Raw genomic sequence first — 43,122 nt, forward strand, 5'->3', positions numbered from 1 at the left:
GAAATGCCGGAAATTTTTTAATTAATCTATTAGCTGGGATTGTTGCTTATACTCACCAACCTAAAAAGCCATCGATAAACTTAGCAGAGCAGCATCGCTTATTGTTAATGGCTGCCTAAAAACCCAAAATTCAGGTTACTATAATTTATGTTTGTGGCTTTTTCTAAAAAGACAAAAACTTTATTTTTAATTTATCTCATTTAATTTCAACTTTAATCTTTTAGCCGCGGAGACAAATCGATCTAATCTCGAACGATGACTAGAGCGATTTCGAATGATTAAAGGAGGCGTTAAAAGTAAGTTTGTTAACTTCTCATTATTTTCGATTAACTCGTTATATAGCATCCATAACACCATTAATGAGGGGCCACGATCCATTCCCTGCTTGCAAGTGATATTCATTGATGAAGGTTTCCACTTCTCTTGAAGAGAATTTAAAATAGCAAGATAAGTAATTTCAATAAAATCTTGCCTTTCTTGCCGATTCAAAAGACGAACGTTTTTAAATATGACAAAATGGACATGGTTTAAAATTTCCTGCAATGTTTCTTTCCAGTTCCCAGGTTCTAAATGTTTTGACCAAAAATAATGGCTTTCGATTCCACACATTTTATTTAAAAAAATTTCTTTAAACTCTTCACTATCAAAAATTTCAGGATAATCAGATGCATGTTGCCAATAAAAAGAGGAATTTTTATCAAGCGTGATAACTGATAAATTTTCTCTCTTATCTTCTAACCTCTCCAAGGCTTTCGTCAAAGCTCCTTCTCTTCCTTTTCTTTTCATCAAATTCACATAGAAGTGATGAGGTTGATTTTGTAAAAAAAATAAGAATTCTGGTGAAATTTGAGGTGTTGACCAAAAACCGCGTGATTGACAAATCGGTTGTCCTAGGCGAATTAACCTTGTCTCTTTAACCAAAGTAATAAAGGCAGGAAGATTTCCTTGGAGAAATTGATCTTCAAAAGGCGCTTCGTGCTGAATACTGCGAAATTGGGGATGATTATACAATTCTTTTTGAGTTTCTACTAAATAAGAATAAAGATCGCGTTGAGGAGGATTAATAAAATGATAAAGAAACGCTTCCATTTCTGGTTGTAAATTAACATGTAAAAATAAACAATTGACAAAGTCTTCGAAAAATTTTTTAGAATTTTGTTCCTCTTCCCTGTCATGCCCAGAAAATTGGGCTAATTGCCTAATTTTCCTTAGAAATAATTCGTGAGAAGATCGAAGTTCCTCCGCTTTTTCAAAAGTTTTTTCAATCTCTTCCAAAAGTGATCGGATATCTGTATTGTAATTTGTTGCTGTTGCTTGTTGAACACGCTTATATAAAGGATGAGTTAGAACGTAATGTCTTAATTTGATTTTATATTGTTTATAGATAGAAGACTCAAAAACATTTTTAGATTCTTCTATGAATTTCGCTGGCAAATTGTACCAACCAATGAAAATGAAGCAAACAAATGTTAATCCGATCAATACTTTCTTCAGAATCATTATTCTACGTTACCTGTCGATTGAGAAAAAGTGAATTTTTGATCTAAAATCAATGATAGTTTTTTTTCTAGATGATCTATCAACTCTCGAGAGTATTGAGGATACTTGGAAGAAAACCATTTCTGGAGTTTTGAAGCTACTTTAACAATATTTTTTTGATAAAATTCTGGTTGTTTCATCCGCTCATCGACGATCAATTTCCCAACATCTAAGTGAAAAACATTATTTTCTCGGCAGCCGATGTTATGCATAATTCCATAATCTAAATCATAAATCCCTTTTTGATATTCAGAAAGATATAGACCTAAGACTTGGTCGACGCGTTGTTTTGCGATTGATAAGTTACCTTGATTAAGGAGATAAGTTAAAACTTGGCTTAATATTTCACCTTTTTCTTGAAGGATGTAAGAAACAGTTTCTAAATTTAGTTTTCTTTTTTGATTACCTTTATCGACTAAAGTAATCCATTTAGAGAGGTTTGAGGGGTTGAGTTGAATGAATATTAACCCGCTCTCTCGTTTAAGGAAATCGTAAGCTAGTTTATGTCCCTTCAAAACCCTCATTAATTTTTGCTTTTTTTTAGCAATATGTTTATCTCTATAATTTTTGAATGGATAAGAGTTGGGAAGTTTTTTTACTAAATAACTTGGTTTGAAGCGTTTAAATTTAAAAAATTTCAATACATATTTTTGATCTTCGCTAGAGAAAACATAAGATTGTCCACCTTCGCCTAAGTAAGAGAAAGGTTGTTCTAGAATTTTATCAATCTTAGCAAGCTCTTTAGGAATCGCTGCGATTTCCCATTTAAATTCATAACGAGCATGTGAAGTGAGATTCCTGGAATCCAGTTCATCTTCTAAAATTAGAAAATAACTGATTAATCCTATAGAAGCAAAGGCTAGAATCCCCCAACCTAAGTTTTTAAATCTAAAAAATTTCATTTTACCTTAAATCCAATAGAAATGATTCAAATTAAGGCCAAAGTCTATCAAACTGTTTCTTCTTATATTTTTCTCAAAATAACTGCTGGATAAAAAAATGAAATTATTCAGCAATTAACGTTAAAATAATAATTATTAGGGTATTTTTTGACAAATTAGAAGATGGATAAGTTTGATAAAAAAAGAAATGGAGGAGTTTTTTTAACTTACACAGGACGACGACTCATCCAGCTAAAGAAAAATCTATTTTAGATTTTTACAAACAATAAAATTAATAGCACTGCCCTTAAAAAATTTAAAAGAAATTTAGTTAATCCCCTTATATAAATGAACTGAGAAAATAAATTTTAAGGATCAATATCCCACTTAGTTTAAACTTTTGCCTGCTTTTGAACTCTTTGCTAAACTCCTAATAAATTCATTCATTCATCGGCATAACAGAAACAGCACCAAATGCACCGTCGTCGGATGCAACAATTACATCAGGCATACCGTTTGATAGAGTACCTAATGTAGAAGTTTCAGATGTGGAAGCTGTGGGTACTGAGGAACTTTCAAGTCTATCAGCATAAGGCGTTTCTTCTTTTTTCATCAAATGCCCTAATTGTTTTTGAACAAATAATAATTGGTTGTTCGTTTTGATTGCTTGATCAACTTTGTGTAATAATGCATCCATTTGTTGTTCTTGTTTTGCAATAATACTTTCATCCACACCAGATTGGTTTCGCAAATTGACTTTAATCTGTTGGAGTTCTATTTGTTTAGATTGCAGTTTTCTTTGAATATTTTGGAAACTGTCAAGTTGCCTAAATAATGCTTTAAATTCTTCAAAAAACAGATTTCTCTGTTGATTGTAATAAATTTCTGCTTCTGACGTGCTTGAGCCTTTATCTTTCAATTGAATAAGAGCTTGTTTACTGGATAAGTAATTAATCACAACTACTGGTAATTCAAGACCGCTCAAATCAGCTTCCCCCTTTTTCAATTCCTCAAGTAAAGTCTCAAACTTCTTTTTGTCTTGTGCTATTATCCCTTGCACTAATTCATGTTGTTCAATTTCTTTTTGAAGACTATTTATTCTAACTTCAAATGAATTCATTTCGTTCTGTTGTATTTTAATATAAGCGTTTACACCACCTTTCATTTTTTTTATTACTTCTATAGAAGTCAAATTGGCCACTGACACGTTAGCATTTAATAACCGACTTTCTTTGGATACTTCCGCCTTTTCTCGTTTAGCTCGTTTTAACGCGATTGTTCCATCTTCTCCCATTTCTCTTGTATATTTTTTCTTGAGGGATTGAGTTACATCAACTTCACCAGCCATGACACGTTCTACCCCAACCACTTTGTGAGATTCTGGATCGCGTGCATAAGTCAAATTAAAGCTTGTAGTTTCAGTCTCTATTTTTCCATCAATAGCTCCTTTTTGAATAGATCTTGAAACATGATAAACAGCTAAAAGCGCTTCATTCTCGTTATTTGCATTAGAGAAAAACTCTCTTGTCAACTTTAAATGCATTTTTTCAGGAGGATCAGTTTCAGTCTTTAATTCAACTACATAATCAACGCTAACTTTAAAAAGTCCTACCCCATGGTCATTGACATAACGTTCAACTTTATAATTAGGAATAATATTATTTCTTTCCGCTTCTTTAAGTTTTTCATCTAAACTTGATTTAATCTTAACAGTCGCATTCTCAAAACCAGCAACTTGTTTTGCTTTAGCAATTGCATCTGTTAACATCCGCTGAGGGGGAACATTAATATTTGTATTAACTCCCATATCTTCGATTTTATATGTTTCCCCTGCCTGCAAGGGAGCTGTTTGGGTAAACTGTAATTCGATATCACTTTCAACATCAGATTCAATCACTATATCAGAGTTATCAGTTCCAATCGTCCTAGAAGCATCTTCTAAATCTTGAATAGGGTCATCATCATCTACCAACGAAGAAGAGGTATCTGGCAAATTGCCATCAATGATTCCATCTTGTGGAGTAACAAGTGGGGTAACAGCTTGATTAATTCTTGTAACCACATCCTGATCTATGGGAGCTAATGTCACACTGAAATCGCTTATTTCAAATGAGGTATCGGGTGGCCCTTGTATTTTTGGTGTCGCAACCAACGAAATCGTTGAATCATCACCTGTCAAATCTGAAGTTCTATGTCCCCCTATTTTTCCCCCTTTGTAAACCTCTGAAGGGGGTGGCGAATTATCTGAAATAGAAGAAGTATTTCGAAAAGGAGGCTGCCAATTGGAAACAATCATATATAAACCTATTTATTAATTTCTAATTTTTATTTTATCATAATTAACTATTGATCATCAACAAACAACTAACAGATAAATAAAATTAAAAATCATAATAAAATAATAAACGATAACAATAAATAATACATATTTCATGCCAATTTGCTATTAATTTTTCTAGATGAAATTCAGAAACCTTTCATCTATTTTTTTCTCTGATCGAAAACGTATTTATTCAAAAATAAACAACTTTTAAATAAATACGCTGTTTTAAAAACTATAAGCATGCAGCAAAAACGTTAAGTCAGTATAATAGTTACTTTATTCGAAAGAAAGGACATGTATGAATCTTCTTATTATTGGCGTAGGATATGTAGGGTTGGTGACGGCCACTTGTTTTTCCGAAATGGGTTATTATGTCACTTGTTTGGATATTAATAAGGAAAAAATTGAACAATTGAAACTAGGCATGATCCCTATTTATGAGCCTGGGTTGGATGAAATGGTAAAACGCAACATAAAATCTAAGCGTTTGACTTTTACAACCAATTACTCCTCTTCAGTTCCTCTCGCTAATATTTGCTTTATTGCTGTTGATACACCTACAACGCCGCAAGGGGGAGCTGATACTTCTCAAGTTGAATGTGTTGCAAAAACGCTGGGAGAGTTTATCAATCATTATTGTATTATTGTAACGAAATCTACAGTTCCTGTTGGAACAACGCATCGAGTTTCTGCTATCATTCAAAATGCTTTAGAAAACAGAAATTGTCATGTGGAGTTTGATGTCGTTTCTAACCCTGAATTTTTAAAAGAAGGAAATGCCGTTCAAGATTTTATGAAACCTGACCGAATCATTGTAGGATCGGATCACGCTCGTTCAGCCAAAATCATGCGTGAGTTATATTCTCCTTTTATGCTTAATCATGAACGCTTACTGGAAATGGATATCTTATCGGCAGAACTAGCAAAATATGCGGCTAATGCCATGTTAGCGACACGTATTTCCTTTATGAATGAAATGGCAAGTTTATGTGAAAATGTGGGGGCGAATATTGGGTGGGTTCGTAAGGCAATGGGGGCTGACGATCGAATTGGACATAAATTTTTATATCCTGGTGCAGGTTATGGTGGATCATGCCTGCCAAAAGATGTAAAAGCACTAATTACTCAAGCAAAAGAATTGGGCCATCCTCTTTCTTTATTAACGGCAGTGGATGAGATTAACCAACACCAAAAACATATCGTAGGACAAAAAGTTAAAAATTACTTTGCCGATCAGGGAGGACTTAAAGGAAAAACCTTCGGAATTTTAGGCCTTTCATTCAAGCCCGATACAGATGACATGCGAGAAGCTTCCTCTTTAACTTTAATTAAAGATCTCATTGCAGAAGAAGCTCTATTAAAAGTTTATGATCCAATCGCTATTCCGAAAGCTCAACGAATACTTTCAGCTCATACTTGCATTACATGGTGCCAAACAGAACTCGAAGTAGCTGATCAAGCAGACGGCTTAATTTTAATGACAGAGTGGAAGCAGTTTCGATTCCTCGATTTTCCACTACTTTTAAAACGCATGAAAGGAAAAGCTTTTTTTGATGGACGTAATCAATATCATCCGGAGGAAATGGCACGTAAGGGTTTCGATTATTTTAGTATTGGACGATCTGCAGCGTACGCAGAAGATCTCTCACTTCAAGTTGGAAATATAGGTGGCGATGTATGATTGATGTTGCCAATTATTTACAAACACAAAGTCAGCTTATTGAAAAACGCCTGGATCAACTCGTCTCCAAACGTCACGGCCCTCACCAAAATTTAATTGAAGCTGCTCGTTATGCTCTTTTAAGTGGAGGAAAAAGGCTACGTCCAATTTTAGCTTTGACAACTGTTCAGACACTTCACGGAGATATTCAAGAAGCTTTATCTCCTGCTTGCACATTAGAACTTATCCATACTTATTCTCTTATTCATGATGACTTACCTTGCATGGATAATGATGATTATCGAAGAGGAAAACTGACTGTTCATCGCCAATATTCAGAAGGCCACGCCGTTTTAACAGGAGACTTTCTTTTAACATATGCATTTGAACTTTTAGCGACCGATAAATATTTGACATCTGAAAAAAAAGTTAAACTTATTACTATTTTATCCAGACAAAGCGGATACGATGGAATGATTGGTGGGCAAGCCTTGGATTTAGCTAGCGAGGGACAAAAAATTAATCTTGAAACCCTTCGGTTACTTCATCGTAATAAAACAGCTGCTTTGATTACAGCATCTGTTGAATTCGGAGGAATTTTAGCAAATGCAACAGAAGAACAGCTCACTCATATCCGAGAATTTGGTGAAAATATTGGGCTGGCTTTTCAAATCACTGATGATATCCTTGATATCACATCAAGCGAAGCCAAACATGGACGAAAAATTGGGTCTGACATCTTAAAAGATAAGTCGACTTATGTATCCTTACTTGGAATAGAACAAGCCAAAGCATACGCTTTAAATTTTTATCAAAAGGCCATTAATGCTTTAAAACTACTTCCCTATGATAATTCTTTTCTAATACATTTAGCTGACTTTATTATTCATCGTCATTATTGACTGATTTCAATCAATTTTTTAAGTGATTTGGTATTTTTTCTGAATTTTTATAAATTGACGATTATTTTAAAATTGATACTATTATAGACCAATGAAAAAATAATTATTATAGTCCTTGATGGTTGCGAATAGGTAGTTTTTTTAGATAAATAGTATAAGGAAAATGTTTTTATGAATTCGGTAAGCTCTGCGCACTCCTATCAAATTAGACATTATCCACTTAAAAGAATTTTTGATATTACCTTTAGTGTTTTTTGCTTACTACTGGGAGTGCCTATTTTTTTAACCATTGCTTTGGCTGTTTGGCTAACGTCTCCTGGAAAAATCATTTATTCTCACGAGAGAATTGGTCGCGGAGGGAAGTCTTTCCAATGTTATAAATTTCGCACCATGTATCAGGACGCAGACAAGCGATTAAAAGACATTTTAAATAAAGATTCTCATCTTAAGAAAGAATGGGACAACTGCTTTAAATTAAAAAACGATCCTCGAATTACTTCTATAGGAATTTTTTTACGAAAAACATCTCTTGATGAACTTCCTCAATTTTGGAATGTCCTAAAAGGAGATTTGAGCGTCGTAGGTCCTCGTCCAATCGTGCAAGCTGAAGTGGATAAATATTTAGGTTTAAAAGCTTATAAAATTTTATCCATTAGACCTGGATTAACAGGCCCCTGGCAAGTCTCCGGTAGAAGTGATATTAATTGTTATCAAAAACGAATTTTATTAGATGAGTATTATGTAGACCACCGCTCAATGGTTTTAGATCTAAAGTTGATTGCCAAAACCATCCCTACTATGTTATTCTCTAAAGGTGCTTATTAATTTGATCTTTGTTTTTTTTACTCAAAAATACTTGCTACTAAGCGTTATTAACTTTAGTCTCTATATTTAGCTTTTTATAAAAACAATCATGGGTCGTCTAAGTTTATTATTTTTTTATACATTGAGCCTAACACTTATTTTACCTATTTTATTACCGCACCTTCCCCTCTTATATTTCGCTCCATTTCTAGTTATAGCCATCTATAAAAGAGAAAAGATCGATTGTTTATGGCTCGCTTTTCTTTGTGGTTTATTTGTAGATTTACTCTCTTTTCAAATGAGATTAGGATTTTACGCCTTAAATTATATGTTAACCATCGAACTCTTATACTATTTTAAACGTCATTTTTTTGAAGATGGATTATATACCGTATCCATTTTGACAAGCTTGTTTAGTATTTTATTTGTTGTCATCCATGTCACATTGTTTTTTATGTTTGGTCATGGACTCAAGTTAACGGGTGCTTGGGTAAAAAACGATTTAATTTGGATGCCGATTTGTGATGGCATTTATGCTCTCTTGGTTTTTAGCTTACCTTCTCTTTTTTTACCCAAAAGACAGGTTTTTAGAAGAAATAAAGTGATTTTACAAAGAGAGAACAAATGATAAAAAAAGTTCTACCTCTCGCTGAACAGCTACGGCCTAAAAACTTAAATGATATTGTCGGGCAGGACCACATTTTAGGAGAAAACGGGTTAATCACTAAAACGATTGAATCTCAAATACCCTTATCAGTTATTTTATGGGGGCCACCAGGCTGCGGTAAAACCTCTATTGCTCGCCTTTATGCGCAAGCATTCAATATGCAATTTATTTCGATGAGCGCGATATTTAGCGGTGTGGCGGATTTAAAAAAAACGATTAAAGAAGCACAAAATCAACCTCTTTTTCACAAAGGAACTCTTTTATTCGTTGATGAAATACATCGGTTTAATAAATCTCAACAAGATGCTTTTCTTCCTTTTGTTGAAAATGGAACGATTATTTTAATTGGAGCTACCACTGAAAATCCTTCTTTTTATTTAAATGGAGCTTTATTGTCTCGGCTCCGAGTCTTGCCGATTTATCCCTTAGATGGATTTAGTCTCGAGCAACTTTTAGAACGCTATGAAAAACAATTCGCACCATTGCATCTAACTGCAGAAGCTCGTCATTGGTTAATTACTTGTGCGCAAGGCGATGGTCGTTATCTATATAACTTAATAGAAAATTTAAGATATGCCTCAAAGCAAATTTTAGATATCCCTTTACTTGAAAAAATTTTGCAAAAACGCTCTCCCCTTTTTGATAAAAGTGGGGATCAACATTATAATCTCATTTCAGCATTGCATAAGTCTGTGAGGGGATCTGATCCAAATGCCGCTATTTATTGGTTCACGAGAATGTTAGAAGGTGGTGAAGAACCTCTTTTTTTAGCCAGACGTTTGATTCGCATGGCAGTTGAGGATATTGGATTGAGTGACCCGCAAGCCCTTCCCTTAGCAATTGCAGCAAAAGATGCTTATGAAATGTTAGGTTCTCCTGAAGGAGAACTTGCCCTCGCAGAAGTCGTCATTTACCTTGCTTTAGCTCCCAAAAGTAATGCAGTCTATCGCGCTTTTGGAATGGCAAAAGAAAGCGCTTCTAAAACAAGCTATTTAAACCCTCCTTTAACAATTCTCAACGCGCCAACTAAAATGATGAAAAACTTAGGTTATGGAAAAGACTATCAATATGATCCTGATTTACCAGAAGCATTTTCCGGACAAAACTATTTTCCTGACAGCTTAGAAAAGCAACGTTTCTATGAGCCTGTCGAAAGAGGGTTTGAACGCGAGCTTAAAAAACGATTAGAATATTTTGAACAATTGCGACTTAAAAAGAAATTATGAAGGTGGTGAAGTTTCATGTTCCAAAACCTTTTTGGCAGAAGATTGTTCTTTGCGAATGCAATCTATAAACATTTTACTTTTAGCTAATTGCATCTTATCTAAAAGAATTTGAATTTGATTTCCATCAGTAATGCCGTGATTTTTTAAAACTTTCGCAAAAATCTCATAAAGAGTTTCTCGATAAATTTTAATAGCAACATCCCGTTGACTAAGATCTTTAAAAGGATTCGGATCTAGTTTAGAAGCTTTTTCGGCCACAATTTTCTCTAATTCTTGCCCTTTTTGAGCCAGCTCTTCTGCAATTGCCCTAGCTTGCTGCTCCTGAATATTAGATTTAAGTAAAATTTTTCTGACAAGGATCTGGGGAAAATAAGCCATCAACTCCTGCTTAGTACATACTGGTGACTCGACATCTAAATCCGCATGCTCGGTAGCACCAATGAGCTGAAAGCAACTTAACGCAATTGTACAATAGACATACGAAATAATTTGCTTCATGTTAATTCTCCTTACATTCAAACTTTAGAATTTCATTGATAGGTGCCTTATTTAAAGCGCTTTCATTGATGCTCGCTTGTCTTATTTGTATCAGCTGGCTTATTTTTTCTTATTGTGGTTTTTTTACATTAAATTGACTAGAAAATTACAACATTCAATATAAAATTTTGGAATTCAAACAAATTTATGAAGAATTTCTAGGAAATTTTGAATATCTATAATCTCTAAATGACTCAATTATTTTAAGCAAGAAAAACAAAAATTTTAATTATTTTTTCACGAGATAAATAAAGCATTAAAATTTAACTTCGACTCTTTTGAGGTTAATAAAAACTTGCTATAATAATCTACTTGAAAAGAAACGAGGAAATGAAATGATTATTGATGGAAAGCGAATAGCAGAAGAAATTCAACTGGAAATCAAAGAACTTATCCAACAATCTCTCTATCGCCCTCCTTGCTTAGCTGTTTTAATTGTGGGTAGCCATCCTGCCTCTCAAATCTATGTCAATCGTAAAACTGCAGCTTGTAAAGCGGTTGGTATTGCTTCTATCAAGTGTGAATTACCTTTCACGATTTCTGAAGAAGAATTAATTCGAGAAGTCGAAAAGCTCAACACCGATCCCCAAATTGATGGAATTCTTGTTCAACTTCCTCTACCTCCTCACATCAACTCTAATCGGGTTAATTACCATATTAATCCTCAAAAAGATGTCGATGGTTTTCATCCTCTCAATGTTGGGAAAATGCTGATTGGCGAATTAGATGGTTTTTTACCCTGCACTCCTTTCGGCATTAAAACATTGTTAGAACGCACTGGCATTGAAGTCTGTGGGAAACATGCTCTGATTATTGGACGAAGCAATATTGTGGGTAAACCAATGGCAGCTTTGTTAATGCAATCATATCCTGGAGGAAATGCAACCGTTACAGTAGCTCATCGATATACCAAAAATCTCAAAGAACTCTGTTTACAAGCGGACCTTATTATCGTAGCCATAGGCCAACCTAAATTGATTACAGCAGATATGGTCAAAGAGGGGGTCATTATTGTCGATGTAGGTATTAATAAAATTCATGATTCTTCCAAAAAAAATGGTTACCAAATTGTAGGAGATGTCGATTTTGTTAATGTAGCTCCCAAGTGTGCTTTTATCACACCAGTACCCGGAGGTGTAGGACCAATGACAATCGCTATGCTTTTATATAATACTCTATTAAGCTATTCGAAATCGCAGAATTTAAACTTGTGAATACAATCCATTTATTTACTTATATTTGCTCCTTGCAAACTTTTACTGCCAAATTTCGCTCTTTATTTATTCTTATTTGGATGAGTTTTAGTTTTCTTTTGATGGAAGGTTGTCAAACTTCTCAATCTGAAGTTGTAACCATTTTTCAAGATGTCGTCATGACAGTACAATACCGCATCCTAGTGGGGAATTCTGTTTCAAAGGTAGACAAAATTCGTATTCAAACGATCATCGATTCGACATTTGAAGAAATTGATACCATCTACAATAAATGGAATCCCCAATCTGAAATTTCTCGGTTGAATTCTTTAAAAGCCTATCAAACTATTCCTCTTTCTCCTCAATTATTTCAATTATTTAAGCAAATTGATACACTGGTAATTTTATCTGAAGGGCTTTTTGATCCAACGATAGAGCCGTTGCAAAAACTTTGGAAAGAAAAACTAAACTCTCAACAGCTTCCCTCTCCAGATGAAATAGCTCTCATTAAACCCTCTATTGGGTGGAATAAGATTCATTTTGAAAAAGGACTCTTTTTTAAAGAAAATTCTTTGACAGAACTTGACCTAGGGGGAATTGCTAAAGGTTTTGCTATTGATTTGTTAATTTCTCGCTTAAATGAAGCTGGATTTCCCAATCTTTATGTAGAATGGGGAGGAGACATTCGGACATCAGGCCGCCATCCTGCAAAAAGGCCCTGGAATATTTATATCAGTCATCTCGATAGTACCGATCCTAAAGATGCGATTGCCTTTTTATCCCTCAACAATCAAGCAATTGCCACGAGCGGAGATTATTTCCAATACTGGACAGTCATAAGTAACAACGAATTACAAACTTACTGTCATATTTTTAATCCTTTAACACTCTCCCCATTAAAAATTCGTACAGGGTCTATTGCTAGCGCCAGTTTAGTCGCAAACGATTGTTTAACTGCAGATGCACTTGCAAAAGTCATGATGTTATTTGATTCTAAAGAAGAAGCAGAACAATGGGTAAAAAAAATGCAATCGCAAATCCCTTCCTTAGCTTATTGGATGTTAATTCGAGCCTCTTCTAATCCCAAATAAAATCTTTAAATTCTGGGTAACAATCAATGTATGTTAAAAAAGAATTATAAACTTCAAATTTCAAAAGCCATTTTCAAATTTTCAGTAAAAACATTGAGTAGAGAGAAGCTCTAAGTTACAGGCTCAACAAAGTCTGTAATTATTTATTTTTGAAAGGTATGGCTAAGCCATACTCGCAGTTTAAGTAACAATTTTTCGTCGATTTAGATTAACTAGAATGACGATGACTTAAAACTTCTAAAAGGGATTCATAACCTCTAGTAAATTGCTGGCGAAAAACACGTTGATCTGCATAAATATGAGAACGTAAGTTTTTTGCATACACTTCAAAAGGTTCCCATTCTGATTGATGAAATTCTTCTAAACTATCTAAAATAAACTCTGCCAATTGATCAATTTCGTTGTGTTGCCTTTTGGAAGAAACAGGTTTTTGATTATCGTGATTTGGATGATTCATTTTGTTCTCATTTATTTCATTTAAGCTATTTAAAAACAGAAATAAAGCCCCTTGCCTTACTTCACTTTTTCCCTAAAATCGCATTCTTTCCAAACATTCATGCAATCTTGATATTAGTCTCACCCTATTTCAAAAAAAATTTTTTGCTTAATTTTATTATTATTTCATCTATAAATTAAAAACAAAATTCAATGCAATTATTTTTTTTATTTATTTTTTAAACCTTTATAATTTGATTAAAAATCCTTAATAGCGATAAAGTATATGTAACATGCAATTTATTTTTTGTTCCATCTTTTCAAATCAATAATTTCAATCAATAATCTTGTGATTCATGGGAATGAAATTTTTAAACATCCCCCGAAACTTCAGTAATTTTTTGTTAAAATAGGTGTGCCAATGAATATGCCTCCAATAGGGCGTAAAACTAAAATTGTGTTAAGTGATTATCCTTACAAAAGAGATATCGAAAATCGTTTATTACTTTCACATTTAAGTATTCTAGAAGTCAAAATCTTGCAAGAAATCCTTCACTCTTCCCTGAAGATCTCTATTAAAGAGTTAGCAGAAGAATTAGAAATTTCTTCACCTATACTGATTTCGCACCTAGATAAACTTAGTGCAACGAAATTGTTCAAACGAAATGAGTTGACTTTAATTGTTGATAAAGAAGTGCGAAAGTATTTTGAAATTCAATTAGAAAAATTTGAAGAAGATTTTGAACCTAATCTAGAATTTTTGCAAAGCCTTCTTAATAAAGTTCCTATTCACGTTCTCCCTGTTTGGTATGCTATTCCTAGAAGCTCAGATCACATCTTTTCTTCTATTATTGAAAAATACTTTCAAACACCCAAAATGTATCGAGAATATTTAGGAGATCTTCAATTTGAAGATCCTATTTTAAAAGAAATAATGAAAGATGTTTACGAAGCGCCAGATTTTACTATAACCGCGGTCGCTCTTATTGATAAATATAAGCTCTCTAGAGAAAAATTCGAAGAGAATCTTTTACTACTCGAATACTACTTTGTTTGTTGTTTAAGATATAAAAAAGTTGGTGAGTACTGGGAAGAAATTGTTACTCCTTTTCATGAATACCATGAATACCTTCTCGTTAAAGCTCAGAATACACCAAAAGCAATTGCTGATAAGTCAACAATTCAACATACACTTTCTACAGAATTTGGATATATCAAAGAAGTTGAAACTATTCTTTCTAATTGTAAAAGTAAAAAAGAACTACATCTTCTATCAATGAATTATTTATCTAATTCAACAGAATTTAAATCACTAATTGATAAACTCGTTTATTTTGGTTTCCTAAAAAAAATTCAAGATATGGTGGTTGCAACTGAAAAAGGAATGCTATGGTTAAAAAGACCTCCCATTGCGCAAATGACTTCACTTGCTTGGGATTGGTTAAGCCAACCTTTCGAAGCAGACGATTTATCAATTTATTGGAATCCACGTAATTTTCGTTTAATTGAAAAATATCTTAAGCAATTCAAATATCATGATTGGGTTTATTTGGAAGATTTCATTAAAAGTTTTATGGGCCCTATGGGAGATCGTGGACCTATCAATCTTGTTAACAAAGGAAAAAAATGGAAATATGCTCTTCCCGTTTACCAATCGGAAGAGCTTAATTTTATTCGGGAAGTGATTACCAAAACTCTTTTCCAACTAGGGATTGTTTCAACAGGAATACATCAAAATCAAGTCTGTTTTACTGTCACTGCATTTGGACATCAGTTTATCCACTAAAAACTAACCACAATTAACTTTTTGCGTATGTAGCCAACAAAAAATCTAATTTTGAAATTAGCACATACGTAAATTTGCGCTATGTAGGATGGAAGGGAAAAAGATCCTTGACACAGAGCAAGTAATCTCGTATCTTCAGTCACCAAACTTATCAGAAATAAAGAGGATTGAGATTATGAAATTTGCTATCTCCACTCAAGAACTTAACTATCTCATTAGCAAAATCCTAAATGTTGTTGCTCAAAAACCGACAATTCCTATTCTATCTAATTTTCTTATCGAAGCTTATAATGATGAATTAATTTTAACTGCTACTGACTTGACAGTGGGTATTCACTGTCACACTGAAGCTAAAATTTTCGAAGAAGGATCTACGACACTTCCAGCTAAGCGCCTTTCTCAATTAGTTCGAGAATTAACAGCAGTCAATGTAGAGATCTCTACTAATACCAATGAAATTACAACCATTATCGCTGGTAGTTCACGTTTCAAATTAAATGGCATGAGTAAAACAGACTATCCATCACTACCTGATCTTTCTCAATCTCATACATTTGAGATGAAACAAAGTGAATTAAAAGATTTGCTTTATCGTACCTCTTTTGCTGTTTCAAAAGAAGATAATCGCTATGTGTTAACCGGTGTCTTTATACAAATTGCTAATGGAAGTATCACTTTCATTGGAACAGATGGAAAGCGATTAGCTCGAGCAAGAGGCGTAATAGATAATGATCCCTCTTTCAGCGGGCAAGCCATTATTCCAATTAAAGCAGTAGACGAAATTCTTAAAAATTTAACAGATGAGGGAGAAGTTAAAATTTCATTAATGGCAGATAAAATGGCTATTGAAGCCAATCAAATGCGAATTTTAACCAAGCTCCTGTCGGGTGATTATCCTGATGTCAACCGAGTGATTCCAGAAAAATCAGAAATTATTGTCACCCTTCATCGAGAAGAGTTATCAAGCTTGCTTCGACAAATTTCTCTTTTTACAGCAGACCATAACCACTCTGTTCGATTTACTTTTATTCCGGGAGAATTGAAACTAACAGCAAACACAATGGACATTGGAGAAGGTAATGTCAGCATGCCCGTCAATTATGATGGTCCGAAGCTCGAAATAGCCTTTAATCCAGGTTTTTTTATTGATATCTTAAGACATTGCAAAGGAGAAACAGTCATCATGGGACTTACAGATGCCTACAATCCTGGTATCATTACAGACAGCGCAGAATTAGCGAATTCGTTAGACGCTTCTCCTCTTTTTGTAATTATGCCGATGCGCTTGTCAGAAGATTAAATAGAATTATGACCCTTCGCTCTCTGTACTTGCAACATTTTCGCAATTATGAAGAAGCTTATTTGGAATTTAGTCCTCAATTCAATTTAATTTGTGGGCCCAATGCTAAAGGTAAAACAACTCTTTTAGAAGCTATCCATTGCTTAATGATTGGGCGTTCTTTTAGAACTTCTCATTATCCTGATTTAATTCAGCAACAATTTGAATCTTTTTTCTTAGAAGCTCAATTTTACAAACATGGAATCGAGCAAACACTTAAATTTGGCTTTCATACTACCGATCGTAAAATCATTTATAACAGTACCCCTTTAGCCACCCTATCAAATTTGTTAGGCCTCATTCCAGGGGTTATCATCACTCCTGATGATGTTCAATTAGTCAAAGGTTCACCTCAGCTAAGACGTCAATTTTTAGACATTCAAATTGCACAAGTCGACCCTCTTTATGTTCACCATTTAAATCGTTATGGACGAGCTCTCAAGCAACGCAATCATCTCCTTAAAATGAAACAACAAATATCGATTGATAGCTGGGAACAAGAGATGACACATTCAGCGGCTTATTTAATTCAACAAAGGTACCAAACAATTACTCATTTACAAAACCTTGCTCAAAAGTATTATCATTTATTGTCGGGGGAAAATGACCTTTTAACGCTTGAATATCGATCGATCGCAAATAGCAATTTGTCAATCGATGAAATTAAAAAGCTTCTTGTTAAACAACTCTGTAAAAATAGGCAAAGAGAGATGCAGATTGGCTATACCTTAAGTGGCCCTCATAAAGATGACTTATTTGTCGCGATTGGAGGGCGAGATATTCGTTATTTTGCAAGTGAAGGACAACAAAGGAGCTGCGTGAATGCTTTGCATTTCGCAGAGTGGAGTCGATTACATCAAAGAGGAGATGGCGATTTCCCTTTATTTATGATTGATGATATAGGAATGAGTTTAGATTCAAATAGAAAAGATAGATTGGTTGAACAATTGCAATCTGTTGGACAGGTTTTTTTAACCACAACTGATCCTAAATTTCTCGATTATATAGATGTTGATAAAAAAATTTTTACCCTCCCTTTTTATAACTAAATATCAGAAATAACAGTCGTTTTAATTCGTTAACAATAGCTGAACTTAAAAGAATAGCTTACTATCAAAAAAATCGTGTGACTTATATCTTTAATTCTTTAAAATTTACTTCTATATTTAACTTTGCTTAGGCAGAAACGACTATAACTTCATTTAACACCCGATGATTAACTAATATGAAAGATAAACACAGTGACCTGGTTTCAAACCGACGGGCCACTCATGATTATGAAATTTTAGAAACATTTGAAACTGGTATTGTTTTACAAGGGACAGAAATTAAATCTATTCGAGATCATGGAGCAACTTTGCAAGATGCCTATGTAAAAGTAATTCACAATGAACTTTGGCTTATTGGATGTAACATTGCTCATTATCGTTTTGGCAATATTCATAACCATGAAGAAAAAAGAGATCGCAAACTGCTCATGCACAAAAGAGAGATCAAAAAATGTAAAGGAGCCATACAAGAAAAAGGCCTTGCATTAATCCCCTTAGCTTTATATCTCAAACAGGGGCGCATTAAAGTTCGCATAGCTATTGCAAAAGGGAAAAAATCTTTCGATAAACGTGCCGATCTTAAAGAACGAGATGACAAACGTCAAATGCAACAAGCACTTAAACAACAACAGTACTAAACTAAATTTGGTTTGTATTTATCTGGAATTTTTTTTTATTTTTTAGGAAATATGGGAAAAATGAATTCAACGCCAAACAATGGAAGTTTATGCTTAAACTACGAATTTTATCCGTAGGAAAAACAAAAGAAAAATGGCTAGAAGATGCTTTTAATGAATATCAAAAAAGACTGAAAGCAAATTTACAAATCGAATGTCTGTGGGCTAAAGATTCTTACCAATTGTTTGAATGGACTCAAAAAGAATCTCTGATCATTTGTTTAGATCCTACTGGACGTTTGTTGACAAGCGAAGCATTTGCTACTTTTTTCAGTAAATGTTGGGAACAAGGAGGATCGCGATTGACCATTGTGATAGGTGGTGCAGAGGGTTTACCTTTAGAGTTGAAACAACATTCTATACTCATTAGTCTATCTCTTTTAACATTTACCCATCAAATTACTCGCCTTATTTTAATTGAGCAAATTTATCGCGCCACAGAGATTCTTAAAAATTCGCAATATCATAAATAATTAAAATGAACTTGAATCATTTATAAGGATTCTTTAAATTTTATTAAAATTTAAAGAATTCGAGGCTAAATCTATTCTTAAAAATCAATTAAATTAATTAATTTAATAAATTTTAATTGTTATTTTTATCAAAAACAGTTCAACAATTTTCTAACCCTTCAACAAAATCCAAGATGGGTAGAAAAGCTAATAACTATTTAAAAACTTGTCTTAAATAAGAAGATTTAACAAAGGAAGTTTCAAATATTATGGTTAAAGCTGCCAATCCGAATTGGCAGAGGGAAGGAGTTGTAGAAAAATTCCCAAATATCTGACCATAAAGTATTTAAAGTGTACCGGTATCATTTGAAATACCTAAAAAAAATTTATCAATTATTGAGAATTTATTTTAACACGAGCCGGCAATCTCGCAAATGTCTATGGAATTATTCATACGATTAGCTCCGATTGTTGAACGGAGAAATAAGGAAATGAAATAGTAAAAAATGCTTTAAATGTCGCTCTACTAGCAACGACAAGCTTTTTTTACTATTTCATTATTTTATAAGCAGAGGTAACTATTAATAACAGTAGAAAAAGCGGCAAAAATCGCCATTCACTCTGATTATCTTTGTTTAAAGTTTCATCTCGATCGAGCTTGTAAGATTTGATTTGTTTTTTAAATCATATTTATCTCACTTATCAATAAACGTTAAAAATTTAAATAGTTATCAGGCCTGAGACAAAACGCCACAAATATTTTATGACGCATTTATTAGTCTATTTGTGGCGATGATTGAACAGATGAGAGAAAATTTTTTCTATTTAAATTCAAAAAACCTTGTGGCTGCGAATAGCGAATGCTTTTCTAAAATATAGCATTCCTCCTTGGATTAGTGCAGATCCGATAATAATATCAACAGCTCCTCTTATATCCATTGGAGTGTATTTCATTAAAAAACCTAAAAAAATCATTGAACCTAAAAGCAAGTAATACTTTTTTGTATAGATTTGTTTAATACTAACAGGATTAGGAAGCAAAAGAATTCGATTCACGCTGTTTTGCACCGTTTTCGCAAAAACAAATCGCCCTTTAATAAATCCAATCCATAAAGAAATTGCTATCAAAAATAAGACTGCTTGATCAGCCCCTCCCACCCATTTCATCAAAGGATCTAAAAGTGGGCGATTTATGACCACTAAATTCTCTTTTAAAATAGACTCTACCACAAAATTTAATCCTAAAGGAAGAAGCACGCAGCCGACGATTAACCAAACCAGCCCTGATACTACAATCATTGTTGTATGAGTGACTTTTAACATAATACCTCTCAAAAAGTTGTAAACAAATGTAAATTAAGCAAATTATTTTTTTGACAAGACTTATAAATGATCTAAAGCGAGATGTCCATCTAATTCCTGCTTAACCAGGACATCGTTTCTCATTGTGAAGTAACAAATTTTGTTAAGATTTTCAAAGAAACAGCCTCTAAAAAGTATCCTCAAATCAACAATATTTTTTTTATCAAAAATTTCCTTCAATCACATAAGTTTTATAATTGATGTACATTAAAAGAAGATTTAGTTAAGATTGTGTTACGTTTACGTTAAAAGAACCAGGCTTTTGAAAGTAGGGGTTTTCTAAATTTATACCATAAGCTTAGCTCCCATTTTTTATAGTTAATTACACATAAATTCATCCAAGCATTAATTTTAACCAGGAAATTCGTTTTATATCACCTAAATAACTGTATTGGAGATCATAAAAAGATACAAAACTTTTGTTTGCAAACATTCGTTTCTAGCCAAATTTCCCTTAATTTAATGATACATACAAAAAATTCAAATACATAGGATATAATTAAAAATATGAGTATTTCTCTCTCTTTTATCCGAATTTTATTCCTCACTATATGCTTATTATTTTCTACGACTTTTGCTATTCAAAATCTTGAGGGAGGATTTAATTTAATCAATACAACTGTTGGCATGCTTGGTGGAATAGGTATCGCAGGAATTTTAATTGCCTTAGATTTTATTTTTAATCGCTTTAACCTCAGATCTTTTAATACGTCTATTTTAGGCTTGTTTTTTGGCTATTTAATGGCACAAGCAATTTTGTTTCTTTTCACCGGAATGATGAATATTGACTCTACCGAAGCATTTTTACTACCGACACGTTTTCTTGTTTATCTTTTCTGCTGTTATGTGGGAATGACAATGACAGCAAGAGCCTCTGAAGAAATCCATGTTAGTATCCCCTTTATTGAGTTTAAAGCTCTTAGTCATAAGAAAAAAGACGTTCTTGTGGATATATCGGTTTTAATGGATCCTCGCATCATTGATCTTGCCTCTTCGGGATTGTTAGATCATCAACTCATTGTTCCTCGCTTTGCGATTAAGGATCTATATACTCAAGCTGAGAGCACGGAAGAAAATATCAAAGCAAGAGCTCGTCGATCACTTGAAGTAATTAAAAAATTAGAAAGCCTGCCAGATTTAGATCTACGTTATGTCGATACAGATTTTGTCGAAATTAAAGATCCGATGACAAAACTTATTCATTTAGCCAGATTTTTAGATACCAACATCATCACCTCTGATCTTAATCGCATCCAACAATCTTCAGTTGAAGGCGTTCGAATTATTAATATTCATATGCTGTCTAACGCTTTAAAACCCATTACCCAAGCAGGCGAAGTCATCAACATTAAAATTCAAAGATATGGAAAAGAAGCTCGTCAAGGTGTTGGTTATCTTGAAGACGGAACAATGGTAGTTGTTAACGGCGGAGCAGAATTCATAGGAGAAACAATCAAAGGACACGTTTTGTCTGTTAAACACACTACTTCCGGTCGTATGATTTTCTGTAACGCATCAGAAGAAGCCAGTTTAATGATGGAACAAGATTTTACACCTTCCCTTGCTGAATTAGAAAGCCATAAAAGTTATTTAACTTACTAATATAGTTTGAGACTAAAATTAAAAAAAAATTTTGAAGGGATTAGCTTCTAAAAATAGTAACCTCTTTTTATTTAAGTTGATCTCTTCATACGTCAAATGAAACGCTGGTTTTATCAAACAAAAACCTTACCCCATTGTTAACATGACTTTAGGAATTGGCAACGATATTATTGAGATTGAGCGAATTCAAGCAAATATTAAAAAGTATGGACAACGCTTTTTAAATCGAGTTTTTACCAAAAATGAACAAATATATTGTTTAAATCGTAAAATGCCCGCTCTGCATCTTGCCGGTCGATTTGCCGCTAAAGAAGCGGTGGTCAAAGCTTTGGGGACAGGTTTTAGCCAAGGTATTTCTTGGCTAGATGTCGAAATCCTTAATGATGCAAATGGAAAACCTTACGTTTCTATTTCTCCTCTTTTAACTCAGTTATTTTCTTCCCCTAAACTTCTTATCTCGATTAGTCACTGCCATCATTACGCAACAGCATTTGCTGTTTGGTCTTCTTAATTGATCCCGAATTTTATTCTTCAGGTCTTTTTATTGATCTGAAAAAGACAAAATTCCGCGTAAAGGGTCTACAATCCAAAAGGATAAAAGAACGTCAATTGAATTTGATTTGCTTTTGATGGAAAATTTTGGGAATAAACACGTTTTGCATATTCTACAGACAAATTTCCTATAAAATCAATAAGATAAGTGTATCGCAGTCCTAAATCAACAGATTGATGATCAATAGAGCCATATCCATGAAAATGACGTAAATTTAAGGAGCGCCTCCCAAAACCACAAAGAGTTCGCGAGAAAATTTCTAATTCGTGATAAAGTTTAATCCTTTGAGCAAAAGCAATCTTTAAACGGATCCAAGCAGAATCATTTAGTGCACTTCCAAGCCCTACTTTAGCCCATAGCCTAGAAAACCATTGATCTTTTTCTGCCCATTCTTTACCCATAGAAATAAACAACTCCCCTTCATTTTTGCCATGATGAAAAGAACTTGGATCTCGCAGACTCCAGGGAAACGCATGAACAAGGTTGATTCCTAAGGTTAATGTCACAGGATCTCCAATTACATCATCCAAAAAGATATAACGTCCATTAAATTCTAAGTGATCGATACTACCCGCCTGTTTATTTGTCCGGGCAGCCATAGCTCCTAAATTTAAAGATAGCTGAGGAGTGGCGGCAAGAGCAAATTGCGTATAAAGAAAAATATCGCGAGAAAGGTAAGGTTTTGAGTTAGATTTACACGATAAATCTTTGTAGCATTGAAATTGAAGGGAAGAGGTCCATTCAAATTCAAGATAATTGCCTATCCAAGGCTGATCTTCATAAGCCCAGCCTAGAACTGGTAATAAATAAACAAAAAATAACCATTTCCAATTTTTTCTGAAAAACATTAATTGTCTAATCCTTTTTCAGCGAGCCATCTTTCAGCATCCAAGGCTGCCATACAACCACTACCTGCAGCAGTAATAGCTTGTCGATATTCAAAATCTTGAACATCTCCTGCTGCAAATACTCCTTTAATGCTTGTTTGTGTTCCTTTGAAAACTTTTAAGTAACCATTCGAATGTAATTCCAATTGATTTTTTAGAAACTCAGTATTTGGATTATGTCCAATCGCGAAAAAAAGTCCTGCTGCTTCATATTCTTTTTCCTGTCCTGTTTTAACATTTCTAATCACAAGATTTTTTACGATTTGGTCTCCCTTTACTTGAATAACTTCTGAATTCCAAATCATTTCAATTTTAGGGTTATTAAAGGCTCTTTCCTGCATGATTTTAGAAGCTCGTAATGTATCTCTTCGATGAACAATAAAAACACGACTTCCAAACTTTGTCAAAAATGTGGCTTCTTCAATGGCTGAATCTCCTCCACCTATGACAAATAAAGGGCGATTGCGAAAAATAGGAGCCGCCCCATCACAGACAGCACAAGCTGTCACACCTTTTTGCCAAAATTCATCATCACCTGCGCCTGGAATGGGTAAACGTTTTGCTGTAGCTCCAGTAGAGACAATAACAGAACTAGCTTGATAATGCGATTTCTTACCTTTAATAATAAAAGGGTAAACTTGAAAATCAACAGAGTCTACATCCTCACTAATTATAGTTGTTCCAAAACGAATGGCCTGTTGTCGAAAACGATCGACTAGCTCGGGTCCTGTAATTCCATCAGGGAAGCCAGGAAAATTTTCTACCTCAGTTGTTGTCATCAATTGGCCCCCTGCAGCACCTGTAAAAAATCCTTCAAATAAAATAGGCTCTAAATTAGCTCGAGCAGCATAAATAGCAGCTGTATATCCTGCGGGCCCAGATCCAATAATAATTAGCTTTGCTTTTTCCATTTTCTTTCCTAACCAATTTAAATTTTATATTTACTGATTCATATCAGTATCATAAAGGAGAAAAAAAGAGAATATTATTATCTATTAATATCTCTTAAAAACTCGCATAGGGAATAGTTTATTTTTAAAAATTTAGTTTATCTCACACTAACTCAAAGAGCAAACAATATAAACAACAACAAAATTTTTCAATTATTTTATAATAAATTAATAAATTAAAACTAAAATTATAATTAAAACATAAATAAATTAAAATAAAACTAATTTTTTAAAAACAAAAAAAAGGTAAAGTTTAATATGAATGTTTATGTAAGTACTAAAACGGTTATTAATCATCAATTCAATTATCGTGTTGATATGATTTATTCAAAATTACGAACTTACACGAATAACATAGCTTCTTCATTATCTAATACTTTAAAAAAGATTGAGTCATTTATTAGAAAAAATTTGCATAATATTTTATTTCTAGGCGCTTCTTGTGCAACGGCTTATTTTTCACCTTCTTTATTTATAATGGGCGCAGTATTAGCAATTGTCTTGCGATTTGAAGTAAGATATTTGTTTAACAAGTATATCAAGGAAGAAAATAACCCTTACTTAAATGGCACAAAATTTGGCCCAGATTATGTTAATAATACTAGTTTGCTTATTGCAACAGTAGCTGCTATAGATTCAATCGCCTTAGGAACTTTTTTTACTACCAATTACATCGGGGTTAGTTTATTTCCATTTGCTGGTGGATTAGCAGCCGGTAATATTTTAGCCCAAAGGGGAATAGATTTACTCGTCTAATCCTATCTAATTATCTGGTTAAGCTTATTATTCTTTAAAAAATAAGCTTAGCCTTTTTGCTTTTGATAAAATTTCTTTTTTCAAGAATTAAATTTGCTGCGTTATTTTAGTGCTCATTCTATGATCTGATTTCTTTTAATTAATCCGCAATCACCCAATTTTATGATCAAAGGCACAATAGCAAAGCTGGCCTATTAATTCAAAACTCTTTATAAGAGAACGAGCTATTTGGTTTTTTGGTTTTTATTTCTTGATGAATCTATAAATTGATCATGTAAAGTTTATACCTTGAAGCAAAAAATTTAAAAAAATACTCATTTTCTCTATCCAGGGATAAGTAGCAAAGAAATTTTCGGGCAAAAAAGTTTAATTTCATCATCAAGAATTTTAATAACGAAATGCGAACATCATAAAACAGAGACGTAACTATGCAAATTCAAGTCATTTTAGCATTTATTGCTTATTTTAGTTTACTTCTTCTCATTGGCCTTGTTTGTCATAAAAAACAAACAACATCCTCTGATTTTATTATGGGCAACCGATCACTCAATTTCTGGCTGGTGGCTCTCTCTGCTCACGCAAGTGATATGAGTGCTTGGCTTTTTATGGCATTTCCTATGACAATTTTCGTATTGGGACTTCCCTATATTTGGATTGCACTAGGACTTTTATTGGGAATGTTTTTCAACTGGCAATTCGTAGCTCCAAAATTACGCTCTATGACCGAAAGCTATGACACCTATACATTATCTTCATTTTTTGAGAAAAGATTTAAAGACACTTCTGGATACATAAGGATTTTAAGCGCTATTATTATGCTTATTTTTCTTACTCATTATCTTTCAGCAGGTCTAATCGCAATGGGTTACTTGCTTGAATCATTATTTGGTCTTAACTACTACTTTGGTTTATCTGTTGCTATGTTGGTGGTAGTCGTCTACACATTTATTGGGGGATTTACAACAGTTGCTTGGACAGATTTGTTCCAAGGGGCTTTTCTTTTCCTAATGATTATTTTAGTTCCTACCATAGCAATGACAAAGATTGATAGCTGGCAAACCATTTCGCATATGGCTCATCAAAAAAAAGTTTCTTTATCTTTGTTTGGTGATAGTAGTCTGGATTCCTTTATCAAAATTTCTTCCTTGGCCTTGGGATGGGGACTTGGTTATTTTGGGATGCCTCATATTATCACTAAATTTATGGGTATTAAAGATGTCAATGAAATGCACAAATCTAAATGGCTTGGCATGACATGGCAACTTGTTACTTTAGGAGCTGCAGCAATCGTCGGCTTAATTGGAATTGCTTATTTTCCAAACGGCTTAGCTAAACCAGAAATGGTTTTTGTTGAAATGGTAAAGGATCTTTTTAATCCTTTTACAGCAGGCTTTATTTTATGTGCTGTGGTTGCGGCTAATATGTCAACAATGGATTCTCAAATCCTTGTTTGCGGTTCTATTTTAAGCGAAGACCTTTATAAATATTTTTACAAACAAACACCATCCGATCAAAAAATCCTTTGGGTTTCTAAAATGAGTGTTGTCACAGTAGCTTTGGTCGCTTTATTACTAGCATTCAATAAAAGTAATACAATTTTAGATACGGTTTTATATTCATGGTCAGGTCTTGGAAGTGCTTTTGGCCCATTAGTTTTGATGAGTTTATATTCTAAACAAACAAATCGTTATGGGGCAATTGCAGGAATGATCACCGGCACTCTCGTCGTTGTGGTATGGCCTAGTTTAAACCCTCTATTATTTCGATATGAACTATTACCAATGATTCCTGGTTTTTTCACAAGTTTGACTGCCATTTATTTAGCTTCAAAGTACACTCGAAAAAATTCTTTGAATCAAAACAGCACACTTATCAAATCTTCCTAAAAACATCATTTCAGTATCAAATCTCTCCAACCAAAGAATTTTCATGATTTTGTTGGGGAGTTAGCTGTCTTTAATAATCCAAGTTTCCTAATAAGTCTATTTACCAAAATCTTCCTTTGAATTATTTTCATTTTTTGATAAATTACTATCTTAAAAAGAAGTTTTTTTAAATATACTTGGCGATCTTATAAAGAGTTACCAAATCAAAAACCCACGTTCTTCAATTTATAACAAATTAAACTAAACAAATTGAAAAGTTTTGAAATTTGGGCTAATAAACGATGCAATTTAGAAATTACTTACATTGAAAGTAATTTCAATTTTTTACTGGTATCTTTTTTATAAACAATATAAGTTTAATAAATTCAATTATTTTTTATTTTATTCCACTTTTAAATATTAGGGTTTTATGAATTTTGGTTTTGGACCTTCTGGTCATTTAACATCTCGAACTGTGAATCGAGAAATATCGCATCTTCGCTTTTCTCAACAATTAAACGTTTTTTTTGGTAGAATTTGGAGTTTAATTTGCTTTACAGCAAATTACTCAGCTAAATTGTTAAGAACCGTCGCATTGACAAAACACAGAGCAAATGAAATCGTCTCTAATGTTCGGTACCCTTCAGATTCAAATAGGCTCATAAAATCTTTAAAGGGAAGAGTTTCTCCACCTTCTATCTCATCATCCACCACGCAAAATCAAGTTAAAACTTTTTCTTCTACTACCTCATTAAATGTTTTACCGCTTTCGCCATCCAACAAATTAGCCCCCTCGACCAACCCGCAGGTTGAGCCTAATCTTCCTCCTCACATAGCACCTGAAAGCCCCCAAAAAATATGTTCATCTTTACTTCCCTCCTCCCCCCAGCCCGCAAATTCAGTTTCATCACCCAATTACACCTCCATTGCTTATTCTCCTAATTTTGAATACAGCGTTGATTTTTTTGATAAATACTTTAGTCAACGTGGTTTTAGAAGTAACTTTAAAACCATTCTCCAAACAGCGCAGATTTATAAAGACAACAAAACTATCTCCACACCCTTTAATGAACTTTCTGGCGAATACACGATTGATATAGAACCTTTTATCAGTATCAAAGCAACCCTTGCTAAAGGCATGTTTAAAACATTTTATTTCTTAGATAAAGAAGGAGCTATATTAGAGGGTTGCTACGAAAATGGAGAATTAATTTTAACATCTATTATAACTCCTAATCGACTGACAAAATTTGAAGGTCATTTTATTAATGGAAAAGTTACCGACTCACAAGGAAAAATCTTTTATAATACGAATTTACCCCCCCATAATACTGATTCATTACAAGATTTTAATGCCTGTTATGAAGGGCCGATCGTCGATCAGTTACCTCACGGAAAAGGAATTTACAAACAAGAAGACAAAAGTGAAGAAAGAGTTTATTTTAAAGGAAATTTTACCGCTGCTGAGTATGACTCCACAAAAAAGACTTATACAGTAGTAAAGCAAGAAACGATATCGGAAATCAGAGAACTCTCATTTGATCAACAACAAGTGCTTGGCTACCAAAGTAAAATATTCTCTTATGATGAAGAATGCGACGACTGGACAGAAACAAATATCTCTATTAATTATGAAGGATCTCTTCAGACATATTTTAAACATGGACAAGGAACTCTCCGCTCCGCCTATTTCCAAGAAAGAGAAGGTAAAAAAATAAAAATCACTCATCAATATGTGGGGGAATTTGAATTTGACTTTATTAAAGCACAGTCAGGAGAGTATACTGTTATAATTAACGATATATCTAGTGATACCGAAACTCAGGGAACTGTTAGGTTCACTTCGCATGGGGACGAATTCGAAAGTATTATACTTAATACTCAAGAATACGATTACGAATTTGATTTAATACAATCAGAACACACATTCGAAGATGCTATGTTCTTAACTGGATATGGCATAAGAAGTGATGGTAAGAAGGGAGAATTTATTAATGGCTTTCACACAGATGAATATCAATATGCCGAAGATGACGATGATGAAAATGGGCCTCTAAGCTTTCCACAAGTTAGAACAGACTCTCAAAAACTGATGTCAGAAGCTGATTTTGGCGGAGATTACACTGACGAAGATGACGAAGATGAAAATGGGCCTCTAAGCTTTCCACAAGTTAGAACAGACTCTCAAAAACTGATGTCAGAAGCTGATTTTGGCGGAGATTACACTGACGAAGATAACGAAGATGAAAATGAAACTTCTTCTATTAATTCTGATGCAACTTCAGGAGATTATACGTCAGAAGAAGATCTACCCCCATCAGAGGAAGTCACAGACGGCAATCTATTTGAAAATGAAAAATAACCGATATTTTACTGATTAAAAAGTCCAAGAAACCGATGCTGAATGTTCTATTCAGCATCGGTAAAAACTACTATGTCTTACGCTTTTCAAGATAACTAATCACATCGTTTACCGTTTTTAATTTTTCAGCATCCTCTTGTGAAATCTCACACTCAAAACGCTCTTCAAATGTCATGATGAGTTCTGTTAGATCTAGAGAATCTGCATTCAAATCTTCTACAAATGACTTTTCTGAATTGACATCATCTCTATCAACTCCTAACTGTTCTACAACAATATCAATGACTTCTTGTTCAATTGACATAAGAAAATCCCTTTCGTTAAGGCTTTATAAATTTATTTAAAAACTGAATGGTATAATATTCTGTTAAAAACGATTATTTTAATCAACAGTAGAAATTAGATATTTGATATGAGATATTTTTTACTAATTTCCTTTGTCAATTTATTTTAAATCAATTGATTAATTGAACATTATGACATCACCATTCCACCATCCACAGTAATAACCTGGCCTGTGACATAGTTAGAAAGTGGCGTAGCTAAAAACCAAGCTAAATTAGCAATATCAGAAGGCTCCCCTAAGCGATTAAGAGGAATATCTTTTACAATCATTTCTTTCTGTATTGGTGTTAAAGCATCGGTCATTTTTGTTTGAATGAAACCTGGAGCAATACAATTTACTAGAATATTTCGAGAAGCTAATTCTTTAGCTAAAGCTTTTGAAAAACCGATGATTCCTGCTTTTGAAGCGGCATAATTTGTCTGCCCGGCATTCCCCATCAACCCAACCACAGAACTGATATTAATAATTTTTCCTTTTTTGGCTTTCATCATTCCACGAACGACAGATTTACAAGTGTTAAAACAAGATTTCAAATTAGTATCTAAAACTTTATCCCAATCTTGTTCAGACATCTTCATCAACAATTGATCAGCAGTGATTCCTGCATTATTAATCAAAATATCCACCACTCCGAATTCTTCTACTACATCTTTAATCGCCTCATCAACTAATTGAGTTTGAGAAACATCCACACAGCGAAAGTAAATAGTTTGAGATTGTGTAATTTCTCGAATTTCATTAATTGTTTTTTGCCCTGTTTCTGCATTCGTTCCAAAAATAATAACTTTTGCACCCTCTTCTGCAAATTTCGAGGCAATGGCTTTTCCAATTCCTGCATTACCACCTGTAATAATAGCTAATTGATTTAACAACAATTGATTCATCGTCATTCCTTTATATAAACTTAGTACAGCATTAGCAATTGACTTATTCTAGTCGATTTCATCTCTTTTCTATTGGATAATATGGTCTAAAAGAGCTAAATCCTCTACTTTTTCAATAGACAATGTTGGTGCTTTCACCCCAATTCGCTTATTCAACCCATTGAGTGTTTTTCCTGGACCAAATTCAATAAATAAATCCACATCCTGACTTTCGATTGCGCGAATTCCTTGCTCCCATCGAACAGAATGGGTGACTTGTTTGATTAAATGAGTTCGAACAAGTTCTAAATCATCGACAAAATCCCCAGACACGTTCATCACAAGTTGAGAAGACCCTTTTTGGAAAGGAGCTGACGAAATAAATGGATTCAATCGATTTTCCGCTACTTGCATTAATCCACTATGAAAAGCACCTGCCACTTGTAAGGGAAGGACTCTTTTTGCTCCATACTCCTTGGCCGCTGCACCTCCCGCTTCAATGCCCAAAGAGGTTCCAGAAAGAACAACCTGACCAGGACAGTTAAAATTAGCAATCCATAAATCATTTGTTAAATTCAGCTTATTCACCATCTCTTCAACAACAGAGTTTTCAAGCCCTATGACAACAATCATTGATCCTTTAGTTTTTTCACAAGCCTCATGCATATATTCGCTACGGTATTGAACTAAAGACAAAGTCTCTTGATATGAGAGTATTTCACTCGCAGTTAATGCTGTATATTCCCCTAAACTAAGACCTGAGCAAACAAATGGCTTTAAATTGTATAATTCGGAAACTACTCGTAAAATGGCTATACTAGAGACATAAATTCCAAGCTGACTATTTTTTGTTAAAGTCAACTCCTCTTCAGAACCATTAAATACAACATTTGAAAGAGAACGTTTTAAAATATCATCGGCCTCTTCGAATGCAAGTTGAGCCAGAGAAAATTGATTCACAAAATCTTTGGCCATTCCTGGATATTGGGCTCCTTGACCAGGAAAAAGAAATGAAATGCGTTTATAAATTCTTTTATCCATTTTTACCTTGTTGTTTTGGTCAAAATTGAAGCACCCCAAGTTAATCCTCCACCGAAAGCGGTTAAGAGAAAATGCTCACCATTCTCAAAGCTATGCTCTTTGATTAATTCATCCAAAGCAATTGCGATGCTTGAAGCAGAAGTATTTCCATATTTGTGAACAGTTTGATAAACTTTTTCATCAGGGAAATTAAAATTTTTAGCTATGGCATCAATGATTCTTTTATTTGCTTGATGAGGAATAAGCCAACTCACATCAGATTCTTGGAGCTCTGCTCGAACTAAACATTCGCGTGCCGCTGCACTCATGCGCCTAACAGCATGTTTAAAAACCTCATTACCTGACATTTTAAAGTAATGTAACCCTTCCGAAACCGTTTCTATTGAGGCTGGTTTCCTCGATCCACCGCCGGGAATTAAAACTAAATTAGCTAATTCTCCATCCGCACCCAAACACAAGGAATCAATCTTCAACCCTTCCCCTTCTCCTTTAACAACGGCCGCCGCTGCTCCATCACCGAATAAAACACATGTCGTTCGATCCTTATAATCAATAAAGGCAGACATTTTTTCTGTTGCAATAACAAGAACATGCCGATACATATTAGATTCAATATAAGCTTTTGCTACTGACAAACCATATAAAAATCCTGTACAAGCTGCCTGAATATCCATAGCCGCTGCTTTATTTGCTCCTAGATTTGCTTGAATTAGATTAGCTGTACTGGGTGAAATATAATCAGGACTCATTGTGGCAACTAAAATCATGTCAATTTGCTCAGCTTTCAAATTGGCAGTTTTAAGAGCTTTTTGAGCAGCGTAAGTTCCCATATCGGAGGGAAATTCTTTCGCATCTGCTACGCGTCTTTCTCGTATTCCCGTTCTAGATACGATCCAATCATCTGAAGTCTCGACCATTTTCTCTAAATCTTGATTAGAAAGCACGCGTTCAGGTAAATAAGATCCTACGCTTGTTATCCGAGCAATTATTTGATTTGCCATGAATACTATTCCTTCTCTCTTTAAATTATCTGAAATTGGAATGATCAAAGAAAAAAGTTAGCTCGCACCAATTTAAAATTTTTCAATCCAATTAACGAGGCTAAATGATTACAAAGAATCTAAAATTCAAAGAGAAAAATCCAAAGTTCAGAAAAAAAATATAGCAAAATATCAATAAATAGTCGATGTCGAATTAATCGAGCTTTGGATTCAAATTTACATATAAAACAGTTTTGAAGAGGGAAATTACATGAAATAAGTAGTCATATATTATATTTTTTAGACTTAAAATTTTGATTGCGTAAGTAAGTTAGGTCCTTAACAAATTGATTGATATGCGTAAGCCTTGATTCATTTTATTTTCATTTCTCAACTAAACTGATAGGTTTATTTTTAGTAATTATATAAAAAGTTGGAAACTTATTCGGATATGGGATAATGAAATAGGAATGTCGGAAGAAATTTATTTCAAACTATTTACTCCTTTTTCACGACCAAACCGACTGGAGAAGGAACTGGGTTAGAATCATCTCTCAGCTATAATATTATTGTACAAGGCCAGCATGGAAATTTAGTTGCTAACACCCGTTTAAATGAATTCGCTGAGTTTATTATTACCCTCCCCCTTAGGAAAAAATAACGTTCAAAGCCTAAGCCACTAACACTCGAAAATTAACTATCATATACTACTTCTCAAACATAGCTATTCTAGTTAATAAAGTTAAAATTTTCTGTTCATCTCTATCAATTCAAAAAAAATTTGTTAAGAAAATCAAAGATGGTAAAATTTTCTGCTGGAATCCATTGTGAAAGAAACAATATTAGAAATTTTAGTTATTGATGATGAAAAAGATATTTATCTTTTGTTTGAGCAGCAATTTAAAAATGAAATCAAAAATAATACTCTAAAATTTCCTTACGCAAATACGAATGAACAGGCATTTATTTAAAGCAAAAAATACACCCTGGTTTAATTCTTTTCTATATAGATATTAGCATACCAGGAATGAAGAGGTTAGAATTTCTAAAACTTCTTAAAAAAAACTATTCATCCATCACTATTTTCATGATGACAGCTTATGAAGGTCAAACTAATAGCCAAATCACTCTAAAACTTGGAACGGTTGAAGTGGTTAGTAAACTGATTGATTTTGCTCATTTAAGAAAATTAATTGTCAAATTTATGCTAGCTATGCACTCCTCACCATTCAAGGACGAAAGTAATGGCTAAAATTCTTGTCGTCTTGTCGATTAAACAAAAGCTTGCCAAGCAACTTAAATCTAAAGAATTAGGATTTATTTTTGCATCTAATGGAATAGAAGCTCTCAAAACCTTACATCAAGATAAAGATATTAATGTAATTTTAACCGGTATTAATATGCCAAAAATGAATGGTCATATCTTATTGTCTCATTTGCCAGAACTAAAGAGAATTTTTAAAGCTGATATTATCTCAGCTTATGGGGATATGTCAAATATTCGCAAAGCAATGAATCGAGAGGCATGCAATTTCATTACTAAACCAATCGATTTTAAAGATCTGCAAATTACTATTTTTAATGCCATTGAGCAGTGCTTAACTCTCAAGAAAGCAATGAAAGCACAAGCTATGCTTTCAAATTTAGAAAAAGAATTAGCTATTGCTGATGACATTCAACAATCCATCATTCCCCACCCTTTTAATCTGATTCCATCCTCACATAATTTTGATATTTTGGGTAAAAAGATTCCCGCTAAACATGTAGCCGGAGATTTTTTTGAATTTTTTCAACTCGATCAAAACCGTTTAGGATTTTTAATCGCTGATGTGTCAGGTAAAGAAATTCCAGCTGCTTTATTTATGGCCATGGCTAGAGCAATTATTCGCACAGTTGCTCAACGAACCTTATCCCCTCAAAGTTGTTTAAAAGAAGCTAATCGCATTCTTTGTATCGACAACGATGCCTGTATGTTTGTAACCGCTTTTTATGGAATTTTAAATACAAAAACGGGAATTGTAGAATGCGCAAATGCAGGGCATAACCCTCCCATACTTTTACAAAAGGATGAGTCATTGACAATGATTGCTCGAAATGAAGGAATTCCTGTTGGAGTTCTCGAACAAGCCACTTATCTTCAACACTCTTTTCAACTCGAAAAAAATGAGTGTCTTATTCTCTACACGGACGAAATTACCAAAGCAATGGATGTTCATCAACATCCATATACGGAACAAAGATTTTTTGACTCTTTAAAAAGATGGGAAATAGGATCACTGAATAGGTTGATTGATCATATTTTAGACGATCTTTATCAATTTACTTCTGGCGCTGCTCATTCCGATGATATTACCCTTCTCTGCTTAAAACAACTTAGCTAACCGGTTTAGTTGCTTTACAACTCACCTACAATCTGTTAAACTTTTTTCAAAATTCATTGTTGAGGTTAAAATGCGTTACCCTGAGCATTTATTAAAGTTAATTCATATTTTGAAAAAATTTCCGGGTGTGGGCCATAAAAGTGCCGAGCGTTTTGCCTTCCATCTATTAAATTGGCCGATGGAGCATCTCATTGAATTAAGCGAAACTGTCAAAAATACAAAAGACAAAATAAAACAATGTTTGAACTGCGGCTGTTTAACAGATGAAGCAGCTTGTTGTTTTTGTGATATTAATCAGCGAGACTCGCAAATTATTTGCGTGACAGCTTTCCCGCGTGATGTGTTTTCAATTGAAGAAACACACGAATATCGGGGTTTATATCACGTTTTAGGAGGGGTATTATCTCCTTTAGAAAATCGTGGACCAGAACATTTATCAATTTCTCGACTAAAGCATAGAATCCAAAACTTACAAATTAAAGAAGTTGTGATTGCTTTAGATTCTACGTTAGAAGGAGATGCGACAGCCCTATTCCTCAAACAAGAATTGGCTGCCGACGATATTCAGATTTCTCGTCTTGCGTTTGGCCTTCCTATGGGGAGCTCACTAGATTATGTAGATGGAGGCACTTTAGCCAGAGCATTAGCAGGGCGCAGTCGTTTCTAAAATTAATTTAAACATTTTTTTATGAAAAAGTGGGTTTGGAACTTGATCCGTATGCAGAGCTTCCAATTTTTTGTTAGCCTTTTCGTAAAATTCATAGCTTGAATTTGAAAGAAACCAATCAAATTTTTCTGAGTGGTTAAATTAGCCATCATTCCAAGTAAATTATGCTCAGGTGTGTTGGAACCACGAGTTGTCCGACAGCTAGATCCGCCAATTTGCTTAGCTACTTTTTTCACATGTTCAAGCAAAGTACCAAAATTCAGCTAACTTTTCAGCAAGAAGATAGTCGGCAAAAAAGTTGTAGCATACGCTTGGGTGCTTTAGCGGATACTTCTTCTAGTTTGCCTTAAGCATTTAAAGCTTCTGAATTCTCTTTTAATATATCGTTAATAATCGATTGAATTTTAAAAACAACGGCTGACTTGCTTTGATTGATGATAAAAATTTCACCAACAACTGGCATAATTTCCCCTTTTGTTAGTTAATACAATATATCATCTATTATAAAAAATAAACAAATCTAAAAAAATTCAATATTATTATTCTCATTTTGATGAAATTTCTCAATAAACTGAAATAGAGGCCCTAACATTCTCAAAAAAAAGCTAGCTATTCCGAAAACAAGTGAGTTCTAGTTGCAAAATAGCTCTCATTCGCCTATGATCACTTAACTTTTCTATGTGTACTCACTTGAATGAAGGGTTTTTCTCTAAAATTTGCGTTCAAGTTAATAATGATGCAAAGAGGCTTTCTTTTTTGCCAACGCTAAGGTTTGTTATGTTGAAGAAAATTTTTTTTACGTTTTATTGCTTTTCCTTCCTTTTTCTTCATGCTGTATATGGCCAAATTCTACAGTTTGAAAATCAAGCTATTAATAAAATAGAGATCCAAATTCATAGTCGTGCGGGAATCATTACCGATAATCAAACCTTAATGAGTCGTTTACGTACACAACCTGGAGGATTTTTTTCCCAAGCTGATTTTGATGAAGATTTAAAAACATTGGCTCAAGAATTCGATCGAGTCGATCCAATTGTCAATACAACAGAAGAAAAAGTATCGATTACACTTAATCTTTGGCCAAAACCAACAATTCGAAATATTCATTGGTGTGGAAACCATCGAGTGAGCACTAATCGCCTTCAAAAAGAGTTAGGGATTGGGTGTTTTGTCACTTTTGAGCGCCAAGCCTTTAATCAAGCTTTTCACAAATTGAAGGCTTACTACATTCGCAAAGGTTTTTTTGAAGCTCAATTAAATTATCATGTCGAACTTAATTCTGAAACAAATGAAGTAAACATTACCATTGAAATTCAAGAAGGACGTTCAGGAAAAATACAAGAAATCGATTTTGTAAATTTTAGTGAAAAAGAAGAGCACGAAATATTAAGTCAAATGGTGACTAAAAAATATAATATTTTTCTAAGCTGGTTTAGCGAGGAAGGCACCTATAACGAAGACGCTATCCAACAAGATCGACTCATTATTACCAATTATTTGCAAAATCAAGGTTATGCAGATGCTTCTGTTGAAATCAACGTCATAGAAGCTAGTAAAACAGATCGAATCATCGTGACGATCATCGCCGATAAAGGAGAACGGTACTATTTTGGCCGTTTATCTTTTGAAGGTAACCAAATTATTTGTGATGAAGAAATCGATCGATTTTTTGGTATTCGTCAAGGAGAATTTTTCTCAATCGAAAGAATTCGAGAAACAATAGAAACATTAACTGATGCTTATGGTCGTTTAGGATATGTTGACGCCATCATCGATTTTGAACCAGAGTTAGATGAGCGTGACTACAAATATCATGTTAACTTTAAAATTGAAGAAGGTGAACAATTTTATGTAGGATTGGTTCGCGTCTTCGGAAACCTTTCGACGAAAACATCTGTGATCCTCCATGAAACACTGATGATTCCTGGAGAAATATTTAATACGATTAAATTAAAAGCCACAGAGCAAAGGCTTATTAACATTGGTTATTTCAAACATGTTAACGTTTATATTGTTAAAGGAACAGAATCTACTTTAGGAAACAACTATAGAGATGTTTATATCGAGGTCGAGGAAACGAATACAGGACAATTTAGCGCTTTTGTTGGTTATAGTAGTGTAGAAGAGCTTTTTGGAGGAATCAACATTACTGAAAGAAACTTTAATCATGAAGGTTTCTATTATCTCTGGCGAGATGGATTAAGAGCGTTAAGAGGTGGAGGAGAATATGCACAGTTTAACATACAAATAGGACAAAAAAGCCGAAACTATACTTTTTCTTGGACTAAACCCTATTTTATGGATACAAAATGGACTATTGGTTTCGACTTATCTAAAGCAAGCACTCGCTATATTTCTAAAGACTATGATCTTGATACAGTTTCTTTAATATTAAGAGCTAATTATAATATCAACCAATTCGTTCGCTTTGGAGTCCAATATCGGCTAAAAAATGGTGTTGTTCATTTAGGTCATCGGGGAGATCACATTCCTAAATTAGAACATGATGCACATATTCATGGATTAATATCCGCTATCGGGACCTCTTTAAATTATGACTCTACAGATCATCCTATTAAACCAACAGCGGGATTTAGATCGAAACTTTTAATCGAATATGCTGGCTTAGGCGGTGATCACCAATTTTTTAGCTTAGGATATTTTAATTCTTATTATTATCCGGTTGGAAGCAGAATGGTATTAAAATATCAAGCCGACTTGCGTTTTATTCAACCTATGGGCCACACGCGCTATGATATTTTACCTTTAGATGAGCGTATTTTTTTAGGGGGAGACTACAACGTACGAGGTTTTAGACCTTATCGATTAGGTCCTCAGTATAAGAATACACATGTACCTCGCGGAGGACTTTCAATGCAGTTTTACTCAGTCGAATTATCGAGAAAAATTATGGGTGAATTTGAAATTTTTACTTTTCTAGATGCAGGTCATCTTTCTGAGGATACATGGGAATTTGGTCGAATGAGTGTATCTGTAGGATATGGAACTCGATTTAAGCTGCTAGCTAGCGTCCCTCCAATTACCCTTGGAATGGGATATCCTTTAAATGCAAAAAATCGAAGTGAAGTAAAAAAATTCTTTTTTTCTTTAGGTGGAAATTTTTAAACAACATTTTCGGAACTAAATTGTTCATTAGCTGAAAATAATGGCGGTTCTGAAGAACTATAAATGAAATATGAGTATTTACAAGGAGAAGACTTATGAAAAATCTACGTCAATTACTATTAACTCTATTTTGTACTTTTGTCGTTTCAACGTCGGCATTTGCCCAAACAACTTCCCAACCTTTAAAGATTGGAATTGTCAATGCAAAAAAATGCTTGGATGAATCTAAATTAGGTAAGCAAGAACAAGCAAATTTTGACAAAATGAAAAAACAAATGGAGTCTATCCTTCAAGATAAAGAACGTGATTTAGAAGAACTTGAAAGCAAAATCAATGATGAAGATTACATGGATAGCATTTCGGAAGAAGCTGCTAGCGAACTAAAACGTAAAAAACGAAATCTAAAAAATGAAGGGCTGCAACTTCAAAATCAATATATTCAAACTTTACAGCAAGCAAATCTTAAAATCGTACAAAAATTAACAGACACAATCGCAAAAGCCTCTAGTCAAGTTGCTCAAGATACTACAATTGGCCAAGCTGTGGATGTGATTTTTAGCGATGAAGCTTGTACCTATTTTGCTCCTGGACTAGATGTTACTGATCGTGTTGTCACTAAAATGAATGCTATCTATGATAATGAACAAAAAGAAGCCTCTAAAAACTAGATATTTGTAAATAAAGTAAAAAAAGAAAAAATTAGCTTGAAAGTACGCTTTTTCGACTAATACCAAATCGAAAAAATAACATTTATTTTTTCGATTTGGTAAAATTGTTAATTTGAGTGAAAATTTTTATTGGTTAAAAACTAGTGGGATATGAACGAGAAAAAACATTTTACCTTACAAGAACTCGCTCTTTTAACGGACTGTAAACTTGTTGGTAACCCATCACAAATCATCAAGAACGTAGCAGATCTAGAAAATGCCTCAGAAGAAGATGCTTCATTTTTTGCTAATAATCGTTATCTACAATCCTTAAAAGAGTCTCAGGCAGGGGTTGTTTTTGTCGACTTACAAACTCCGCTAATAGAAGGGAAAAACTATCTTTTATCTGAAAATCCTTCCCGCTCATTTCAACATTTAATTGATACATTATATCCTCAAAAAAAACACCCCTCGGGATTTACGGGTATTCACACTTCTGCTGTTATACATCCGACGGCAGAAATTGGAAATAAAGTCACGATTTGCCCGCAAGCAGTCATTGATGAAGGAGTAAAGATTGGTTCAGGCTCATTTATTGGTGCTGGAGTCTATATAGGATCCTACTCTGAAATTGGGGAAGATTGTACCATTCATCCGCGTGTCGTTATTAGAGAAAAATGCTATTTAGGTAATCGAGTCATCTTACAACCAGGTGTTGTTATTGGCTCTTGCGGATTTGGCTATACAACTAACCAACAAGGACAACACATCAAACTAAATCAAGTTGGCAATGTGTGGATTGAAAATGATGTAGAAATTGGTGCTAATACAACAATAGATCGAGCACGTTTTAAAAGTACCCGTATTGGCCAAGGAACAAAAATTGACAATCTTGTCCAAATTGCTCATGGCGTGACAATTGGATCATATAATATCATTGTTTCCCAAACAGGAATTGCGGGTTCCACCACAACAGGTAAATATGTTGTTATTGCTGGGCAAGCTGCTATCGCAGGACATTTACACTTAAAAGATCATGTGATGGTAGCAGGCAAAAGTGGGGTTACGAAGTCTTTAAATACCGGTAAATATAGTGGTATTCCCGCTATGCCAATAAAAGACTATAACCGCAACCAAGTTTTTTTAAGAAAAATTGAAATTTACATCAACCAAATCAAAAAACTTGAAAAAAGGGTGCTAGAATTGGAATCTCAAAACTGAATTAGCTCTTAAGAAATGGGGAAGATCTTATTCAATCGGATAATTAGATAAAGTAAAAAAATTCTCGATTCATTCATCTAAAATGTTAATCAATTTTTAAACTAATAACAGATACATTGTCATTGTCATAATCATTGTGTTTGCTCAAAGCAAAATTTGCAATTTCTTGAGCAATGTTCATTTGTTCATTATCCCAAGTGTGTTGAATGACTGTTTCTATCAGTTGATTCATTTGTTTAGTAAGAAAATTCCAAACACCGTCACAAGCTACAATAAGGCGATCCCCTTGCTGTAATTGTATCATGGATACAATGGGTTCTTGGCTAACAAGAGGAAAGTCTTGATCAGAACAAAACTGACGGTCACCAATTGAGCGACTTGGTTGAAGAGTTCCCGCTCCCTTCAAACTTATACTCTTTAAATCTCTAGATAAAGTAAGTCTACCTAAATGCTGTTGACAGTAAGTATTTATTCGTTTGAAATCTTTTTTTGAAGACCATTTTCGTACGCAAGATAGTGGTGTGGCTTTAATAAGGGCTTTCCGCTGCCGAAAATGCCAAACTTCACTATCACCTAAAGTAGCAACAACTGTTTTAAGAGTTTTTCGGCAAACATAACAAACAACAGCAGTAGTTCCTCCAACTAATTTTCCGTTGATGCAGTCAATTTTTTTAGTAATCACTTCTTGATGAATATCTTTAAATAAATTTTTAAATACTTCTATCATATCTTCTGAATCAGATTTTCTTTCAACAAAAAGCTTTTGCACTCTTTCAGAAACGTAGTGAGCGACTTGCCCGTTTTCTCCATGCCCGTCAAAAACACCTAGTAATTCTCCATCAGGCAGGGAAAGATGAAAATGCGCATCTTCCATCGTTGGGCGAAAACACCCTTGCTCTGCTGCACTGGTAACGCTAAACTTCACATTTTCTGCTGTCGTTTGTAAAGGTCTTGTTAATTCTTTGGCTATTTCTGATGCATCCTCAGTTTTCTCGACTAATTTATGTTCAAAAATAGCTTTTTTTAGATTTTTAATCATTTTAAGCTCTATAGCTGTATGAGCAGGTAAAGAGAGAGCTTCAGATAATAAAATGGATGAATCCCCGGTTGTCGAATTGCTATTTAAGCCTTTTGTTTCCACAAAAACTGCCAACTTCTTGTTTCCTTTTTCTCTTTTTATCGCATTAGATAGGAAAATTTGGTTTGTGGAATTGGTAGAGTACAAGTGATTTTTTGAAAGTTGGGTGGCAATAACAATAATTCTCTCAATTATCGATATAACAACTCCAGCCATTGGAATCGATTCTAAAAAGGCTATAAAAAGATGTCCGGCTTTATCAGTTTGCCGAAATAGTTCATAATGTCTCACAGCATAAGGATGAAACAGGAGAGATTGGCATAATTCTGTTTTATTAAGTTCGTACCCTTTAGGATGAGCTGCAAGCGAAAGTTCTAACATTTTTTATACTTTTTTTATTGATTACACTAATTTGGGTAGTTGAAATTTAAAATTGTTATTACCTTAACCACTTATAAAAAAAAAATCAACTATTCAAATTAAAATTGTAAAAACAATTTAAAGTAAAAATGATTTTTATCTTTTATAAGTTTTTTTTTAATATGGCTTATCATGTGTAAAAAACCCTTATACAAAAAAGTTAAGCAGTTTCAGAGGAATAACAATTTATTTTAATAAAAAAGAAACGAATAAAAAAATTATTTAATATAGAGATATGAGCTTTTGCAACAAAAAATTTTTCGCATATGGTTTAGTCGATGTCTTAATCACTAAAGGCATCGACCAATGTTATTAAGTTTGCTGTTGAAATGACGTTTCAATATTATTTTGTAATTGGATAATTTTATCTTGTATTTTCTTTGCTTGAATAGAGTCAAAGGAAGCTTTACGCCCATACTCCAAAGCTAAACCAAATGCTGTTGTCACTCCTACACAAACGCCACCCAATGAATAATAAAGATGTTTGTGTAACAGGATACTTAAGGCAGTAACAGCAATCGAAACTAGCAAAATATTTTTTAATAAAAATCTCTTTTTAAAAAAAGTTTGCTGCTCTTCTAGTTTATTTTGAATTACTTCATAAATACTCTTAAATTTACTTTTCTGATCATCGGAAAGAAATTTAATTTTCTCCCAAGTACTTGCATCTGCTCGGATCTGTGCAAGATTTGTTTTTACGCTGCGTTCTTGCTCATTTTGAAAAATAGAAAAAATAGTCCCCAAAATATTTCTAGGAGCAGCTTGCTCTGGTGAATTTTCTTCTGGGACACAAAATTCTCTATAAGACAGAGGGTTGTAAGACGAAGAATAATTTGTTGTTTCCGAAGAAATTGTTCGATTAAATGGCGGAGTCGAATTTGCAGCCCAATGAAGGTTGTTTAAAACCTCTTTAATCTTTTCTAGTTCATATCTACGTAGGTCTTCGCATCTACGTAGTTCGTCCCTACGGGGATTAGAGCGAATAACACGAATCGTGTGTATTCGATCATTTTCATCAGGAGAAGAAGGACCTCCTGGGAAGATACCTTGAGAGTTAGTTGGAGGATTAGTTAATTGATTCATAATTTGTATAAAATGTCTAGATTAATAAATTTATATATAAAAATAATATTAAAAGATTAACAACATAAAATCAATAAAATTAAACAAACTGCTATTTAAATTTATTAAAGTCGAAAATCTAAAATTTAAAGCTGAAAATAAGGGTTAAATATATCTAATCAATTTTTTGGTAATAAATTCAATACCTATTAATTTATGAACGATGAAAGTAAACTTTTTCTTTATTTTTTAACTTAATTCTGGGGTTTCGTATTATATGCTATCCACCAAAACAGCTAAATTTAAATAAACTTTTTAATAAACAGATTTTTTAATAATGAAGTAAATTACACAATTTCTTAAACCCCATATGCTTAATGCTAGATTTTATA

At 33.6% G+C, this 43,122-nt stretch carries 39 protein-coding genes and 1 pseudogene; 26 read left to right on the forward strand and 14 right to left on the reverse strand.

Annotated elements, in window-relative coordinates; translation table 11 throughout:
- Positions 1 to 119 (forward strand): annotated as a pseudogene (locus BU804_RS11815) (IS982 family transposase); the annotation flags it as partial.
- A 67-nt stretch (positions 120 to 186) separates the two neighbouring features.
- On the opposite strand, the gene BU804_RS01920 reads toward BU804_RS11815, so the two are convergent.
- The 3 genes from BU804_RS01920 to BU804_RS01930 all read right to left on the reverse strand — a co-directional run bounded on the left by BU804_RS01920 (position 187) and on the right by BU804_RS01930 (position 4,716).
- A complete protein-coding gene (locus BU804_RS01920; protein ID WP_075882763.1) occupies positions 187 to 1,500 on the reverse strand; it encodes a hypothetical protein in 1,314 nt (437 codons plus the stop codon).
- Complete coding sequence (locus BU804_RS01925; protein ID WP_075882764.1) at positions 1,500 to 2,441, reverse strand: hypothetical protein; 942 nt, start codon at positions 2,439 to 2,441, stop codon at positions 1,500 to 1,502. Before BU804_RS01925 ends, BU804_RS01920 begins: the two co-directional genes overlap by 1 nt.
- 418 nt (positions 2,442 to 2,859) lie before the next feature.
- Positions 2,860 to 4,716: a hypothetical protein gene (locus tag BU804_RS01930; RefSeq protein ID WP_075882765.1), complete on the reverse strand. Its 1,857-nt coding sequence runs from the start codon at positions 4,714 to 4,716 to the stop codon at positions 2,860 to 2,862.
- A gap of 325 nt (positions 4,717 to 5,041) precedes the next feature.
- Here BU804_RS01930 and BU804_RS01935 point away from each other — a divergent pair, with 325 nt between their 5' ends.
- From BU804_RS01935 to BU804_RS01955, 5 genes are all read left to right on the forward strand, one after another.
- Entirely contained in the window at positions 5,042 to 6,424 is a 1,383-nt protein-coding gene (locus BU804_RS01935) for a UDP-glucose dehydrogenase family protein (RefSeq protein WP_075882766.1), read from the forward strand.
- Positions 6,421 to 7,305, forward strand: coding sequence for a polyprenyl synthetase family protein (locus BU804_RS01940; RefSeq protein ID WP_075882767.1), 885 nt, complete (start codon positions 6,421 to 6,423; stop codon positions 7,303 to 7,305). The genes BU804_RS01935 and BU804_RS01940 overlap by 4 nt, the downstream gene beginning before the upstream one ends.
- Positions 7,306 to 7,476: 171 nt before the next feature.
- Entirely contained in the window at positions 7,477 to 8,130 is a 654-nt protein-coding gene (locus BU804_RS01945) for a sugar transferase (protein ID WP_075882768.1), read from the forward strand.
- Positions 8,131 to 8,218: 88 nt separating this feature from the next.
- The gene (locus BU804_RS01950; protein WP_075882769.1) at positions 8,219 to 8,737 is read left to right on the forward strand and encodes a hypothetical protein; all 519 of its coding nucleotides are present in this window, start codon (positions 8,219 to 8,221) and stop codon (positions 8,735 to 8,737) included.
- Positions 8,734 to 10,002 (forward strand): replication-associated recombination protein A, encoded by a 1,269-nt coding sequence (locus BU804_RS01955; RefSeq protein WP_075882770.1) that lies wholly within the window; start codon positions 8,734 to 8,736, stop codon positions 10,000 to 10,002. The genes BU804_RS01950 and BU804_RS01955 overlap by 4 nt, the downstream gene beginning before the upstream one ends.
- On the opposite strand, the gene BU804_RS01960 is transcribed toward BU804_RS01955, so the two are convergent.
- Positions 9,997 to 10,500 carry a hypothetical protein gene (locus BU804_RS01960; RefSeq protein ID WP_052236402.1) on the reverse strand — a complete coding sequence of 168 codons (504 nt, stop codon included), beginning with the start codon at positions 10,498 to 10,500 and terminating at the stop codon, positions 9,997 to 9,999. The two genes, BU804_RS01955 and BU804_RS01960, sit on opposite strands and share 6 nt — an antisense overlap.
- Positions 10,501 to 10,874: 374 nt before the next feature.
- On the opposite strand from BU804_RS01960, the gene folD reads away from it, so the two are divergent.
- Entirely contained in the window at positions 10,875 to 11,753 is an 879-nt protein-coding gene (gene folD, locus BU804_RS01965) for a bifunctional methylenetetrahydrofolate dehydrogenase/methenyltetrahydrofolate cyclohydrolase FolD (RefSeq protein WP_075882771.1), read from the forward strand.
- Positions 11,750 to 12,823 (forward strand): FAD:protein FMN transferase, encoded by a 1,074-nt coding sequence (locus BU804_RS01970; RefSeq protein WP_079988562.1) that lies wholly within the window; start codon positions 11,750 to 11,752, stop codon positions 12,821 to 12,823. Before folD ends, BU804_RS01970 begins: the two co-directional genes overlap by 4 nt.
- A gap of 208 nt (positions 12,824 to 13,031) precedes the next feature.
- Here the strand turns inward: BU804_RS01970 and BU804_RS01975 are convergent, their stop codons facing one another.
- Positions 13,032 to 13,280: a hypothetical protein gene (locus tag BU804_RS01975; protein WP_075882772.1), complete on the reverse strand. Its 249-nt coding sequence runs from the start codon at positions 13,278 to 13,280 to the stop codon at positions 13,032 to 13,034.
- Positions 13,281 to 13,679: 399 nt separating this feature from the next.
- On the opposite strand from BU804_RS01975, the gene BU804_RS01980 reads away from it, so the two are divergent.
- The 5 genes from BU804_RS01980 to BU804_RS02000 all read left to right on the forward strand — a co-directional run bounded on the left by BU804_RS01980 (position 13,680) and on the right by BU804_RS02000 (position 18,582).
- Complete coding sequence (locus BU804_RS01980) at positions 13,680 to 15,044, forward strand: hypothetical protein (protein WP_075882773.1); 1,365 nt, start codon at positions 13,680 to 13,682, stop codon at positions 15,042 to 15,044.
- A 175-nt stretch (positions 15,045 to 15,219) separates the two neighbouring features.
- Positions 15,220 to 16,344: a DNA polymerase III subunit beta gene (dnaN, locus tag BU804_RS01985; RefSeq protein WP_075882774.1), complete on the forward strand. Its 1,125-nt coding sequence runs from the start codon at positions 15,220 to 15,222 to the stop codon at positions 16,342 to 16,344.
- An 8-nt stretch (positions 16,345 to 16,352) separates the two neighbouring features.
- Positions 16,353 to 17,432 carry a DNA replication/repair protein RecF gene (gene recF / locus BU804_RS01990; RefSeq protein WP_075882775.1) on the forward strand — a complete coding sequence of 360 codons (1,080 nt, stop codon included), beginning with the start codon at positions 16,353 to 16,355 and terminating at the stop codon, positions 17,430 to 17,432.
- Between the two features lie 176 nt (positions 17,433 to 17,608).
- Positions 17,609 to 18,070, forward strand: a complete 462-nt coding sequence (smpB, locus tag BU804_RS01995; protein WP_011176252.1) for an SsrA-binding protein SmpB — start codon at positions 17,609 to 17,611, stop codon at positions 18,068 to 18,070.
- A gap of 89 nt (positions 18,071 to 18,159) precedes the next feature.
- A complete protein-coding gene (locus tag BU804_RS02000) occupies positions 18,160 to 18,582 on the forward strand; it encodes a 23S rRNA (pseudouridine(1915)-N(3))-methyltransferase RlmH (RefSeq protein ID WP_075882776.1) in 423 nt (140 codons plus the stop codon).
- 810 nt (positions 18,583 to 19,392) lie between these two features.
- On the opposite strand, the gene BU804_RS02005 is transcribed toward BU804_RS02000, so the two are convergent.
- The gene (locus BU804_RS02005; protein WP_075882777.1) at positions 19,393 to 19,884 is read right to left on the reverse strand and encodes a hypothetical protein; all 492 of its coding nucleotides are present in this window, start codon (positions 19,882 to 19,884) and stop codon (positions 19,393 to 19,395) included.
- Positions 19,885 to 20,430: 546 nt separating this feature from the next.
- Here BU804_RS02005 and BU804_RS02010 point away from each other — a divergent pair.
- Together BU804_RS02010 and acpS are read left to right on the forward strand one after the other, a co-directional pair.
- Positions 20,431 to 21,525, forward strand: a complete 1,095-nt coding sequence (locus BU804_RS02010) for a PIN/TRAM domain-containing protein (RefSeq protein WP_075882778.1) — start codon at positions 20,431 to 20,433, stop codon at positions 21,523 to 21,525.
- A 142-nt stretch (positions 21,526 to 21,667) separates the two neighbouring features.
- Entirely contained in the window at positions 21,668 to 22,036 is a 369-nt protein-coding gene (gene acpS / locus BU804_RS02015) for a holo-ACP synthase (RefSeq protein ID WP_075882779.1), read from the forward strand.
- Positions 22,037 to 22,104: 68 nt separating this feature from the next.
- Here acpS and BU804_RS02020 read toward each other — a convergent pair whose 3' ends face one another.
- Together BU804_RS02020 and trxB are read right to left on the reverse strand one after the other, a co-directional pair.
- Positions 22,105 to 22,926: a hypothetical protein gene (locus tag BU804_RS02020; protein ID WP_075882780.1), complete on the reverse strand. Its 822-nt coding sequence runs from the start codon at positions 22,924 to 22,926 to the stop codon at positions 22,105 to 22,107.
- Positions 22,926 to 23,876 carry a thioredoxin-disulfide reductase gene (gene trxB, locus BU804_RS02025; RefSeq protein ID WP_011176258.1) on the reverse strand — a complete coding sequence of 317 codons (951 nt, stop codon included), beginning with the start codon at positions 23,874 to 23,876 and terminating at the stop codon, positions 22,926 to 22,928. Before trxB ends, BU804_RS02020 begins: the two co-directional genes overlap by 1 nt.
- 297 nt (positions 23,877 to 24,173) lie before the next feature.
- Between trxB and BU804_RS02030 the strand changes: the two genes are divergently transcribed.
- The 3 genes from BU804_RS02030 (at position 24,174) to BU804_RS02040 (ending at position 28,898) form a co-directional block, all read left to right on the forward strand.
- Positions 24,174 to 24,671, forward strand: coding sequence for a hypothetical protein (locus BU804_RS02030; RefSeq protein WP_075882781.1), 498 nt, complete (start codon positions 24,174 to 24,176; stop codon positions 24,669 to 24,671).
- Between the two features lie 428 nt (positions 24,672 to 25,099).
- On the forward strand, positions 25,100 to 26,557 hold the full coding sequence (locus tag BU804_RS02035) for a sodium/proline symporter (protein WP_075882782.1): 1,458 nt from the start codon (positions 25,100 to 25,102) through the stop codon (positions 26,555 to 26,557).
- Positions 26,558 to 26,966: 409 nt separating this feature from the next.
- Complete coding sequence (locus BU804_RS02040; RefSeq protein WP_075882783.1) at positions 26,967 to 28,898, forward strand: hypothetical protein; 1,932 nt, start codon at positions 26,967 to 26,969, stop codon at positions 28,896 to 28,898.
- A gap of 70 nt (positions 28,899 to 28,968) precedes the next feature.
- Here the strand turns inward: BU804_RS02040 and acpP are convergent, their stop codons facing one another.
- From acpP to BU804_RS02060, 4 genes are all read right to left on the reverse strand, one after another.
- The gene (acpP, locus tag BU804_RS02045) at positions 28,969 to 29,202 is read right to left on the reverse strand and encodes an acyl carrier protein (protein WP_075882784.1); all 234 of its coding nucleotides are present in this window, start codon (positions 29,200 to 29,202) and stop codon (positions 28,969 to 28,971) included.
- Positions 29,203 to 29,372: 170 nt separating this feature from the next.
- Positions 29,373 to 30,128, reverse strand: coding sequence for a 3-oxoacyl-ACP reductase FabG (gene fabG, locus BU804_RS02050; RefSeq protein ID WP_075882785.1), 756 nt, complete (start codon positions 30,126 to 30,128; stop codon positions 29,373 to 29,375).
- 69 nt (positions 30,129 to 30,197) lie between these two features.
- Positions 30,198 to 31,148, reverse strand: a complete 951-nt coding sequence (gene fabD, locus BU804_RS02055) for an ACP S-malonyltransferase (protein WP_075882786.1) — start codon at positions 31,146 to 31,148, stop codon at positions 30,198 to 30,200.
- Between the two features lie 2 nt (positions 31,149 to 31,150).
- Positions 31,151 to 32,149 (reverse strand): beta-ketoacyl-ACP synthase III, encoded by a 999-nt coding sequence (locus tag BU804_RS02060; protein ID WP_075882787.1) that lies wholly within the window; start codon positions 32,147 to 32,149, stop codon positions 31,151 to 31,153.
- An 806-nt stretch (positions 32,150 to 32,955) separates the two neighbouring features.
- On the opposite strand from BU804_RS02060, the gene BU804_RS13120 reads away from it, so the two are divergent.
- The 8 genes from BU804_RS13120 (at position 32,956) to lpxD (ending at position 40,170) form a co-directional block, all read left to right on the forward strand.
- A complete protein-coding gene (locus tag BU804_RS13120; protein WP_158024994.1) occupies positions 32,956 to 33,099 on the forward strand; it encodes a hypothetical protein in 144 nt (47 codons plus the stop codon).
- A 23-nt stretch (positions 33,100 to 33,122) separates the two neighbouring features.
- Complete coding sequence (locus tag BU804_RS11085) at positions 33,123 to 33,380, forward strand: response regulator (protein ID WP_338140324.1); 258 nt, start codon at positions 33,123 to 33,125, stop codon at positions 33,378 to 33,380.
- Positions 33,373 to 34,509: a SpoIIE family protein phosphatase gene (locus BU804_RS02070; protein WP_075882788.1), complete on the forward strand. Its 1,137-nt coding sequence runs from the start codon at positions 33,373 to 33,375 to the stop codon at positions 34,507 to 34,509. The genes BU804_RS11085 and BU804_RS02070 overlap by 8 nt, the downstream gene beginning before the upstream one ends.
- A 70-nt stretch (positions 34,510 to 34,579) precedes the next feature.
- Positions 34,580 to 35,176, forward strand: a complete 597-nt coding sequence (gene recR, locus BU804_RS02075; protein WP_075882789.1) for a recombination mediator RecR — start codon at positions 34,580 to 34,582, stop codon at positions 35,174 to 35,176.
- A gap of 164 nt (positions 35,177 to 35,340) precedes the next feature.
- On the forward strand, positions 35,341 to 35,526 hold the full coding sequence (locus BU804_RS12515) for a hypothetical protein (RefSeq protein ID WP_143298911.1): 186 nt from the start codon (positions 35,341 to 35,343) through the stop codon (positions 35,524 to 35,526).
- Positions 35,527 to 35,953: 427 nt separating this feature from the next.
- The gene (gene bamA, locus BU804_RS02085) at positions 35,954 to 38,302 is read left to right on the forward strand and encodes an outer membrane protein assembly factor BamA (protein WP_226996106.1); all 2,349 of its coding nucleotides are present in this window, start codon (positions 35,954 to 35,956) and stop codon (positions 38,300 to 38,302) included.
- Positions 38,303 to 38,397: 95 nt separating this feature from the next.
- Complete coding sequence (locus BU804_RS02090) at positions 38,398 to 38,970, forward strand: OmpH family outer membrane protein (RefSeq protein ID WP_075882792.1); 573 nt, start codon at positions 38,398 to 38,400, stop codon at positions 38,968 to 38,970.
- Between the two features lie 150 nt (positions 38,971 to 39,120).
- A complete protein-coding gene (gene lpxD / locus BU804_RS02095; RefSeq protein ID WP_075882793.1) occupies positions 39,121 to 40,170 on the forward strand; it encodes a UDP-3-O-(3-hydroxymyristoyl)glucosamine N-acyltransferase in 1,050 nt (349 codons plus the stop codon).
- An 85-nt stretch (positions 40,171 to 40,255) separates the two neighbouring features.
- Here lpxD and BU804_RS02100 read toward each other — a convergent pair whose 3' ends face one another.
- Positions 40,256 to 41,629 carry a PP2C family serine/threonine-protein phosphatase gene (locus BU804_RS02100; protein ID WP_075882794.1) on the reverse strand — a complete coding sequence of 458 codons (1,374 nt, stop codon included), beginning with the start codon at positions 41,627 to 41,629 and terminating at the stop codon, positions 40,256 to 40,258.
- Positions 41,630 to 41,980: 351 nt separating this feature from the next.
- Positions 41,981 to 42,751, reverse strand: coding sequence for a hypothetical protein (locus tag BU804_RS02105; RefSeq protein WP_075882795.1), 771 nt, complete (start codon positions 42,749 to 42,751; stop codon positions 41,981 to 41,983).
- Between the last annotated feature and the right edge of the window lie 371 nt (positions 42,752 to 43,122).

Source organism: Candidatus Protochlamydia sp. W-9 (assembly GCF_001950615.1).
GTDB lineage: Bacteria > Chlamydiota > Chlamydiia > Chlamydiales > Parachlamydiaceae > Protochlamydia > Protochlamydia amoebophila.

What these genes read in the sequence shown, in the direction of transcription:
- BU804_RS01920 (WP_075882763.1), bottom strand. Translation starts at nt 1,500, where the DNA reads ATGATTCTGAAGAAAGTATTGATCGGATTAACATTTGTTTGCTTCATT.
- BU804_RS01925 (WP_075882764.1), bottom strand. Translation starts at nt 2,441, where the DNA reads ATGAAATTTTTTAGATTTAAAAACTTAGGTTGGGGGATTCTAGCCTTT.
- BU804_RS01930 (WP_075882765.1), bottom strand. Translation starts at nt 4,716, where the DNA reads ATGATTGTTTCCAATTGGCAGCCTCCTTTTCGAAATACTTCTTCTATT.
- BU804_RS01935 (WP_075882766.1), top strand. Translation starts at nt 5,042, where the DNA reads ATGAATCTTCTTATTATTGGCGTAGGATATGTAGGGTTGGTGACGGCC.
- BU804_RS01940 (WP_075882767.1), top strand. Translation starts at nt 6,421, where the DNA reads ATGATTGATGTTGCCAATTATTTACAAACACAAAGTCAGCTTATTGAA.
- BU804_RS01945 (WP_075882768.1), top strand. Translation starts at nt 7,477, where the DNA reads ATGAATTCGGTAAGCTCTGCGCACTCCTATCAAATTAGACATTATCCA.
- BU804_RS01950 (WP_075882769.1), top strand. Translation starts at nt 8,219, where the DNA reads ATGGGTCGTCTAAGTTTATTATTTTTTTATACATTGAGCCTAACACTT.
- BU804_RS01955 (WP_075882770.1), top strand. Translation starts at nt 8,734, where the DNA reads ATGATAAAAAAAGTTCTACCTCTCGCTGAACAGCTACGGCCTAAAAAC.
- BU804_RS01960 (WP_052236402.1), bottom strand. Translation starts at nt 10,500, where the DNA reads ATGAAGCAAATTATTTCGTATGTCTATTGTACAATTGCGTTAAGTTGC.
- folD (WP_075882771.1), top strand. Translation starts at nt 10,875, where the DNA reads ATGATTATTGATGGAAAGCGAATAGCAGAAGAAATTCAACTGGAAATC.
- BU804_RS01975 (WP_075882772.1), bottom strand. Translation starts at nt 13,280, where the DNA reads ATGAATCATCCAAATCACGATAATCAAAAACCTGTTTCTTCCAAAAGG.
- BU804_RS01980 (WP_075882773.1), top strand. Translation starts at nt 13,680, where the DNA reads ATGAATATGCCTCCAATAGGGCGTAAAACTAAAATTGTGTTAAGTGAT.
- dnaN (WP_075882774.1), top strand. Translation starts at nt 15,220, where the DNA reads ATGAAATTTGCTATCTCCACTCAAGAACTTAACTATCTCATTAGCAAA.
- recF (WP_075882775.1), top strand. Translation starts at nt 16,353, where the DNA reads ATGACCCTTCGCTCTCTGTACTTGCAACATTTTCGCAATTATGAAGAA.
- smpB (WP_011176252.1), top strand. Translation starts at nt 17,609, where the DNA reads ATGAAAGATAAACACAGTGACCTGGTTTCAAACCGACGGGCCACTCAT.
- BU804_RS02000 (WP_075882776.1), top strand. Translation starts at nt 18,160, where the DNA reads ATGCTTAAACTACGAATTTTATCCGTAGGAAAAACAAAAGAAAAATGG.
- BU804_RS02005 (WP_075882777.1), bottom strand. Translation starts at nt 19,884, where the DNA reads ATGTTAAAAGTCACTCATACAACAATGATTGTAGTATCAGGGCTGGTT.
- BU804_RS02010 (WP_075882778.1), top strand. Translation starts at nt 20,431, where the DNA reads ATGAGTATTTCTCTCTCTTTTATCCGAATTTTATTCCTCACTATATGC.
- acpS (WP_075882779.1), top strand. Translation starts at nt 21,668, where the DNA reads ATGACTTTAGGAATTGGCAACGATATTATTGAGATTGAGCGAATTCAA.
- BU804_RS02020 (WP_075882780.1), bottom strand. Translation starts at nt 22,926, where the DNA reads ATGTTTTTCAGAAAAAATTGGAAATGGTTATTTTTTGTTTATTTATTA.
- trxB (WP_011176258.1), bottom strand. Translation starts at nt 23,876, where the DNA reads ATGGAAAAAGCAAAGCTAATTATTATTGGATCTGGGCCCGCAGGATAT.
- BU804_RS02030 (WP_075882781.1), top strand. Translation starts at nt 24,174, where the DNA reads ATGAATGTTTATGTAAGTACTAAAACGGTTATTAATCATCAATTCAAT.
- BU804_RS02035 (WP_075882782.1), top strand. Translation starts at nt 25,100, where the DNA reads ATGCAAATTCAAGTCATTTTAGCATTTATTGCTTATTTTAGTTTACTT.
- BU804_RS02040 (WP_075882783.1), top strand. Translation starts at nt 26,967, where the DNA reads ATGAATTTTGGTTTTGGACCTTCTGGTCATTTAACATCTCGAACTGTG.
- acpP (WP_075882784.1), bottom strand. Translation starts at nt 29,202, where the DNA reads ATGTCAATTGAACAAGAAGTCATTGATATTGTTGTAGAACAGTTAGGA.
- fabG (WP_075882785.1), bottom strand. Translation starts at nt 30,128, where the DNA reads ATGAATCAATTGTTGTTAAATCAATTAGCTATTATTACAGGTGGTAAT.
- fabD (WP_075882786.1), bottom strand. Translation starts at nt 31,148, where the DNA reads ATGGATAAAAGAATTTATAAACGCATTTCATTTCTTTTTCCTGGTCAA.
- BU804_RS02060 (WP_075882787.1), bottom strand. Translation starts at nt 32,149, where the DNA reads ATGGCAAATCAAATAATTGCTCGGATAACAAGCGTAGGATCTTATTTA.
- BU804_RS02070 (WP_075882788.1), top strand. Translation starts at nt 33,373, where the DNA reads ATGGCTAAAATTCTTGTCGTCTTGTCGATTAAACAAAAGCTTGCCAAG.
- recR (WP_075882789.1), top strand. Translation starts at nt 34,580, where the DNA reads ATGCGTTACCCTGAGCATTTATTAAAGTTAATTCATATTTTGAAAAAA.
- BU804_RS12515 (WP_143298911.1), top strand. Translation starts at nt 35,341, where the DNA reads ATGCTCAGGTGTGTTGGAACCACGAGTTGTCCGACAGCTAGATCCGCC.
- bamA (WP_226996106.1), top strand. Translation starts at nt 35,954, where the DNA reads ATGTTGAAGAAAATTTTTTTTACGTTTTATTGCTTTTCCTTCCTTTTT.
- BU804_RS02090 (WP_075882792.1), top strand. Translation starts at nt 38,398, where the DNA reads ATGAAAAATCTACGTCAATTACTATTAACTCTATTTTGTACTTTTGTC.
- lpxD (WP_075882793.1), top strand. Translation starts at nt 39,121, where the DNA reads ATGAACGAGAAAAAACATTTTACCTTACAAGAACTCGCTCTTTTAACG.
- BU804_RS02100 (WP_075882794.1), bottom strand. Translation starts at nt 41,629, where the DNA reads ATGTTAGAACTTTCGCTTGCAGCTCATCCTAAAGGGTACGAACTTAAT.
- BU804_RS02105 (WP_075882795.1), bottom strand. Translation starts at nt 42,751, where the DNA reads ATGAATCAATTAACTAATCCTCCAACTAACTCTCAAGGTATCTTCCCA.